Here is a 43,798-nt window from a genome sequence, read left to right as displayed (position 1 = left end):
CGAAGCCGTCACGCCTCAACCCGCTGTTGCCGCAGCGGCATGACCTGGTCACAAGGCGTCACCACCCCGGCTTGACACCATGATTGGGAATCTCTCTTGTCTCACGACGGCATCAGGCGCCAATGACTTCAGCACCCGGTGGTGTCAGTCACCACTGATGTGAAAGTATCAGTACATGCTGACGTCAGTCGACACTGAGCTGATCCGGGTTCTGGCGGACCCGCTCAGGCTGCGAATCGTGACCCTGCTCGCCGAAGAGACGCTGTGCACCACCCACCTCGTGGAGGAGACCGGTGCCCGGCAGACCAACCTCTCCAACCACCTGAGAGTGCTGCGCGAGGCCGGTGTCGTGGAGACGGAGCCGTGCGGCCGCTACACGTACTACAGGCTGCGTCCGGACGTCATCGCCTCGCTCGCGGGCCAGTTCGCCGACTTGGCCGAGTCCGCCCGTACCGCCGCCGAGAACAAGAGGGCCTGTCCGTGACCCGCACCGAAGCACCCGCGACGACCGCCGAGGAGTCCTCCGTCGTCGCGAAGCTGTCGACGCTCGACCGCTTCCTCGCCGTCTGGATCCTCATCGCCATGGCCGTCGGGCTCGGCCTGGGACGCCTGATCCCCGGCATGAACGACGCCCTCGCGCACCTGGAGGTCGGCGGCATCTCCCTGCCGATCGCCCTGGGCCTGCTGGTCATGATGTACCCGGTGCTGGCCAAGGTCCGCTACGACAAGCTCGACGCCGTCACCGGCGACAAGAAGCTGATGGTCTCCTCGCTGGTCATCAACTGGCTGGTCGGCCCGGCCGTCATGTTCGCGCTGGCCTGGATCTTCCTTCCCGACCTGCCCGAGTACCGCACCGGCCTGATCATCGTCGGCCTGGCCCGCTGCATCGCCATGGTCATCATCTGGAACGACCTGGCTTGCGGCGACCGCGAGGCGGCGGCCGTGCTGGTCGCCCTCAACTCCGTCTTCCAGGTCATCGCGTTCGGCCTGCTCGGCTGGTTCTACCTCGACCTGCTGCCCCAGTGGCTCGGCCTCGGCGACGGACAGGGCCTCGACGTGTCCGTGTGGAAGATCGCGCTCAACGTCGTGGTGTTCCTCGGCGTCCCGCTCCTCGCCGGATTCCTCACCCGCCGCATCGGCGAGAGGAGGATGGGCCGCGAGAGCTACGAGCAGAAGTTCCTGCCCAGGATCGGCCCCTGGGCGCTCTACGGCCTGCTCTTCACGATCGTCATCCTCTTCGCCCTGCAAGGGAAGACCATCACCTCCCAGCCCCTCGACGTCGTCCGCATCGCGCTGCCGCTGCTGGTGTACTTCGCCGTCATGTGGGCCGGGACCTTCCTGCTGGGCAAGGCCATCGGCCTCGCCTACGACCGCACGACCACCCTCGCCTTCACCGCCGCCGGCAACAACTTCGAGCTGGCCATCGCCGTCGCCATCGCCACCTTCGGCGTGACGTCCGGCCAGGCCCTCTCCGGCGTCGTGGGACCGCTGATCGAGGTCCCCGTCCTGATCGGTCTGGTCTACGTGTCCCTGGCCTGGCGCAAGAAGTTCGCCCCGTCCGCCGTCACGACCGCCGGGAGGGACCACTGATGCACGGCCGCGACCGCGGAGCCGCTGTCTGCCACGAGCACCCGCTCGCGGCGCACCGGGCCGTGCGCCGGGGGCCGCTCCTCGGGCAGTCCGACGAGGCGACGGCCCGCCCCGTGCGGTGCACCACGTGCACCACGTGCACCAGGTGCACCACGTGCACCACGCGCGCGGCGGCGCAGGCGCAGGCGGCATGAGACAGCACGCCGACGTGGTGGTGATCGGCGGCGGCCAGGCAGGGCTCGCCGCCGGTTACCACCTGCGCCGCCAGGGCCTGGACTTCGTCGTCCTCGACGCCGGGGCCACCCCCGGCGGGGCCTGGCAGCACGCCTGGGACACCCTGCACCTGTTCTCCCCGGCCGCCTTCTCCTCCCTCCCGGGCCGCCTCATGCCCACGCAGCCGGGCGAGGAGTACCCGGACGCCGGACACGTGGTGACGTACCTGAGCGACTACGAGAAGCGGTACGACCTTCCCGTGCAGCGGCCGGTCCAGGTCATCGGCGTGCACGACGACGGACGGCTGCTGAGAGTCGAGACCGACTCCGGCACCTGGCACGCCCGCGCGGTGATCAGCGCGACCGGCACCTGGTGGCGTCCCTTCCTCCCCGCCGTCCCGGGCCGCGGGGACTTCGCGGGCCGGCAACTGCACACCGTCTCCTACCGGAGCCCGCGGGACTTCGCGGGGCAGCGAGTGATCGTCGTCGGGGGTGGCAACTCCGGCGCCCAGATCGCCGCCGACCTCGCCCACCACACGGAGCTGACCTGGGTGACCCAGCGCCCGCCCCGCTACCTCGCCGACGACATCGACGGCCGCGCCCTGTTCGACGCGGCCACCGCCCGGCGCCGCGCCCTCGACGCCGGCCGCACCGACACGGGAGGCGTCGCCTCGCTCGGCGACATCGTCGCCGTACCGCCGGTGCGCGAGGCCCGGGACGCCGGGCGGCTCAAGGCGTCGCCCATGTTCGTACGCCTCGACCGCGACGGCGCCGTCCGGGCCGACGGCACGCGGACGCCCGCCGACGCGGTGATCTGGTGCACCGGCTTCCGCCCGGCCCTCTCGCACCTGGCACCCCTGGGCCTGCGCGGCCCACGCGGCCACATCGCCATCCGGGGCACCCGGTCCGTGCGGGAGCCTCGGCTGCACCTCCTCGGCTACGGCGACTGGACGGGCCCCGCCTCCGCCACTCTCATCGGCGTCGGACGACCGGCTCGCGACGCCGCTCGTGAGATCGCCGAGCTTCTCGCCGACAGGTGATCCACCCGGGGGCGCGGAGGGCGGGGCGGTTGCGGCCGAGGGACTACCGGACTACCGGGACTACCGGACGGCCAGCAACTGCCCCATGGCCGCCAGCACCGACGGTTCGACGCGGTAGTAGACCCAGGTTCCGCGCCGCTCGGAAGTGAGCAGCCCGGCCTCCTTGAGCTTCTTCAGGTGGTGGGAGACGGTCGGCTGGGAGACGCCGACGTCGGAGATGTCGCAGACGCACGCCTCACCGCCCTCGTGCGAGGCGACGGCCGAGAACAGCCGCAGCCGTACCGGGTCCCCGAGCGCCTTGAACATCCGCGCGGTCCGCTCGGCCTCCTCGGCGGTGAAGGGGCGCTCGCTCAGCGGCGGGCAGCACGGCACCGCGGCGTCGGGGGCCTGGGGTTCCAGAAGCGGCAGCGCCTTGACATTCGACATACGTCTATGTTGACACACGTCGAATCCGAACTCGGGTTTCGATGAATGTCTATCTTGACGTTCATCGAATCAGATGCCATGCTGGCAGCGCAGATCATCGATGAATATCAAAGCAGCGAGGTCGAAAGACGGCCGCCGCCCTTTCCCACTCCGCCCGCCCGCAAGGAATCGAAGGAACCGCCCGCCATGCAGAAGCAGAACCTGCCCGTCGTGGTCATCGGAGCCGGCCCGATCGGCCTGGCCGCCGCCGCACACCTCGTCGAACGCGGCCTGGAACCCCTGGTCCTGGAGGCCGGCCCGTCCGCCGGAAGTGCCGTCCGTGACTGGTCGCACGTCCGCCTGTTCTCGACGTGGGCCGAGGTCACCGACCCGGCGGCCGAGAAGCTGCTGGCCCCGACCGGCTGGGTCCGCCCCGAAGGCACGACCTACCCGACCGGCGGTGACTGGGCCGAGCGCTACCTCCAGCCGCTCGCCGACACCCTCGGCGACAAGGTCCGCTACGAAGCGAGGGTCACCGGAGTGGCCCGCGCCGGCCGTGACCGGATCGTCGACGCCGGCCGGGAGGAGCGGCCCTTCACCGTGCACATCCGGACGTCGGACGGCGGCGAGGAGCGGATCACCGCCCGAGCCGTCATCGACGCCTCCGGCACCTGGTCCGTGCCCAGCCCGCTGGGTGCCGACGGCCTCCCTGCCCTCGGCGAGCGGACGGCGGCCGACCGCATCGCCCACCGCGTCCCGGACCTGAAGGACCCGGCCGTACGAGCCCGGTACGCGGGCAAGCGCACGGCGGTCGTCGGCTCCGGCGCCTCCGCCTTCACCGCCCTCGCCCTTCTGGCCGACCTGGCCGGGGAAGAGGTGGACACGCACGCGGTGTGGATCCTGCGCCGGGGCATCGGCGACGCCACGTACGGCGGTGGCGAGGCCGATCAGCTCCCGGCCCGCGGCGCCCTCGGCCTGCGCGCCAAGGCGGCGGTGGAGGCGGGGCACGCGAGTGCCGTCACCGGATTCCGCACGGAGGCCGTCGAGCGGGACGGCGACCGGCTGGTCCTCGTCGCCGAGGACGGCCGCCGCCTGGACGCGGTCGACGAGGTCATCGTCCTGACCGGGTTCCGCCCCGACCTCTCCTTCCTCTCCGAGCTCCGCCTCGGTCTGGACGAGCGGCTCCAGGCCCCGACCGCGCTCGCCCCGCTGATCGACCCGAACGCCCACTCCTGCGGCACGGTCTACCCGCACGGGGTGAAGGAGTTGTCCCACCCGGAACAGGGCGTGTACCTGGTCGGCATGAAGTCCTACGGCCGCGCCCCCACGTTCCTCGCCATGACCGGCTACGAGCAGGTCCGCTCCATCACCGCCGCCCTGGCCGGCGACCACGAGGCGGCCGAGCGCGTCGAGCTGACCCTGCCGGAGACCGGCGTCTGCGGCGGCGCCGGCCTGTTCGACGAGCCCGACGCCGCGCAGAGCGACGCGGGCGGCGGCTGCTGCGCGGCCCCGACCACGCCGCAGATCGGCGTCGGCGCCCCGGCCGCCTCCGGCGGCTGCTGACCCTCTCCCACACAAGGAGGTCCGCCATGTCCCGCGTACAACTCGCCCTCCGCGTCCCCGATCTCGCCGAATCCGTAGCCTTCTACACGAAACTCTTCGGCACCGGGCCCGCCAAACTCCGTGACGGCTACGCCAACTTCGCCATCACCGAACCCCCGCTCAAGCTCGTCCTCATCGAAGGCGAGCCGAGCGGGGCGACCCGCCTGGACCACCTCGGCGTCGAGGTCGACAGCGCGGAGGCCGTCCACGCCGCCACCACCCGCCTCAGCGAGGCGGACCTGGCCACGGTCGAGGAGAACGACACGGCCTGCTGCTACGCCCTCCAGGACAAGGTCTGGGTCCACGGCCCTGGCCGGGAACCCTGGGAGGTGTACGTCGTCAAGGCCGACGCCGACACCCTCGCCAAACAGCGGGGCAGCGCCTGCTCATCCGCCTCGGACGGAGCCGAGGAGGAGGAGCCCGCCGTCGCGGACGGATGCTGCTGATCCGCCGATGACCGACCTCCACACCAGCGAGGGCGTGACCGGCACGGGGGACCGGTCACGGCCTCGCACCGGGCTGCCGATGACAGCCACCACCGGTGCTTTCGACGGCGGCCCAGACGCTCAGATGTCCCGGCAGAGACCAGCGGACGCAGTGACCTGCCGCATGACGGTCGTCATCGCTGAGCTGCACGAATGGCTGCTCGACTGTTTCACGCTCATACCCGTTGATGCGGCCGGAAGTCCCGGAAAGGTCCCAGAGGGCTATCACTGTCTTAGAGGCCTGCGAGAGCCCTGCCGTCCTTGATCGGGCGACAGGGCTCACGCTTGACGTGCGACCGTCAGGCCTCTCTGATGAATCCCGCCCACGCCTCGCGTGACACACGGATGACGGGTCCGGTTATCGCCTTGGAGTCCCGGACGTGCACGGTTCTCATGTCGGCCGCGACCTCGATGCAGTCGCCGCCCTCCGCTCCGCTGTAGCTGCTCTTGAACCAGGCGAGGCTGGAAGCGACGGCCGAGGACTCAGCGGTGTTCATAGCTCTCCCAGCAACCTCTCGACGAACTCAAGGGACTCTCGCGGAGTGAGAGCCTGTGATCGGTGATCCCATAACGGGCGGCGGCGAGCGCTGCCTGCTGTGGGTCGGTCTGAAGAGTGCTGGACCCCTGTGCCTCGGTGTACGCGAACTTCTTGCCGTCGTCACGCGTGACGACCGTGAACGCTCCGTCCACGCCCGCACATTCCTCACAGTCGAGCGGCGTGACCTGCATTTCGACGTTTCGCTTCTGGCCAACGAGTAGTAGATGCTCCAACTGCCCTCGCCTCACGCCCTTTCCACCAAGCCGTCGCCGCAATACCGACTCGTCCATCACGAAGCTGAGAAGTGGTGCGGGCTGCCGGTCGAAGATGTCCTGCCGGGCCAACCGGGCGGCCACGCGCTGCTCGATGGTCTCCTGGCCCAGAGGGGGCCGCCGCATAGCCAGTACAGCCCTCATGTACTCCTCGGTCTGGAGCAGGCCCTTGACCACCAGCGTGTCGTACGAGAGCAACTCGATGGCCTCCTTCTCCAAGGCGGCCATCCCCTGGAAGAACACCGGATACTGAGCCCGCTCCACCTGCTCCTTCCACGCCGTCAGCAACCCGCCCGCGTCCAGAACCTCGTCGGCACGCTCGATGGTCCTGGGCGAGGGGATCCGCCGCCCCTGCTCGTACGACGCGACCGTGGACGCCGAGTACCCGATCCGCCGGCCGAACTCCTCCCGTTCCATCCCCGCCCGTACCCGCAGTGTCTTCATCGTCTGCCCGAACGCGACGACCACGGCCTGGCCGGACGTGTCCGCCGTCGCCTGTCCCGCGTCGTCCGCCACGACGGTGTCGGCCCCTTCGCGTGCAACCTCGGTCATCGGTACCGCCTCCCTGGCCCAACGCCACCCCGGCGGCCTCGTCACGCCGCGCGTCTCGTACCCGTACCGCCCCAACGCGTACAACGGGCCGCGTCGGTGCGTCACCGCTGGTCACGCTACGCGACCGAAGACACCGTTGTCGGCATGACGAGCCAACTCCCCAGCCCCATCAGCGCCTCCGAACCCGACTGTCTCAGCGGCGACTTGAACCGCACATTCGAGATGCGCTTCACCTCCACCCCACGGGGCGCCCGACTTGCCCGCCGGCTGGCCGCACACCGATTGGACGCCTGGGGAATCCCGTACGGCACCGACCCGCACGAGGAGATCGTGCTGGTCGTCGGTGAGCTGACCGCCAACGCGGTACGGCACGGTCACGTCCCCAGCCGAGACTTTCATCTGCTCCTGCACGCGAGCGAACACGCCCGCACGGTCAGGATCGAGGTCACCGACACCCGTACCGAACGCACACCACCCGGACCGGACGCGCTGCCCGCCCCCGGCGCAGAGGACACCAGCGGCCGGGGGCTGCTGCTGGTCGCGGGTCTCGCCACCCGCTGGGGCTGGAACCTCCGGCCGGGAGGTCCGGGCAAGACGGTCTGGGCGGAGTGCGTGTGCGCAACTCCCATGTGAGCTCGGGACCGCGGTGGAAGGGTCGGGCGAGATGACCTCCTGTGGAACCCGGCCCTCGCCGTCGCTCTCGCCGAGTGCGGTGTCCGGGTCGAGGAGGAAACGGTGCTGAACGACCTGCTCACGGTCCTAGGTGTACTGCCCAGGGACGTTGGTCAACCTGGTGACGGGTGGTTTGCCGCCGGTTGCGGTGTGGGGGCGGTGGTGATTGTAGTGATGGAGCCAGGCCGGCAGGGCTTTGCGGCGGGCTGATTCGCTGGAGTAGAAGCGTCCAAGGGCCCAGCCGTCGGCGAGGGTGCGGTGGAAGCGTTCGACCTTGCCGTTCGTCTGTGGCCGGTAGGGCCGGGTCTTCTTCGGGGTGATCGCGAGCTCGGCGCAGGCTTGGGTCCAGTGTCGGGAGCGGTAGGCCGAGCCGTTGTCGGTCAGGACCCGCTCGACGCTCACCCCGCGGGCGGCGAACCAGCCGACCGCCCGGCCCAGGACACCGACTGCGGTGGCGGCGGTCTCGTCGTCGCGGATCTCGGCGTAGGCGACGCGGGAGTGGTCGTCGACGACGGTGTGGACGAAGGCGGTTCCCAGCAGCGGGCCGCGGTACTTGTTGCGGGGCCTGTCGGGTGTGGCGGCACGGTTTCTGCGGCCCTGGACGCGTCCGACGTAGCGCCATCCGCCGCCGTCGGGGACGTTGCCGAGTTTCTTGACGTCGATGTGGAGCATGGCGCCGGGGTGGGGGTGTTCGTAGCGGCGGACCGGCTCCCCGGTGGCGCGGTCGATGTGGGACAGGCGGTTGATCCGGCAGCGGGTCAGGACGGCGTGGACGGTCGAGGCGGGCATGCCCAGCCGTCCGGCGATCTGGACCGGTCCCAGCCGCTGCTTCCAGCGCAGGTGCACGATCTTGCGGACCTGTGGCTGAGTGGTCCGGGCCGGGCTCCTGTGAGGCCGTGAGGACCGGTCGGCCATCGCGGCCGGCCCGGATTGGGCGTACCGGTCGGCCCATCGCCTGGCGGTGGGCCAGGACACGTCGTAGCGCTCGGCTGCACGGGCGATGGGCCATCCCTCATCCACAATCAGACGCGCCAGGCGAAGACGTGCACGGGGCGTCAGAGCGGCGTTAGCGTGAGACATGAAGGCCTCCTGGTTGGCGGAGCGGTTCCTCGACAGCTCCACTCCACAACCGGAGGCCTTCGTCGTCCTACAGATTCAGACCGTGTCGTCGCACAAACTCGACCAACCTGGCTGGGCAGTACACCTAGGCACGCGGTCCCGTCGAGGCGCGTCCCCCCGGCCGCGGCGGGCGCGGAGTTCTGCGCATACCGACTGACACACCTTCGTCACGCGTGTCCCCGTGCACCACCTCGCCTGATACCGGGACGTCGGCCTTCCTCGCGACCCCGGAAGGTGACCGTTCCGTTCCGTTACGTGAGGCACCTGCCTCCGCAGGGTGACGAGAACTGACCGCCGGGTGACCGGCTCTGTGAGGGCGCGCACAGGGTTCACGTCACACGGGGCCGGGGTTAGTAGACGCCCGACGGCCGCTCGCCCGCGTGGTCGACGGCCGTCCGGGCGAGTCACGTGGCCGGTCTGCGAAGCGGCGTAGTAGGTCACACACTTGTCGCGGCGCCGGAACGTTCCGCAGTGTGTTCGGCGTACCGGGGAGCCGAGCGCCGGACCGGGACGGGGAAAGCCCGTCCGGGATCCAGACACCGGCCCTGATGACGCGAAGACGCGTCCCACGCGGACACCGCGTCGCCGACCCCCCGTCGGCCTCCCCATCACGTTCCCGAATGGAGAGGTACACCCATGCACGCCCTCATGCGCCGCCCCCACCTCCGCAAGTCCGCCGTGGCCTCCCTCGCCGCCGCGGGCGCCGCCGCCGTCAGCCTCACCCTCGTCCCGAGCCCGGCACACGCCGCCGAGCCGGCCAAGGCCTCCACCGCGCAGACCCAGGCCCAGACCGACAAGATCGAGGCCATGGTCAAGGCCGGCGAGAAGAAGCACGGCGACGACCTCGACGGCTGGATCCGCACCGCCCTGGACGTCATGCACGCCAAGAACATCCCGGGCACCTACGAGGGCGTGCACCGCAACATCATGCGCGAGTCGTCCGGCAACCCGAACGCGCAGAACAACTGGGACGTCAACGCCCAGAACGGCATCCCCTCGAAGGGCCTGCTCCAGACGATCCAGCCCACCTTCGACGCCTATCACGTCAAGGGCACGAAGGACTCCATCACCGACCCGGTCGCCAACATCGTCGCCGCCTGCAACTACGCGGCCGACAAGTACGGCTCCATGGACAACGTCGACTCCGCCTACTGACCGGCGGACCCACCGACCGCCTGAGCCCCCGGGACAACCGGTCCCGCGCGGAGGCCGGCGGGGCCCAGGCAGCACGGCGGGGCCGGAGGGACGACACGTCCTCCGGCCCCGCTTGCGTCGCATCCCGTGCGGGGAACCTCAGGCCGGGCGGGGTTGCGGGTGCTGACCGACAACGCCTGGCCCTGCCGCAAGAGCTGGGACCGATGACAAGGTCGAACGCTTCAACCGCACGGGGATGCGCACCACCCCTTCTTGGAACTGTCAGATGTCCCGGAAGATCTCGATCTGCGCCCCGATCGAGTTCAGCCGCTCGGCCAGGTCCTCGTACCCGCGGTTGATGACGTAGACGTTGCGCAGCACCGACGTGCCCTCGGCGGCCATCATCGCCAGGAGGACGACCACGGCGGGGCGCAGGGCCGGCGGGCACATCATCTCGGCGGCGCGCCAGCGGGTGGGGCCCTCGACCAGGACGCGGTGGGGGTCCAGGAGTTGGAGGCGTCCGCCGAGGCGGTTGAGGTCGGTCAGGTAGATGGCGCGGTTGTCGTAGACCCAGTCATGGATGAGGGTCTGGCCCTGGGCGGAGGCGGCGATGGCCGCGAAGAAGGGGACGTTGTCGATGTTCAGGCCGGGGAAGGGCATCGGGTGGATCTTGTCGATGGGCGCCTCCAGCTTCGACGGCCGGACGGTGAGGTCCACCAGGCGCGTACGGCCGTTGTCGGCGAAGTACTCCGGGGTGCGGTCGTGGTCGAGGCCCATCTCCTCCAGGACCGCCAGCTCGATCTCCAGGAACTCGATGGGGACGCGGCGGACCGTCAGCTCGGACTCGGTGACCACGGCGGCGGCCAGCAGGCTCATCGCCTCCACCGGGTCCTCGGAGGGGGAGTAGTCCACGTCGGCGTCGATGACCGGCATGCCGTGCACGGTGAGGGTGGTGGTGCCGATGCCTTCGACGCGGACGCCCAGGGCTTCGAGGAAGAAGCAGAGGTCCTGGACCATGTAGTTGGAGGAGGCGTTGCGGATGACGGTGACGCCGTCGTGGCGGGCGGCCGCGAGGAGCGCGTTCTCGGTGACCGTGTCGCCCCGCTCGGTCAGCACGATCGGGCGGTCCGGGCGTACCTGACGGTCGACCACCGCGTGGTAGTGGCCCTCGGTCGCGGCGACGTCCAGGCCGAACCGGCGCAGCGCGATCATGTGCGGCTCGATGGTCCGGGTGCCGAGGTCGCAGCCGCCGGCGTAGGGCAGCCGGAAACGGTCCATGCGGTGCAGCAGCGGGCCGAGGAACATGATGATGGAGCGGGTGCGGACGGCGGCCTCGGCGTCGATGGCCTCCATGTCCAGCTCGGCCGGCGGCACGATCTCCAGGTCGGTGCCGTCGTTGATCCAGCGGGTGCGTACGCCGATGGAGTTCAGCACCTCCAGGAGGCGGTAGACCTCCTCGATGCGGGCGACCCGGCGCAGCACCGTGCGCCCCTTGTTGAGCAGTGAGGCGCACAGCAGGGCCACGCAGGCGTTCTTGCTGGTCTTGACGTCGATGGCGCCGGAGAGGTGCCGGCCGCCGACCACCCGCAGGTGCATCGGGCCCGCGTAGCCGAGAGAGACGATTTCGCTGTCCAGCGCTTCGCCGATGCGGGCGATCATCTCAAGGCTGATGTTCTGGTTGCCGCGCTCGATGCGGTTGACGGCGCTCTGACTGGTGCCGAGCGCCTCGGCAAGCTGTGACTGCGTCCAGCCGCGGTGCTGCCGGGCGTCACGGATGAGCCTGCCGATGCGTACGAGGTAGTCGTCTGCCATGAGGTTGAGGCTATCTCAGATATGAGATGGCACCTCTCGGGGGGTCCGTTGGAGTGACGGGCCGTCAACGCCGCCTCAATGATGCCTGGTCGAGCGGGTGCGCCGCCATCCGAAAGGTCCGGGCAAATCGACTGATGTCGTACGACGTCCCGTGCTGCTGCGGGTGTGGCGCGGGCCGTTCCTGCCGCCGGTCGTGATGGACCAGGAACGTTTGTTGATGTTCAGTCGTACTCCCGGGAGGATCCGGAAGCTCTTGCGGAACGTGAGGGGCATCGTGCCTCCTTCCGAGTCGCGCCGGGTGTTCCCGGCGCAAGTCGGATACCCCCGTTCCGCGCAGTGATGGCCATCGTTCCGCGTAATGATGGCCGTGCGGGTCACCCGGGGCGGGTGCCGGGTGGGGCGTACGCCACACCGCGCCCGGGCATGACCAGTCCGCCCCCATGTACTAGAGTTATCTCGACATCGAGATATCTGCCGAGGCGCACCGCAGCCGCAGGCCGCTATCGGGTCCGGTGGTAAGGGTTACCTAACTTAGCCCCACCTTAGCGGATCGGCCAAGGCGGCGTGACGGCAGGATGCGGTGGTACGCGCACATAAATGAAGGAGACTGTCGTGTCGGCGAACAGCTTCGACGCCCGCAGCACACTGCAGGTGGGCGACGAGTCGTACGAGATCTTCCGGCTGGACAAGGTCGAGGGCTCCGCGCGCCTTCCCTACAGCCTGAAGGTGCTGCTGGAGAACCTGCTCCGCACCGAGGACGGCGCGAACATCACCGCCGACCACATCCGCGCCCTCGGCGGCTGGGACTCGCAGGCCCAGCCGTCGCAGGAGATCCAGTTCACGCCGGCCCGCGTGATCATGCAGGACTTCACCGGCGTGCCCTGTGTCGTCGACCTCGCCACCATGCGCGAGGCCGTCAAGGAGCTCGGCGGCGACGCGGCGAAGATCAACCCGCTGGCCCCGGCCGAGCTGGTCATCGACCACTCCGTCATCGCCGACAAGTTCGGCACCAACGACGCCTTCAAGCAGAACGTCGACCTGGAGTACGGCCGCAACAAGGAGCGCTACCAGTTCCTGCGCTGGGGCCAGACCGCGTTCGACGAGTTCAAGGTCGTCCCGCCGGGCACCGGCATCGTCCACCAGGTGAACATCGAGCACCTGGCCCGCGTCGTCATGACCCGTGACGGCAAGGCCTACCCCGACACCCTGGTCGGCACCGACTCGCACACCACCATGGTCAACGGCCTCGGCGTCCTCGGCTGGGGCGTCGGCGGTATCGAGGCCGAGGCCGCGATGCTCGGCCAGCCGGTCTCCATGCTGATCCCGCGCGTCGTCGGCTTCAAGCTGACCGGCGAGCTGACGCCCGGCACCACCGCCACCGACCTGGTCCTCACGATCACCGAGATGCTGCGGGGGCACGGCGTCGTCGGCAAGTTCGTCGAGTTCTACGGCGAGGGTGTGGCGGCCACGAGCCTCGCCAACCGCGCCACCATCGGCAACATGTCGCCGGAGTTCGGCTCCACCGCCGCGATCTTCCCGATCGACGACGAGACGCTGAACTACATGCGCCTGACCGGCCGCAGCGACCAGCAGGTCGCGCTCGTCGAGGCGTACGCCAAGCAGCAGGGCCTCTGGCTGGACCCGAAGGCCGAGCCGGACTTCTCCGAGAAGCTGGAGCTCGACCTCTCCACGGTCGTGCCCTCCATCGCCGGCCCGAAGCGCCCGCAGGACCGCATCGTCCTCGCGAACGCCGCCCAGCAGTTCAAGCAGGACGTCCTCAACTACGTGGACGTCGTGGACGAGGCGGGCAAGGAGTCCTTCCCGGCCTCCGACTCCCCGGCCGTCACCCCGAACGGCGCCCCGTCCAACCCGGTCCCGGTCACCGCCCCCGACGGCACGACCTACGAGCTGGACCACGGTGCGGTGACGGTCGCGGCCATCACCTCCTGCACCAACACCTCCAACCCGTACGTCATGGTCGCCGCCGCCCTGGTGGCCAAGAAGGCGGTCGAGAAGGGCCTGACCCGCAAGCCGTGGGTCAAGACCACCCTCGCCCCGGGCTCCAAGGTCGTCACCGACTACTTCGAGAAGGCGGGCCTGACCCCGTACCTCGACAAGGTCGGCTTCAACCTCGTCGGCTACGGCTGCACCACCTGCATCGGCAACTCCGGCCCGCTGCCGGACGAGGTCTCCAAGGCCGTCAACGACCACGACCTGGCCGTCACCTCGGTGCTCTCCGGCAACCGCAACTTCGAGGGCCGGATCAACCCCGACGTCAAGATGAACTACCTGGCGTCCCCGCCGCTGGTCGTCGCGTACGCCCTCGCGGGCTCCATGAAGGTGGACATCACCAAGGACGCTCTCGGTGCCGACCAGGACGGCAACCCGGTCTACCTGAAGGACATCTGGCCGACCGAGGCCGAGGTCAACGACGTCGTCGCCAACACCATCGGCGAGGACATGTTCTCCAAGTCCTACAGCGACGTCTTCGCGGGCGACGCCCAGTGGCAGGCGCTGTCGATCCCCACCGGCGACACCTTCGAGTGGGACAGCGAGTCCACCTACGTGCGCAAGCCCCCGTACTTCGAGGGCATGGGCATGGAGCCGGCCCCGGTCGAGGACATCTCCGGCGCCCGCGTGCTCGCCAAGCTGGGCGACTCGGTGACGACGGACCACATCTCGCCCGCCGGCGCCATCAAGGCCGACACCCCGGCCGGCAAGTACCTGACGGAGCACGGCGTCGAGCGCCGCGACTTCAACAGCTACGGCTCGCGCCGCGGCAACCACGAGATCATGATCCGCGGCACGTTCGCCAACATCCGCCTGCGCAACCAGATCGCGCCGGGCACCGAGGGCGGCTACACCCGCGACTTCACGCAGGCGGACGGCCCCGTGTCGTTCATCTACGACGCCTCCCGCAACTACATCGAGCAGGACATCCCGCTCGTCGTCCTGGCCGGCAAGGAGTACGGCTCCGGCTCGTCCCGCGACTGGGCCGCCAAGGGCACCGCGCTCCTCGGCGTCAAGGCCGTCATCGCCGAGTCCTACGAGCGCATCCACCGCTCGAACCTCATCGGCATGGGCGTCCTGCCGCTCCAGTTCCCGGAGGGCCAGACGGCCGGCTCCCTCGGCCTGACCGGCGAGGAGGCGTTCTCCGTCTCCGGCGTCACCGAGCTGAACGACGGCACCACCCCGCGCACGGTGAAGGTCACCACCGACACCGGTGTCGAGTTCGACGCGGTCGTCCGCATCGACACCCCCGGCGAGGCGGACTACTACCGCAACGGCGGCATCCTGCAGTACGTGCTGCGCAGCCTGATCCGCAAGTAGGCGGCGGCGCACAACGGTTTGAGGGCCGCATCCCCGGTGACGGGGGTGCGGCCCTCGGCCGTTGTGCGGTGCCTTGGCCGCGGGGTACGCCGTTCACCCGGCGTACCCCGCACCGTCATTACACGGTCACCCTCACGACAGCAGCTCCACCTCCGCCAGCGTGTGCTCGCCGTCCAGGACCAGCCGGTACTTCGCGTACGTCCCCGGCGACTTCACCGAGAACGCCCGGGTCTGCCGGTCCCAGGCGAAGGACTCGCCTGAGCGCTGGTCCAGCGTCCGCCATGTCGTGCCGTCGGCCGAGCCCTGGAGCTTCCAGCCGGTCGGGGCCTTCGCGTGGTCCGCCGACGACGTCAGCGTGTACTGGAGAGCCTTGGCGCCCTTCTGGGACACCGGCAGGTCCACCGACGTCACGGCCGCGTCCGTCGCCGACGTGTCGTCGAACAGGGCACCCTCGCCCTCGATCGCGTCCGCGCGCGGCGTCGGCACCTCGTCGTCCTTGGTGATCGACACCGGTGCCGCGTTCTTGCCGGTGCCCCACGAGGAGGGCTTCGAGCCCATGTCGAACTCCAGGACGCCGCCCTTCGCGATCAGCGAGTGGGGGAGCGAGGTCGAGTTCCAGCGCTTGCCGTTGACCTTCAGGCCCTGCACGTAGACGTTCTTCGTGCTGTTCTTCGGGGCCTTCACGACCAGCTTGCGGCCGTTCTCCAGCTCGACGGTCGCCTTGGTGAACAGCGGGGAGCCGATGGCGTACTCGCCGCTGCCCATCACCAGCGGGTAGAAGCCGAGGGCGGAGAAGAGGAACCAGGCCGACTGCTCGCCGTTGTCCTCGTCACCGTGGTAGCCCTGGCCGATGTCACTGCCGGTGTACAGGCGGGAGAGCACCTCGCGGACGTTCTTCTGCGTCTTGTGGGGCTGCCCGGCCGCGTCGTACATGTACAGGGCGTGGTGGGCGACCTGGTTGGAGTGCCCGTACATGCCCATGCGGACGTCCCGCGCCTCGGTCATCTCGTGGATGACACCGCCGTAGGAGCCCTTGAACTCCGGTGAGGCCGTCTCCGGCGTGGCGAGGTACTCGTCGAGCTTGTCGCCGAGGCCGTCCCGGCCGCCGTACAGGTTGGCCAGGCCCCGGCTGTCCTGCGGGGCGGTGAAGGCGTAGCCCCAGCCGTTGGTCTCCGTGTAGTCGTAGCCCCACACGCGCGGGTCGTACTTCTCGGAGTCCACGCGCCAGTCGCCCGCGAGGTCCTTGCCCTGGAAGAAGCCGGCCTTGGAGTCGAACATGTTGACGTAGTCCTGGGCGCGGTTGAGGAAGTACGCCGACTCCTCCTTGTACCGCTTCTCGCCGGTCTCCTTGTAGAGCTTCTCGCCCATCTTGGCGATGCCGTAGTCGTTGAGGTAGCCCTCCAGCGCCCACGACATGCCCTCGTGCGTCTCCGTGGAGGTGTAGCCGAGGAAGGGCGAGGTCGCCATGCCCTTGCGGCCCACGCCCGAGGACGGGGGCACGACGGTGGCGTTCTTGACGGCCGCGTCGTACGCCGCCTTCGCGTCGAAGTCGACGCCCTTGACGTAGGCGTCGGCGAACGCCACGTCCGAGGAGGTGCCGGTCATCAGGTCCGCGTAGCCGGGGGAGGACCAGCGCGAGGTCCAGCCGCCGTCCTTGTAGTGCTGCACGAAGCCGTCGACCAGCTCACCGGCCTTGGACGGAGTCAGGAAGGAGTACGCGGGCCAGGTGGTCCGGTAGGTGTCCCAGAAGCCGTTGTTCACGTAGACCTTGCCGTCGACGATCTTGGCGCCGGTCTCGGTCGGGGTGTCCTCCTTGACCGCCTTGGAGAACGGGGAGGCGTACTTGTACGTGCCGTCGACCTTCTCGTGGCCCGCGTTCGGGTACAGGTACAGCCGGTAGAGGCTGGAGTACAGCGTGGTCAGCTGGTCCTGCGTGGCGCCCTCGACCTCGACCTTGCCGAGGATCGCGTCCCACTGCTTCTGGGCGTCGCGCTTGACCTTGTCGAAGGAGGCGCGCTTCGGGATCTCCTGGCGCAGGTTGTCCTTCGCCTGGTCGACGCCGATCAGCGAGGTCGCGATGCGCAGCGTCACGGTGCGGTCCCGGCCCGCGTCGAAGCGCAGGTGGCCCTTGACGCCGCTGGAGTCGCCGCCGGTGACCTTGGAGTCGAACTCGCCGTAGACGAAGAGGCGGGTGGCGCCCGTGGACAGCCCGGACTTGACGTCCGAGTAGCCCTGGAAGGTGCCGTTCTCCTTGTCCAGGGTCAGGCCGGCCTTGTCCTCGACGTTGTCGAAGATCACGCTCGCGTCGTCACCGGGGTAGGTGAAGCGCATCATCGCCGCGTGGTCGGTCGGCGCCATCTCGGCCTTCAGGCCGTTCTCGAACCGTACGCCGTAGTAGTACGGCCTGGCTGTCTCGTTCTCGTGCCGGAAGGCCAGCTCGCGTTCCTCGCGGCCGGTGTCCGGGGTGCCGGAGGCGGCGGACGGCATCACCTGGAAGGTCTGCCGGTCGCCCATCCACGGGCTCGGCTCGTGGCTCGCGCCGAACGCCTGGAGCGTCGGCAGGTTGTCCGCGTTGTTGCCGCGCGCGTAGTCGTACAGCCAGCTCAGCGAACCGGCGTTGGTCACCGGTGTCCAGAAGTTGAAGCCGTGCGGTACGGCGGTCGCGGGGAAGTTGTTGCCGCGGGAGAAGCTGCCGCTGGAGTTGGTGCCCCGGGTGGTCAGCGCGTAGTCGGAGAGGTGGGCCTTCGGACGCTCCGGCTTCACGCGCTCGATGGTCACGTCGTCCAGCCAGCCGCGGAACTTCGCCGGGCCCTTGGGGGAGTCGTACGCCACCAGGATCCGGTCGACGGTCTTGCCGGCCGCGACCGACCCGATCCCCGACTTCACGCTGTTCCACTGGTTGACGTAGAGGATCTTGGCGTCGCCCTGGCCGCGCGGCGTCAGCGGGAAGCCGTGCTGGTCCGTCGCCTTGAGGTCGCTCAGGTAGGTGCCGTCGGTGAAGGCGAGGTCGACGGAGACGTTCGTGGCGTCGTAGTCGAGGTCGCCGTCCGCCATCGAGGGGAAGACCTTGTACGACAGCTCCGTGCGGCGGTCGACCCTCACGTCGACGTCGAAGACCTTGTTGTACGAGTAGGCCCGGCCGTCCGCGGTGTGCCGGCCGGCGTACTTGAGGGCCCGCTTGCCGGTGAAGCCGGCGCCCGCCTTCGCGGTCGGTGAGCCGCTCGGGCCGCGGTCGACGAGGGAGAGCATGTCCTCGGGGACGGGTGTGTCGGTCGCCGCGGTGGCCAGCTGGACGTCGGCGAGCTGGAGCGCGTCGCCGGCGCCGTTGTTCTTGGTGACCTCCAGCCGGAAGTGCTGGAACTCGGCGGCCTCGGCGAGGTCGTACGTCTTCGTCTGGAACCGCTCGTCGAAGGACTCCCCGGAGCGAGTGTCCAGCGTTTGCCAGTTCTCGCCGTCCGCCGAGCCCTTCAGCGTCCAGTCCGCCGGGTCGCGTTCGTCGTGGTCGTTGGCCGAAGTGAGAGCGTATTTGGTGATCTTTGCCGGTTCGTCCAGGTCGAACTCGACCCAGCCGGTCTTCTCGAAGGTCAGCCACTTGGTGCCCGGCTCGCCGTCGACGAGGTTCTCCTTCACCTCCCCGCCGCCCGTGTTCTCGGCGCTGGCCCGCACATCGGTGACGTGGTCGGTCACGTTGCCCGGTATGCCGGTGCTGTAGCCGCCGTCCACGCCCGCGGACCGCTTGTCGCCGTCCGGGCCCGTGTCCACGGTGCTGAGCCAGTCCGGAAGCGGGTCGTCCGCCTCGAACGACGAAGCGAACTCCCGGTCGGCCTTGGCGGGCGCGGCGGGCAGCGCGACCGCCGCACCCTGCGAACCCACCGCCAAAGCGAAGGCGGTCGTCATCACGACCGCCGGACCCCATCTGTGCCGAACTCTGTACTGCATGCCCTGGCCACCCTCCCTGCGCTGGGGACAACGTTGTCAACTCAACTGCGCAAGGACCAGTAGGGGTCAAGTGGCATGTGATGTCAAGGGTGTTGGATGTGGCGTTCGGGGCTTATGCCGGGGATTCTTCCGGCAGGTGGCGCACAAGCCACTCATATTTCCGGGAGGTCTCAACTCGGAAAAGACGTACCGCCAACCTTGCATTCGATCTTGCTCAGCTGGCGGGAAGTGGACTATACCTGTCGGCCACTGGGGGTTCAGGGGGGAACCGCGAATTCGGGACCTCCCAGGCGTCCGAACAGCACTTCCTGCACGACCCAGCGTGACCCGATCGCGGTGCCGGGGAGGATCCGGTTCACCGCCTGAGTCCTGGAGAAGGCGAGGACTTGAGCATGGGATCCACTTCCGCCGAGAACAACGGTAATGGCGTCGGCCGCCGCGATCTGATCAAGCGGTCCGCCGCGCTCGGCCTGATCTCCGTACCGACGATGAGCTTCCTGTCCGCCTGCGCGAGCGGCGGCGGGGACGACCAGGAGAAGGCCGAGGCGGGCAAGAAGTCCGCCGAGAACCCGCTCGCGGTCAACGAGAGCGCGCAGATGGAGTTCGTCCTCTTCGACGGAGGCTTCGGCAAGGAGTACGCCGAGGACGCCGTGAAGCTGTACGAGAAGGCCTTCCCCAAGGCCGAGGTGAAGTTCTCCGCCACGCAGAAGATCCAGTCCACCCTGCAGCCGCGCTTCAACGGCGGCAACCCGCCCGACCTCGTCGACAACTCCGGGGCCGAGCAGATGGACATGGGCGTCCTGGTCGGCAAGAAGCAGCTCACCGACCTCACCCCGCTGCTGGACGCCCCGTCCTACGACGACCCGAACAAGAAGGTCCGCGACACGCTGCGGCCCGGCATCGTGGAGATGGGCCAGTTCGACGGGGACCCGGTCTGGATCCTGTACTACGCCTACACGGTGTACGGCAACTGGTACTCGCAGAAGGCCCTGGACTCCCTCGACGCGGAGTACCCCAAGACCTGGGACGAGATGCTCGCGGTCTGCGAGAAGGCCAAGAAGAAGGGCATGGCCGGCTGGACGTACGCGGGCAAGTACCCGTACTACATCCCCTTCTCGATGTCCCCGATGATCGCCAAGGTCGGCGGCGTCGAGGTACTGAACGCCATCGACAACCTGGAGCCGAACGCCTGGAAGCACCCGGCGGTCAAGACGGTCTTCGAGGCCTGGTACGAACTGTTCAAGAAGGGCTACATCCTCAAGGGCACCCCGGGCCTGGACCACATCCAGTCGCAGACCGCCTGGGCCAAGGGCGACGCCCTGTTCATCCCCAACGGCTCCTGGGTGGAGAACGAGTCGGCCAAGGTCATCCCCGCGGACTTCGGGCTCACCGTCTCCGCCCCGCCCGGCATCGACGACTCCGACAAGATGCCCTTCGGCACCATGTGGGCCTCCGGCGGCGAGCCCTTCATCGTCCCGGCCAAGGCGGCCAACGGCGCCGGCGGCATGGAGCAGCTGCGCATCATGCTCAGCGAGGGCTCCTCGAAGAACTTCACCAGCAAGGTGAAGTCGCTGAGCGCCTACAACGGCGGCACCGACGGCATCGAGCTGACCCCGGGTCTCAAGTCCGGCGTCGCGGCGCTCGAACTGGCCGGCGACAACGTGGTGAACCCGCGTATGCAGGACTGGTACGTGCAACTCCAGAAGGAGAAGATCGGCGTCTCCTGCCTGGGCGAGATGATGGCCGGCCGGCTCACCCCGGCCGAGACCATCAAGAAGATCCAGGGCTACGCCGACGACGCCGCCAAGGACTCGTCGATCAAGCACTACAAGCACCAGTGAGGACGCGTCACCAGGGCCTGTCCGGCGCCACCGCGCCGGACGGGCCCTGGCGGCGCCACCCGCGCGCAGATCGGGGTCGGTAGCAATGCAGCACGGCAAGTACCGGTTCATCGTGGGGTTCCTGGCGGTTCCCCTGGGGCTGTACGCGCTTTTCGTCATCTGGCCGTTCATCCAGTCCATCTACTACTCGTTCACGGACTGGACGGGCCTGAGTCCCGAGTTCTCGATGGTCGGCTTCGACAACTACTCGCGGATGCTCGACGACGACATCTTCTGGAAGTCGTTGCAGCACAGCGTGATGTTCGCCCTGCTGGTGCCGCTGGTCACCCTCGGCCTGGCGCTCTTCTTCGCCTTCATGATCAACGTGGGCGGACGCCGCCGCCGGGGCGGCCCGGCGATCACGGGGGTCCGCGGCTCGGGCTTCTACAAGATCGTCTACTTCTTCCCGCAGGTGCTCTCCATCGCGATCGTCGCCCTGCTGTTCCAGTTCGCGTACAACCCGGACAGCGGCGCGATCAACTCCCTGCTGCGCGGCATCGGCCTGGACTCCGTCCAGCCGCTGTGGCTCGGTGACCCGAACATCGCCCTGTGGTGCGTGATGGCGGTGCTCGTCTGGTCCACCGTCGGCTTCTTCGTGGTCCTCTTCTCCGCGGGCATGGCCTCCATCCCGGCGGAGCTGTACGAGGCCGCGCTGCTCGACGGGGCCAACCGCGCCACCACCTTCTTCAAGGTCACCCTGCCGCTGCTGTGGGACACCGTGCAGTCCGGCTGGGTCTACATGGGCATCCTCGCGCTCGGCGCCGAGTCGTTCGCGGTCGTGCAGATCATGACGACCGGGCCCGGCGGACCCGACTACTCGACCACCGTGATGGTCCTGTACGTGTACCAGAAGGCGTTCCGGGACGGTCAGGCCGCCTACGCCACCACCATCGGCGTCGCCCTGCTCCTCGTCACGCTGGCCTTCGCCGCCATCGTGATGCGGCTGGGCCGGCGCGAGCGGCTGGAGTACTGATCAATGAAGACGACCGAGACCCCCGCCCCCGTACCGGCCGAGTCCGGCGCGCCCGTCCGCAAGAGCGACGCACCGCCCAGCGGGCCACGCAAGGGGAAGAAGGAGGGCACCACCCTCAACGTCTTCTCCCACGGCGTGCTCGTCATCTGGGCGATCATGGTCGGCATGCCGCTGGTGTGGGCGGTGATGACCTCCTTCAAGGACGACGCCTCCATCTTCGGCTCGCCCTGGTCGCTCCCCGACAAGCTGAACTTCGACAATTGGTCGCGGGCCTGGTCCCAGGCCCACATGAGCGACTACTTCCTCAACACCGTCATGGTGGTGGGCGGCTCGCTCGTCGGCACCCTGGTGCTGGGCTCCATGGCGGCCTATGTGCTGGCCCGGTTCGACTTTCCGGGCAACCGGTTCATCTATTACTTGTTCATCGCCGGCATGAGCTTCCCGATCATGCTCGCGTTGGTCCCGTTGTTCTACGTGGTGGACAACATGGGAATGCTGAACAGCATCCACGGGCTGATCCTGGTCTATATCGCCTATTCGCTGCCCTTCACGGTGTTCTTCCTGACCGGGTTCTTCCGCACCCTGCCCAGTTCGGTGGCGGAGGCGGCGTTCGTGGACGGGGCCTCACACACCCGGACGTTCTTCCAGGTCATGCTGCCGATGGCCAAGCCGGGCCTGATCAGCGTGGGGATCTTCAACTTCCTGGGGCAGTGGAACCAGTACATGCTGCCGACCGTGCTGAACACGGACCCGGACAAGCACGTCCTCACCCAGGGCCTGGTGCAGCTGGCGGTCAGCCAGGGCTACAAGGGCGACTGGTCGGGCCTGTTCGCGGGCCTGGTGATGGCGATGCTGCCGGTCCTGGCCGCGTACATCATCTTCCAGCGCCAGGTGGTCCAGGGGCTCACGGCGGGCGCCCTGAAGTAACACCGCCGCGCTCGTGTGCGGATATGTGTGGCGGGCACCCGGATGCGGTTCAACCTCTTGACGGGAGGCGACCCGAACGGCTCAGCTTAGAGTTCACTAGTTGGACATGGACGGGGCCTCATCGAAGCGGCCCCGCGCGCAGGAGGTCGTCGTGGAGACTCCCGGGTCGCAGTCGTCGCTGCACCGAGCCAACCTGGAACGGGTCGTACGAGCGGTACGGCTCGCCGGGTCGCTCACGCAGGCGGAGATCGCGAGGACGACGGGCCTGTCCGCGGCGACGGTCTCGAACATCGTGAGGGAACTGAAGGACGGCGGAACGGTCGAGGTCACGCCCACCTCGGCGGGCGGCCGCCGGGCCCGCAGCGTCTCGCTGAGCGGGGACGCCGGCATCGTCATCGGCGTGGACTTCGGGCACACCCATCTGCGGGTCGCGGTCGGGAACCTCGCCCACCAGGTACTCGCCGAGGAGTCCGAGCCGCTGGACGTCGACGCGTCCTCGGCGCAGGGCTTCGACCGGGCGGAGCAGCTGGTCGACCGGCTGATCGCGGCGACCGGCATCGACCGCACGAAGATCGCCGGAGTGGGCCTCGGCGTCCCCGGCCCGATCGACGTGGAGTCCGGGACGCTGGGCTCGACCGCCATCCTGCCCGGCTGGGGCGGCACCCGGCCCGCCGAGGAGCTGCGGGGGCGGCTCGGCGTGCCGGTGCACGTGGACAACGACGCCAACCTGGGCGCCCTGGGCGAGCTGGTCTGGGGCAGCGGCCGGGGGGTGCGGGACCTGGCGTACATCAAGGTCGCCAGCGGCGTCGGCGCGGGGCTGGTGATCAACGGGAAGATCTACCGCGGTCCTGGCGGCACCGCAGGCGAAATCGGGCATATTACACTCGACGAAGCCGGTCCCGTCTGCCGCTGCGGAAACCGGGGCTGCCTGGAGACCTTCGCCGCCGCACGCTACGTGCTCCCGCTGCTCCAGCCGAGCCACGGCACCGATCTGACGATGGAAGGCGTCGTGCGGCTGGCGAGGGACGGCGACCCGGGCTGCCGTCGGGTGATCGCCGACGTCGGCCGCCACATCGGCAGTGGAGTCGCCAACCTCTGCAACCTGCTCAACCCGAGCCGCGTCGTCCTCGGCGGCGATCTCGCCGAGGCCGGTGAGCTGGTGCTCGGCCCGATCCGGGAGTCCGTCGGCCGTTACGCGATCCCCAGCGCGGCGCGTCAACTCTCCGTTCTGCCCGGGGCACTTGGGGGCCGTGCGGAGGTGCTCGGAGCGCTCGCCCTCGCCCTCAGCGAGATGGGTGATTCGACCCTTTTGGACGGAAGTGCGACCGGCGCTCTGTCGGCGGCCACCCCTGCCTTCACTTAGAGCACGGATGGCACCGTTGTCATCTCGTTAAGGATTTACTTCTTGACGTCGCACGTGTGGCCGAGTTGACTTCCAGCCACCTCGGCCGCAACGACGCGGCCTCGTCAGGGAGGTTAGTGAAGTGAACACGCGTATGCGTCGTGCCGCCGTTGCCGTTGTCACCACCGCGATGGCGGTCTCGCTCGCCGCTTGCGGCAGCGCCGCCGAGTCCGACGAGAACAGCGACTCCTCGGGCTCCGCCGAGAAGAAGGGCGACGCCATCAAGGTCGGTCTGCTCCTTCCGGAGAACCAGACCGCGCGCTACGAGAAGTTCGACAAGCCCTTGATCGAGAAGAAGGTCAAGGAGCTCACGAACAACAAGGGCGAGGTCGTCTACGCCAACGCCAAGCAGGACGCCACGTTGCAGGCGCAGCAGGTCGACACGATGATCACCAACAAGGTCGACGTGCTGATCGTGGACGCGGTGGACTCCAAGGCCATCGCCGGCTCGATCACCAAGGCGGAGCAGGCCGACATCCCGGTCGTCGCCTACGACCGCCTGGCCGAGGGGCCGATCGACGCCTACACCTCGTTCGACAACGTCACCGTCGGCAAGACGCAGGGCGAGGCCCTCCTGGAGGCGCTGGGCGACAAGGCCAAGGACGGCCAGATCGTCATGATGAACGGGTCCTCCACCGACCCGAACGCCGCCCAGTTCAAGGACGGCGCGATGTCCGTCCTCGAGGGCAAGGTGAACATCGGCCGCTCCTACGACACCAAGGAGTGGAAGCCGGAGAACGCCAACGCCAACATGCAGGCCGCCATCTCGGCGCTCGGCAAGGACAAGATCATCGGCGTCTACTCCGCCAACGACGGCATGGCGGGCGGCATCATCACCGCCCTCAAGCGCGCGGGCATCGCCGACATCCCGGTCACCGGCCAGGACGCCGAACTCGCGGGCGTGCAGCGCATCGTCACCGGTGAGCAGTACATGAGCGTCTACAAGTCCTACCCGCAGGAGGCCGCGGTCGCCGGTGAGATGGCCGTCGCCCTCGCCCAGGGCAAGTCGCTCGACTCCATCGCCAAGGACAAGGCCGACAGCGCCACCACCAAGGGCATCCCGACGACGCTGGTCCCGGTCGTCTCGCTGACCACGGAGAACATCAAGGAGACCGTCGTCAAGGAGGGCTTCTACACGATCGACGAGATCTGTGGCGGCAAGTACAAGGCGGCCTGCGACAAGATCGGTCTCAAGTAAGCAGCCCCGCCTCCCGTACCGCCTGAGCGCGTACGGGACCGGCTGCACGCAGCTTCCTCCGGCGCCCCGCGTCAACAGCCCCGCAAGCTAGGCGGGGCGCCGGACGGAACCCCCCCCCGAAAACTTCTGCACAACCTCCCGCCGGGTCAGGCGGCGAAGGAGATGGTTCACGTGTCCGCTACGCCCGTGCTGGCGTTGCGCGGAGTCTCCAAGCGATTCGGTGCCGTCCAGGCGCTCACCGACGTAGAGCTTGAGGTCCACGCCGGTGAGGTGGTCGCCCTGGTCGGCGACAACGGAGCCGGAAAGTCCACGCTGGTCAAGACGATCGCCGGCGTGCACCCCATCGATGAGGGCTCCATCGAATGGGACGGCAAGGCCGTCTCGATCAACAGGCCGCACGACGCCCAGAACCTGGGCATCGCGACCGTCTACCAGGACCTCGCGCTGTGCGACAACATCGACGTGGTCGGCAACCTCTACCTGGGCCGGGAGGTCATCAAGCGCGGTGTCCTGGACGAGGTGGAGATGGAGCGCCGCTCCCGCGAGCTGCTGGACACGCTGTCCATCCGCATCCCCAGCGTCCGCATCCCGATCGCCTCGCTCTCCGGCGGTCAGCGCCAGGTCGTGGCGATCGCCCGGTCGATGCTCGGTGAGCCCAAGCTGGTCATCCTCGACGAGCCCACCGCCGCCCTCGGTGTCGAGCAGACCGCACAGGTCCTCGACCTCGTGGAGCGGCTGCGCGAGCGCGGCCACGCCGTCATCCTCATCAGCCACAACATGGCCGACGTGAAGGCGGTGGCCGACAAGGTCGCCGTCCTGCGCCTCGGGCGCAACAACGGCGTCTTCGAGGTCAAGTCGACCTCGCAGGAAGAGATCATCTCCGCCATCACGGGCGCCACGGAGAACGCCGTGACCCGTCGTGCGGCGCGCACCAATGGGGAGATCAAGAAGTGAGCATCGACAAGACCTCCACACCCGCCGAGGACAAGTCGGTGGACAACCCCGCCGCGGCCTCCGGCGCGGCCACCGCGGTCGACCCGCGGCTGCTCGTGCGCGAGCAGGGCTTCGCGGGCTACCTCAGCGAGTTCAAGCGGAAGATGAAGGCGGGCGACCTCGGGTCCGTCCCGGTCGTCGTCGGCCTGCTGGTCATCTGGGCCATCTTCACCAGCCTGAACTCCAACTTCCTCACCGCCGGCAACTTCACGAACATGGCGGTCGCCATGGTCGGCACGGGCATGATCGCCATCGGCATCGTCTTCGTCCTGCTGCTCGGTGAGATCGACCTGTCGGTCGGCTCGGTCAGCGGTGTCGCGGGCGCCACCTTCGCCGTGCTGAACATCACGCACGGGATGAACGAGGTGCTGGCCCTGGTGCTGGCCATCCTCACCGGCACGGTGGCCGGCGCCATCCACGGCTTCTTCTTCGCCCGCATCGGCGTCCCGGCCTTCGCGGTGACGCTGGCCGGACTCCTGTTCTGGCAGGGCTTCATGCTGCAGATCCTGGGCAGCAACGGCACCATCAACCTGAACTCCGACGGCATCGTCGTCAAGCTGACCAGCTACTACTTCAGCGATGTGGCCGCCGCCTACGGCCTGGCGATCGTCGTGACCGCGGGGTACTTCCTCTCCGCCTTCTTCGACAACCGCCGCCGCGCGGCCGCGGGCGTGCCCTCCCGGCCGCTGAACGAGATCATCGTCCGCACGGTGCTGCTCGCGATCCTGGCCTTCGTCGTGGCGATCGTCTTCAACCAGTACAAGGGCCTGCCCCTGGCCGTCGTGATCTTCCTCGCGTTCCTGCTGCTCACGGACTTCGTGCTGCGCCGCACGTCCTACGGCCGCAAGGTCTTCGCGCTCGGCGGCAGCGTCGAGGCGTCCCGCCGTGCCGGTATCAACGTGGAGCTGGTCCGGATCTCGGTCTTCGCGATCGCCGGCACCTTCGCCGCGATCGGCGGCCTCTTCGTCGCGTCGAAGATCGCGTCCGCCAACCAGGGCGCGGGCACCGGTGAGTTCCTGATGAACGTCATCGCCGCGGCCGTGATCGGCGGCACGTCCCTCTTCGGCGGCCGCGGCCGCACCTGGGACGCGCTGCTCGGTGTGATGGTCATCGTCTCGATCCAGTACGGCCTCGCCCTGGAGGGCATCGCCTCGCCGGTCCAGTACATGATCACCGGCGGCGTGCTGCTGGCGACCGTCGTCATCGACGCGGTCACCCGCAAGACCCAGAAGACGGCGGGACGCGCCTAACCAGGCCGCGTCCGGCCCGTCCCGGCCGCACCACCCCGCCGCCCGCCCGAGCTGAGCCCTCGGGCGGGCGCTGGGCTGCCCGCCCGCGCCGCGCGCACGGGACGGCCACGCGTGTCAGGGTGCCGAGGACGACGGCCGACGGGGCAGTCGTAGAACGGACCGCCGATGGGTAAGGCCGAACGCGTGACGTACGACGCACCGCCCGGACACGTTCCGCCACGGCGGAACATTAGACTCGGGCAGGCCCGGCAACAGCTCTACTGCAAGGAGGCACGGGTGCCGCTGCTGACCCGCATCACGGGACCGCGCGATCTGGACCGGCTCAGCCTGGAAGAGCTGGGCGGCCTGGCAGAGGAGATCCGCACCTTCCTCGTCGACGCCGTCTCCAAGACCGGCGGCCACCTCGGCCCCAACCTCGGCGTGGTGGAGCTCACCCTCGCCCTGCACCGCGTCTTCGACTCGCCGAAGGACAAGGTGCTCTGGGACACCGGCCACCAGTCCTACGTGCACAAGCTGCTCACCGGCCGTCAGGACTTCTCGAAGCTGAAGATGAAGGGTGGCCTGTCCGGCTACCCCTCGCAGGCCGAGTCCGAGCACGACGTCATCGAGAACAGCCACGCCTCCACCGTCCTCGGCTGGGCCGACGGCATCGCCAAGGCCAACCAGGTCCTCGACCGCGACGACCACGTCGTCGCCGTCATCGGCGACGGCGCGCTCACCGGCGGCATGGCCTGGGAAGCGCTGAACAACATCGCCGCCGCCAAGGACCGCCCCCTCGTCATCGTCGTCAACGACAACGAGCGCTCCTACGCCCCCACCATCGGCGGCCTCGCCAACCACCTGGCGACCCTGCGCACCACCGACGGCTACGAGCGCTTCCTGGCCCGCACCAAGGACCTTCTGGAGCGCACCCCGGTCGTCGGCCGCCCGCTCTACGACACCCTGCACGGCGCCAAGAAGGGCCTGAAGGACTTCATCGCCCCGCAGGGCATGTTCGAGGACCTCGGCCTCAAGTACGTCGGCCCGATCGACGGCCACGACCTGGAGGCCCTGGAGTCCGCCCTCACGCGCGCCAAGCGCTTCGGCGGCCCGGTCATCGTGCACTGCCTCACCGAGAAGGGCCGCGGCTACCAGCCCGCACTCCAGGACGAGGCCGACCGCTTCCACGCCGTCGGCAAGATCCACCCCGACACGGGCCTGCCCATCTCCACCTCCGGCGCCGACTGGACGAGCGTCTTCGGCGACGAGATGCTGGAGCTCGGCCGGGAGCGCGAGGACGTCGTCGCCATCACCGCCGCCATGCTCCAGCCGGTCGGCCTCGACAAGTTCGCCAAGGCCTTCCCGGACCGCGTCTACGACGTCGGCATCGCCGAGCAGCACGGCGCGGTCTCCGCGGCCGGCCTCGCCCACGGCGGGGTGCACCCGGTCTTCGCCGTGTACGCCACCTTCCTCAACCGCGCCTTCGACCAGGTGCTGATGGACGTGGCCCTGCACAAGTGCGGAGTGACGTTCGTGCTGGACCGCGCCGGTGTCACGGGCACCGACGGCGCCTCCCACAACGGCATGTGGGACATGTCGATCCTCCAGGTCGTCCCCGGCCTGCGCCTCGCCGCCCCGCGCGACGCCGACCAGGTCCGCGCCCAGCTGCGCGAGGCCGTCGAGGTGGACGACGCGCCGACCGTGGTCCGCTTCTCCAAGGGCGCCGTCGGCCCCGCCGTACCGGCCGTCGGCCGCGTCGGCGGCATGGACGTGCTGCGTGCCCCCGGCACCGACACCCCGGACGTCCTCCTGGTCTCCGTCGGCGCCCTCGCGCCGATGTGCCTGGAGGTGGCGGACCTGCTGAACAAGCAGGGCATCTCCACCACCGTGATCGACCCTCGCTGGGTCAAGCCCGTCGACGAGGCCATGGCCCCGCTCGCCGAGCGGCACCGCGTGGTCGTCACCGTCGAGGACAACTCCCGCGTCGGCGGCGTCGGCTCCGCCGTCGCCCAGGCCCTGCGCGACGCGGGCGTGGACGTACCGCTGCGCGACTTCGGCATCCCGCCGCGCTTCCTCGACCACGCCTCCCGCGCCGAGGTCCTGGCCGAGATCGGGCTCACCGCCCCAGACATCGCCCGCCAGGTCACCGGTCTGGTCGCCAAGCTCGACGGCCGGTACGAGCGCTCCGAGGTGGACTCGGTGGAGGCCGCGCGCGACTGACGTACGACCGGATGGGCAGGTTTCACCACTCGTTGCAGTGGTGAAACCTGCCCATCCGCGTGAATCCGCTCACGCCGGGGCATACGCAGTACGCCCCCCTCTCGATCATGTCGGGGACGACAAGCTCGGAGGTACCCGTGAGAAACAGCAGTCTCTTCAGGACCAAGAAGATCGAGCAGTCCATCCGGGACACGGAGGAGCCGGAGCACGCGCTCAAGAAATCCCTGTCCGCACTGGATCTGACCGTCTTCGGTGTCGGTGTCATCATCGGCACCGGCATCTTCGTACTGACCGGCACGGTCGCCAAGAACAACGCCGGGCCCTCGGTGGCGCTGGCCTTCGTCGTCGCCGGTGTCGTCTGCGCGCTCGCCGCGCTCTGCTACGCGGAGTTCGCCTCGACGGTCCCGGTCGCCGGCTCCGCGTACACCTTCTCCTACGCCTCGCTCGGCGAACTGCCCGCCTGGATCATCGGCTGGGACCTCGTCCTGGAGTTCGCGCTCGGCACGGCGGTGGTGGCCGTCGGCTGGTCGGGCTACATCCGTTCGCTGATGGACAACGCGGGCTGGCAGATGCCCGCGTCGCTCGGCGGCCGGGACGGCGCGGAGGGATTCGGCTTCGACATCCTCGCCGCCGTCCTGGTGCTGGTGCTCACCGGCATCCTCGTCCTCGGCATGAAGCTGTCGGCCCGGGTCACCTCGGTCGTCGTCGCCATCAAGGTGACCGTCGTCCTCATCGTGATCATCGCGGGCGCCTTCTTCATCAAGGGCTCCAACTACGACCCGTTCGTCCCGGAGTCGAAGCCGGTGGAAGCGGGCGGGGGCCTCGACTCACCGCTGATCCAGCTGATGTTCGGGTGGGCGCCGGCCAACTTCGGCGTGATGGGCATCTTCACCGCGGCCTCCGTGGTCTTCTTCGCCTTCATCGGCTTCGACATCGTCGCCACGGCCGCCGAGGAGACCAAGAACCCGCAGCGCGACATGCCCCGCGGCATCCTCGGCTCCCTGTTCATCTGCACCGCGCTGTACGTCGCCGTATCGATCGTCGTCACCGGCATGCAGCACTACAGCGAGCTGTCCATCGACGCCCCGCTCGCCGACGCCTTCAAGTCCACCGGGCACCCCTTCTTCGCCGGTGTGATCAGCTTCGGCGCCGCCGTCGGCCTGACCACGGTGTGCATGATCCTGCTGCTGGGCCAGACCCGGGTGTTCTTCGCGATGAGCCGCGACGGGCTGCTGCCGCGCTTCTTCTCCCGCGTCCACCCGAAGTTCCGGACGCCGTACCGGCCGACCATCCTGCTCGGCGTGATCATCGCGATCGTCGCCGGCTTCACCAGCCTGAGCGAACTCGCCGAGCTGGTGAACATCGGCACGCTGTTCGCGTTCGTCATCGTCGCCCTCAGCGTGATCATCCTGCGTCGGACCCGCCCCGACCTGCCGCGCGCCTTCCGCACCCCGCTGGTGCCGCTGCTGCCGATCGTGTCGGTGGGCGCCTCGCTGTGGCTCATGCTGAACCTGCCCGCCGAGACCTGGGTGCGGTTCGGCGTCTGGATGGCGATCGGAGTCGTCGTGTACTTCCTCTACAGCCGAACCCACAGCCGCATGGCCCGCGGCGAGGAGGCACCGGCCGGCACGCCCGGGACGACCGGTCCGTCCGGCGGAGACACCCCGTAGTCACGCCGGCTCCCGCCCCACCCGTAGCCCCGTCGGCTCCCGCTCCGGCCCCGCACCCCCGCTCGGGGGCCGCGGGGCCGGTCCGCGTACGCCGGTGGGGGCGCCGTCACGCGGGCCGCACCGTCCGCGGCCCCGCCACCTCCGCGCCCAGCTCGCTCACCCGGCGGCGCAGCTCGCGGTCGGCCGTCACGACCAGGACCGGACGGTCACCGGTGGTCCGGGCGACCAGGTCGACCACGTGGTCGTCCCCGCTGCCGGGCGCCGACTCCACCCGAACGCCGGGCACGGAGTCCACCCCTCGGGCCGCGCCCTCGACGACCAGGACGACCTCCACCGGGCCGGCACGCCCCGGCACACCGTCCGCGGCCAGCCGGTCCCGCAACCGTTCCGCCGCCCCGCGCCGGTCGTGCCACCACCCGTCGGGCACCGACCCGACGACGTTCGCGGCGTCGACGATCACGAGGAGGCCGGGGAGGGAGGTGCTGTCGTTCACGGGGGCGTTCATGGGAGGCAGGGTCGCACGCTCCCGCCCCGCTCAGAGCGAGCCCCTGCGAGTCGGCTTAGAGTGAACCGGTGAATGGCGAGTGGCTCATACGCGGCCGAGACGGCCGGCTCAGCGTCTACCAGGTGTCCCACGAAGCCGTGCTGTGCCGCGCGGAGCGCGCGCCGGGCGGCCCTTGGGACGCTCCGCGCAAGGTGGGCGGGGACCTGCGGCTGCACCCCGGTCCGGCGATCGGCCAGGGCGCCGACGCATATGTGCACCTGGTCTCTTGGCGGTCCACGGCGTCCGGCGAGGCCGACGTGGTGCACTCCACGCACTTCCGGCCCCTGCTGGCCGCCCTGGACTGGGACCCCCTCGGCCATCCGAACGACACCGGCGACCGCACCGGTACACCCGCCGTCGCGGTCGACGCCCAGGGCCGCGCGCACGTCTTCTTGCGCAACGGCGGCGGGGGGCTCAGTATGCGCGCCCAGAAGCAGAAGGGCGGCTGGGGCCCGTGGCGTGACCTGAAGGGCAGGCAGCTCCAGGACGCGCCCGTCGCGGTGGCGGGTAAGGACGGACGTATGGAGGTGTACGCGACCGCCCCCGGCGTGATCCTGCACTGGCGCCAGGAAAAGCCCGCCGTCAAGTTCGAGTTGGTGGAGTCGGTGGAGACCGCGGCGCGCCCGGGAACCCTGCGCGCACTCGCCACGTCCCCGGAGCGTACGACCGTCTTCTTCACCGACGACGACAGCGGCGAGCTGTGCGCCTGGCGTTGCGGAGAGAAGCCGGCGCGCGTCGTGGCCGCCGCAGGACCCGGCCCCGTCTCCGCCGTCCGCTGCGAGATCGACGGCCACGACTGCACGCTGGTCGCCCAGCGCTCGGCGACGAGCGGCCGGGTCGCCTTCGCGGCGTACCCCTCGGAGCAGGAGGCGCTCGGCGCCGCGTGGACGGAGTCGGGTCCGGAGCTGCCGGCCGACGCGATGGTGTCCCTGGCGCTGGACGCCGACGGCCGGCTGGTGGCGGCCACGCTCTCCCCGTCCACCGGACAGCTCCGCCTCACCCGCCGCAAGGACGAACCGGGTCTCGCGCTCGGTCCCTGGCAAGCCGTCTGACGGGCCCTCGACGGCCCGGTGGCCGAGCCATGGGGAACGGGTGAACGAACGGCATATGATGTTCCGCGTTCGAGGGTCCCTGTCCGTGACACGGCGGGCTTCAGGAAGGTGCAGCAGGCCATGCGGAGAAGGTCGGCAGGCCCCGACGGCGCCGCCCGCCAGGTCGGGCCCGGCACCGTGGAGGGAATACGGGGCGGTGCGTCGGGACCGGCCCACGGCGACTGGCTCACCCTCGGCAGGGACGGCCGGCTCAGCCTCTACGTGCCCGCCGACGGCGGTCTGGTGCGCTGGACGGAGACGGTCGCGGGCGGCCCCGACTGGAGCGGGCCGCATTTCGTGCCCGTGGCGGGACTGACCCATCTGACGGTGGTGCAGGGAGCGGACACCTACGTCCACTTCCTCGGCCGCAGGGAGCGCGAGCGCGCCGACGGCGGGCTCGGCGTGGACGTCGTGCACGCGATCCAGTACCAGACGGGACTGGCCTTCACCGAATGGCGTTCGCTCGGCAATCCGCACCGCGACCGTGAGCAGGCCCGGGAACTGGGGCCGCCGGTCGGGGCCGTCGCGGCCGACGGCACGGTGCACGTCTTCGTACGGAACGCGCTCGGTGGTCTGTCGCTGCGCCGCGAGTCCCCGAACGGCAAGTGGCGGGCCTGGGAGGACCTGCGGGGCGGCGAGACTGACGCCCGGCCGGCGCCGGTCGCCCTCGCCGGGGGACGGCTGGAGGTCTGCGCCGCGTCCGCGTCCGGCGTCCTCGTCTGGCGCCAGACGGCGCCCGGCGGCGACTTCACCGGCCCCCGCGGCTTCGCCCTGCGTCCCGTGCCGGGGACCGTCGCCGCGCTGGAGACGGGGCCGGAGCGTGCCACGTTCTTCTGGACCGACGCCGAGAGCGGCGGCGCGGCCGCGTGGCGGGACGGCGACTGGCCCGCCGCGCTGGGCGGATCGCCGGCCGGGCCGGGGTACGCGTCGCTGCGCACGGCGGTCGACGGCTACGACTGCGTCGTACTCGCCCACCGCGACCGGGACGGCTCCGTGGTGCTCGGCATGGGCGGCACCGAGAACGAGGCCGGGGGGTTCTGGTGGTACGCGCTGGCCGAGTCCTGCCAGGGGGTGCCCGCTCTCGCCCGGGACGGGCGCGGGCGGGTGGTGATGGCGCTGATCGGACCCGACGGCGCACCGAAGGTGGCCCGTCAGGACGACGGCGCCGGCCTCTCCTTCACCCGGTGGCACACGCTCGGGCGCTGAGCGGCCGGCGCAGTGGCGCCGCGGGTCAGCCGCCCGTCGCGGGCGACTTCTTCGCGGACTCGGGAATCTCGGAGTCCGAGCGGACGGCCTCCCACAGGTCGGTCGCCTGGGGCTCGGCGGCGACGACCCGGTTCCGGTCGATCTTGTCGTACGCCACCGGCAGCATGATGGTCTCCATGGTCGCGGGGTCGACCCCGTTCATGCTGCGTGCGAAGTCCGCCAGGCTGGTCAGCGAGGCCAGTTCGGAGTCGGTGGTGAGCGCCGAGGTCAGCGTGTCGGCGATCTTGTACGTCTTGGTGGGGCTGCCCAGCAGGTCCTGCTTCTTGACCTCGCTCAGCAGTGCGATCAGGAACTGCTGCTGGAGCCCGATGCGGCCGAGGTCGCTGCCGTCGCCCACCCCGTGCCGGGTCCGCACGAAGGCCAGGGACTCGGCGCCGTCCAGGGTGTGGGTGCCGGCGCTCAGGTCCAGGCCGCTGGCCTTGTCCTTGATGGGCTCGTCGATGGTGACGGGCACGCCGCCGATGGCGTCGACCAGTCCCTTGAAGCCGGCGAAGTCGATCTCCACGTAGTGGTCCATGCGGACGCCGGACATCTTCTCCACGGTCTTGACCACGCAGGCCGGTCCCGCCAGCGCGTACACGGAGTTGAACATCACGCGCTTCTTCTCCGGAACGGAGGAGCCGTCGGACTTGGTGCACTCCGGGCGGGTGACGAGGGTGTCGCGCGGGATGCTCACGGCGACGGCCTGCTTGCGGCCCTCGGGTATGTGCACCACGAGGGCGGTGTCCGAACGGGCGCCGGAGACCTTGCCGGTGCCGAGCGAGGCGTTGGCGCCGGCGCGCGAGTCCGACCCGAGGACCAGCAGGTTCTGTCCCGAGGTCGGCAGCTTCTCGGGGCGGTCCTCACCGAGGGCCTTGTTCAGGTCCACCCCGTCGATGTTTCCGTTCAGGCCGCTGTAGAGCCAGTAGCCGGTGCCGCCGGCGGCGAGCAGGAGGACGACGAGGGACAGCAGGACGATCCGTCCCCAGCGCCTGCGTCGGCGCGGCGCTCGGCGACCGCCGCCTGGCGCGGCCCGGCGGGCACGCCGAGGCTCCGTGGTGGCGCTGTGGCTCATGGTGTTCGGTTCCTCTCCTCACGGGCTCCGCGCGGCGGAGTCGCAGGGCCCGGGTGGGGGGAAGCCGGTCCACTATGCGGTCATGTCGGTGCGAGAACTATATGCGCCGACTCATAGAGAATTTACGAGCCGGGAACCATAGCGCGTTACAGCGATGGACACCACATTAACTGGCCTTGACCATCCTTAAGGGTGACATAAGATGTGGCGGGCCTGTGAACCGTGGTGAGGGGGGCTTCGCCGACGGTCAGGGGTGCCGGTGAAGCCGAGGCGGTTTGAGGGGGCCGCGGGTACACCAGGTAGGGGTGGGGCGTCCAGTACGGACTGTTGGTGGCCCGCTGGGCGAAATGTCTTGGTAGGAGTACGAGTTGGTGGATCACCCGCGTCTGAGCATCGTCGTGCCCTTTCAGGACGTCGAGGCCTATCTCGCCGAATGCCTGGAGTCGATCGCGCGCCAGTCGTTCCGCGACTTCGAGGTGATCCTCGTCGACGACGGCTCCACCGACGGCTCCTCGCGGATCGCCGCCGACTTCTGCGCCGCCGACCCGCGCTTCCGCATGATCCGCCAGGAACCGCAGGGCCCGGGACACGCACGCAACACCGGGCTGCGCGCCATGCACCCCCAGGGCGAGTTCCTGGCCTTCGTCGACGGTGACGACGTCATCCCCGAGTACGCCTACGGACTGCTGGTCCGCACCCTGGAGGGGTCCGAGTCGGACTTCGTCTCGGGCAACGTGCAGATGATGAACTCCACCAAGAAGTGGCAGTCGCCGCTGCACAAGGGCCCGATGCAGAAGACCCGGCGCGGCACGCACATCACCAGGTTCGAGGCGCTCATCTACGACCGTACCGTCTGGAACAAGATGTTCCGGCGGTCCTTCTGGGACTACCACTACATCGCGTTCCCCGAGGGCGTCATGTACGAGGACTCCTGGGTCAACATGTACGCCCACTTCCGCGCCGCCAAGGTCGACGTCATCACCGACATCGTCTACTTCTGGCGCCGGCGCGAGGGCGGGGCGGCGCCCTCGATCACCCAGCGCCACACCGAGCTGTCCAACCTGCGCGACCGGGTCGCGGCGGTGCAGTCGGTCAGCCGTTTCCTGGCGGAGCGGCGCTCGCGGCAGTACGAGGAGAGCAAGCGCAAGTACGACCTCGCCTGCCTGAAGTCCGACCTGATGCTGCACCTCAAGGTGCTGCCGGACGCGGACGAGGAGTACCGGCAGTCGTTCATGCAGTGGGCCAACGAGTTCCTCGACGAGACCGACCTCACCATCATCGACGAACTGCCCGCGGACGCCCGGGTCAAGTGGCTCCTGGTGCGCGAGTGGCGACTGCCCGAACTCATGGAGGTCATCGAGTTCGAGCGCCGGGGCGGCCCGATGCCGGTCCAGCGGCGTTTCCACCGCTATCTGAAGTACCCCTACCTCGGGGACCGCGGGGTCGGCCTCGACAAGAAGGCGTTCCGGCTCGACAAGGAACTCTCCCTGCACGGTTCGCTCAGCGGGGCCCGCTGGAGCACCAACGGCCATCTGCTGACCCTCACCGGGACCGCGTACGTGCGCTACATCAACGTGCACAAACGGCACATGTCGGTGAAGGCCATCGCCCTGCGGAACAAGAAGCAGGGCCGCATGGTGATCACCACGGCGAAGACCACCTACGCGCCGCAGGCCACCGAGTCCTCCAACCAGAATCGTTACTGCTACGACTGGGCCGGCTTCGACGCCCGCATCGACACGACCCGCCTGAAGCGCAAGGGCCAGTGGGTCGAGGGGACCTGGGACGTGGCCACCGGCGTCCTCAGCCGGGGGCTGTTCCGCTACCGCGGCATCGACCGCGGCGGCGCCGGCACCGCCGCCAACCCCCCGTACCGGTACGTCGACAAGAACACCCGCATCCTCCCGGTCTTCCTCCAGGGCAAGCTGAAGCTGCGGGTGGAGGTCGTGCGCTGCCGGATCACGAGCCACCGCGTGGTCGGGGACCAGCTGGAGCTGCGCGGGGTGTACCTCGGCCCGAAGGTGCCCGAATGGGGCAAGCTGCGCGTCACCAGTCTCAGCGGCTCGGGCCAGCACGACGGGCGGGTGTACTTCACCCCGGGCGGCGAGGGCTGGTGCACCTTCGCGGCCAGGCTGCCGCTGCGCTCGCTGGTGCCGGCCTTCCGGGCCGACGCCCAGGCCGACACGGACATCCCGCAGTCCTGGAGCATGGGCAGCAACGGCTGGAAGACGACCCTTCACGTGGAGGGCCGCAAGACGGCCATCTACCCCGTCATGGCCGAGGAGACCCCGGACGGGCACTACCGCATGCCCGCCTCGCTGCAGACCCGCGAGGGCGACCGGGAGGTCGTGGTCCACCGCAACGGCTCGGGCTACCTGGTGCTCTTCGAGCGGGCCACCCTGCCCACGGCGACGGCGTTCGCCTGGCGCGAGGACGGCTCGCTGGAGATCCACGGCCGGTACCTGGCCGCTGACCGGCTCTCGCCTCGGGAGTACCAGGACGCGCACCTCGTGGTCCGCTCGCGGGCGCACGGTGCCGAGCGCGAGATCCCGATCGAGTGGAACGGCAACGAGTTCCGCTGCCTGCTCAGCCCGGCCGCCATGCGGACGCTGGCCGGGGACATCCCGCTCGCGGCCGGCCGCTGGGACTTCTTCCTGCGCCGGCAGGACCTCTCGGCGGTGGCCCGCGAGGACCGCCTCGAGGACCTGATGGTGAAGACCGAGCAGGACATCATCGGTGCCCTCCCCCAGGAGCACGAGGAGAACGAGCGGCGCTACGACCTCCAGGCCGAGGCGTACGACCGACTGTCCCTGCTGGTCCACTCGGCCATGCCCGACCACGCCCGCGGCCCGTACCGGCAGAAGCTGCTGCGCACCAAGGCCTACCCGGCGGCTCGCCGGCAGCGGGTGCGCCCCGCCGTCCTCTTCGACGCCTTCAAGGGCACCCAGTACTCGGACAGCCCCCGTGCGCTGCACGAGGAACTGCTCCGGCGCGGTACCGACCTCGAACAGCTCTGGGTGGTGCGCGACGACCAGGTGGAGGTGCCGCCCACCGCGATCCCGATCCGCATGTGGTCGCCCGAGTGGTACGAGGCCCTCGCCACCAGCCGCTACGTCGTGGCCAACAACCACCTCCCGGACTGGTTCCAGAAGCGGGACGGCCAGACCGTCGTCCAGACCTGGCACGGCACCCCGCTGAAGAAGATCGGCCACGACATCGAGTCCATCCACTTCGCCGACCAGCGCTACCTGGAACGGGTCGAGAAGGAGGTGCAGAACTGGGACATGCTGGTCTCGCCCAACAGCTTCTCCACCCCGATCCTCCAGCGCGCCTTCGGCTTCCCCGGCGAGATGGTGGAGTCGGGCTACCCGCGCAACGACATCCTGCGCCTGCCCGGCACCGAGCAGCGGGAGCAGGAGATCCGGCGCCGGATCGGCCTGCCCGAGGGCAAGCGGGTCGTGATGTACGCGCCCACGTGGCGCGACGACCAGTACTACGCGCCCGGCAAGTACAAGCTGGACTTCCGCATCGACCTGGAGGACGCCCGCGCCAGGCTGGGCGCCGAGCACGTCCTCCTGGTCCGCCGCCACCCCAACGTCGTGGACCCGGTGCCGGGGGCCGGCGACGGATTCGTCTTCGACGTCTCCGACTACCCCGACATGGCCGACCTCTCCCTGATCACCGACGTGATGATCACGGACTACTCGTCCCTGATGTTCGACTACGTCAACACCGGACGCCCGATCCTCTTCTTCACCTACGACCTGGACCACTACCGCGACACCCTGCGCGGCTTCTACTTCGACTTCGCGAGCAGCGCCCCGGGCCCCCTCCTGGACACCTCCGAGGACCTGGTGTCGGCCGTCGAGCAGATCGACCGGATCCAGGACGCCTACGCCGAGCGGTACCGCTGGTTCCAGCGCGAGTTCTGCGACCTGGACGACGGGTACGCCGCCGCGCGGCTCGCCGACCGGATGCTGGTGGCGGGCGGCGACCTCGCGCCCGGGCAGGCGCACGCACCGGCCGTCGGGACGGTCGACACCCGCCAGACCGGGCGGGCCATGACACCGGTCCGGGGGAGTGCGGGGAACTGGTTCACCGCACCGCGCCGTTCGGCGCAACCCGAGCCCGCCGCCGCGCCGCAGGTCGGGGCGGTGCCCGCGCAGCCCGGCCCGGCGCACGCCACCGCGCCGCAGCAGATGAACCTGCCGCAGCAGCAGCCGCACCAGCCGCACCTGCCGCAGCTCATGCCGGCGGGGTTCGAGCAGCCCGCCGAAACGTTCGGGCAGGCGCCGGCCACCGGAGGCCGGACCTACGAAGGCGCGATCGTATGACGCCGACTGCCCGGCCGGGCGGCGGCACCGGGGCGCTCGCGGCCGCGCCGGAAGGCACCGGCGCCCCATGACCGCACCGTCGTCCGCCTCCCCGGCGCCCGGCCTGTCCCCCGTCCACGGTGGGGGAGCCGGGCGCCACTTCGGCGTCGGCTCAGCCGGCCTCCACCCGCATCAGCAGCGCCCGGTGGTCGGAGACCCCGGTGTCGCGCACCGTGCAGGAGGACCGCGGCAACCCGGTGAAGAGATAGTCGAGTTTGTGACCGGACACATGGGTCGGACGGCCCGACCGGTCGGCGCCGGCAGCCTGGTCGCACTCCCGGAAGGCACCGTAGGCGGCGGACGGCCACACCCAGCCGGACCGATTGCGGGCACCCGGCGGCTTCAGGTTGAAGTCGCCGCCGAACACGGTGCGCCGTCCGGGCACCGCCGCGACCAGCGCCTTCAACTGGTCGTCGCGGTACTCCCGGTCGGGGTGCGCCCGGTCGCTGCCGGGAAGGCTCAGATGGGCGTTGCACACCCGGACGTCGAACGCCGCGACGGTCGCGCACAGGACGCCCCGCCGCAGTCCGACCTCGGGCTGGCGCGTGGGCACCGACCGCACCGAGGACAGCGGATGGGCCGAGAGGACAGCGAGCCCGGCCGTGCCCCGGCCGCGGCCCGTACAGTCGATCGTTCCGCCGCGCCCGCCGCTGTCCCGCCAGGTGTAGGGCCGGAAGGACAGCCGCCAGGAACCGCCGAGCACCTCGCGCACCGACTCGGCGTGCGTGGCGCAGGCCTCCTGGAGCAGCACGACGTCGGCCCCGGCGTCGACGAACCGCTCCACCGCGAGCCGCTTGGCCGAGGCGCTGCCGGTGTCCGCGCAACCCCACTGCTCGACGCCGCACATGTTCCAGGTCGCCACCGTCAGGGTGCGGTCGGCGGCCAGGAACCGGGTCGTGCCCGTGGCGGTCCGCACCAGCACCGCGGCGAGGACAGCCGACAGCGCGAGCACCGAGGTCAGGACGATCAGTCTCCGACGCCGGCGAAGGCCGGGCGGGAGCGAAGGGGCCGCGAGAGACATCCCGACATCATGTCCGATCAGGTGATTCGGAGCCAATCCGACGATCTGTCCCCGAAACTGGAGTTCCGTACATGTCCAAGGCATCCGCGAGCGGGCGAAAGCTGTTCAACGGGATCGAGGCGTCGGGGGCGTTCCCGGTCGAGTACCGGTTCTCGCACGCCAAGAGCGGCAACCGCCACCTCGTCGTCGTGTTCGCCAACTTCTCGGCGCCCGAGGACTACGGCTGGTCCAACGGCGTCTTCGACAACGTGCGCGCCAACATCCTGTGGATCCGCGACCGTTTCGACGGGATGAACGCCTACTACCTGTGCCGGAACATGGACTTCGGCCTGGCGGACTCGGTGCAGACCCTCATCTCCAACGTCATGCGCTCACTGGGGCTCACCCCGGACCAGGTCACCCTATGGGGCGGCTCCAAGGGCGGCAGCGCCGCACTGTACTTCGGACTGCGGTACGGCTACCGGAACATCGTGGGTATCGTCCCGCAGTTCCTCGTCGGCGACGCCCTGGAGAAGCGGCACCCGAAGGTCTCCGCCTACATGCTCGGCGAGGGGGCGCCCGCGCACAACGCCCGGGTCCTGGACGCGCTCCTGCCGGACCTGGTGCGCAGCCGGGCCAACCCCGGGGCCAACATCTACCTGCTCTCCTCGCCGCAGGACGAGCACTACGCCGTGCAGGTGGAGCCGTTCCTCGGCATGTTCCAGGGCTACGAGAACTTCAACTTCATGTACAGCGAATCGCCCACCATCACCGGCCACGCCACGGTGACGCGGCGGAACGTCCCGGCCCTGGTCGGCCTGCTGAACCTGCTGGCCGACGGCTACGCCCCCTGCCTGGGGTTCGTGCGCCACGCCGCCGAGGAGTTCGACCGCGACCAGTCGGGCATCGAGGCTTACCTCTCCGGCACCTCCAAGGTCCAGGGCACCGACGCGTTCGCGCCGCCGGTGGTCACTTCCCCGGGCTACAACAGCGAGGCTCCCGCCACCGGTCTCTTCTTCGCCGGGCTCGCCCCGGGCGCGGTGCGGGTGAGCATGTGGCGCGACGGCAAGTTCGTGGCGTCCCCGGAGGTCGCGGCCGACGGCACCTGGTCCTGGCAGCCGGCCAAGCCGTGGGCCACGGGGAACCACCTGGTCAAGGTCTTCGCGGTGGACCAGGCGGGCTTCCACTCCAGCCGGGTCGAGGTCCCCTTCACGGTGGTGGACGCCCCTGCCGCGGGCCCGGCCGCGCCCGCCCCGCCGGTCGTCTCGGTGCCGGCCCCGCAGCAGCACCTGGGGACGTCGGTCGCCTTCCACGGCACCGCGCCGGGCGCGATGCAGGTGGGCTTCTGGGAGAACGGCGTGCTCCTGGGCGCGGCGGCCGTCGCGCCGGACGGGATCTGGGGCTGGGACCCGGGCTGGCCGTGGCCGGCCGGACCGCACCTGGTCGAAGTCGTCGCGGTGGACGCGAACGGCGTGGAGTCCGCTCCCGCCCCGGCCGCCTTCACGGTCGTGGACGTGTCCGTGCCCGCCGGTCACCTTCCGCCGCGGTACTGAGCACCGACGGCCTACGACGACGAACAACTCACGAGTGGAAGCCACACATGCCGAATGCACCGTCCAAAGAACGCCAGCTGATCAGCGGGATCGACACCTCCGGTGCGTATCCCGTCGAGTACCGGTTCACGCACGCGAAGGGCGGAAACCGCCATCTCGTCGTCGTGTTCTCCAACTTCGGCGTCCCCGACGACTACGGCTGGTCGAACGGTGTCCTCAACCCGGTGCGGGCCAACATTCTCTGGATCCGCGACCGGTTCCGCGGCATGCGGAGCTACTACCTGTGCGAGGGCATGGACTTCGCCCTGGAGCAGTCCGTGATCGGGGTCATCTCCAAGGTGATGAACTCCCTCGACCTCACCCCGGACCGCGTCACGATGTGGGGCGGCTCCAAGGGCGGGAGCGCGGCCCTCTACTTCGGCATGCGCTACGGGTTCGGCAACATCGTCTCCATCGTGCCGCAGTTCCTCATCGGCACCTACGTGAAGACCGTGCACCCCAAGGTCGCCCGGTTCATGCTGGGAGAGGCGGTGCCGGAGGAGAACGTCCGGATGGCCGACGCGCTCCTTCCCGACCTGGTGCGCTCGGGCGCCGGCCGGCAGTCCAACATCTACCTGCTCTCCTCGCCGCAGGACGAGCAGTACAGGGACCAGGTGGAGCCGTTCCTCGGGCTCTTCCAGGGGTACGACAACTTCAACTTCATCTACAGCGAGTCCCCTTACATCACCCGCCACTCAGAGGTCACCAGGCGCAACGTCCCCTTCCTCATGGGGCTCATCAACATGCTCGCGGACGGGCTTCCCCCGCGGCTGGGCATGGTGCGCAACGGCTACGAGGAGCCGGACCGCGACACCTCGGCCATCAAGGCGTATCTGTCCGCCACCTCGGCGGAGAAGCCCAGCACCATCGCCATGCCGGTGGTGGCCCACCCGGCGCCGCACACCGAAATTCCCGCGGACGGCGTGTACTTCACCGGTTCCGCCCCCGGCGCCGTACGGGTGAGCCTGTGGGAGCACGGCAAGTTCCTGGGCTCGCCGACCGTGGCCGCGGACGGCACCTGGTCCTGGAAGCGGGACAAGCCGTGGAGCACGGGCAAGCACCTGGTGAAGGCCGTCGCGTGGGACCCGGAGGGACGCAAGACCAAGGGCACCGCCGTCCCGTTCAGCACGGTGGCCAGCGCCGCGGCCGCCGGCGCGAGCGCGGTCCCGGCTCAGCCCTCGGCGCGGTTCGACACGCCCCCCATGGGCGGTCACCTCCCGGCGCCGACGGTGCAGTCCCCGGCGGCGTACGAGCAGATCGGGGCGTCGGCCGTGCGCTTCACCGGCCTGGCACAGGGCGCCGCCCAGGTGGGGTTCAGGGCGGGCGGCACCCTCCTCGGCGGGAGTCCGGTCGCGGTCGACGGACGCTGGGCCTGGGACTCCGGCTGGCCGTGGCAGGAGGGCCGGCACACGGTGGAGGTGTTCGCCGTGGACGCGGTGGGAAACGAGTCCCCCGCCACCCTGGTCCCCTTCGCCGTCGCGCACATGACGGCGGGCGCGACGCCCTACGGCTACTGACCCGCCCCACGGCTACTGACCCGGCCCCACGGCAACCGACCGACCCCACGGCACGCGAAAGGGCCCCCGCCTCCTTGGGTTCTAACGGTCCTCGCAACACCCGCGATCTGTGGGAGTTGCGAGGACCGTGGCTGTTGGACGCGATGATCTTGCGGGGGTGAAGGAGC

Annotated in this window: 31 protein-coding genes and 1 pseudogene; 22 read left to right on the top strand and 10 right to left on the bottom strand. The window is 69.6% G+C overall.

The annotated features are described in order from the left end of the window. The first annotated feature begins 175 nt into the window (after positions 1 to 175). The 3 genes from ACFCZF_RS35065 (at position 176) to ACFCZF_RS35055 (ending at position 2,842) form a co-directional block, all read left to right on the top strand. Positions 176 to 484 (top strand): ArsR/SmtB family transcription factor, encoded by a 309-nt coding sequence (locus ACFCZF_RS35065; protein ID WP_376675082.1) that lies wholly within the window; start codon positions 176 to 178, stop codon positions 482 to 484. Further along, entirely contained in the window at positions 481 to 1,590 is a 1,110-nt protein-coding gene (gene arsB, locus ACFCZF_RS35060) for an ACR3 family arsenite efflux transporter (RefSeq protein WP_376675081.1), read from the top strand. The genes ACFCZF_RS35065 and arsB overlap by 4 nt, the downstream gene beginning before the upstream one ends. 190 nt (positions 1,591 to 1,780) lie before the next feature. Next, complete coding sequence (locus ACFCZF_RS35055) at positions 1,781 to 2,842, top strand: ArsO family NAD(P)H-dependent flavin-containing monooxygenase (RefSeq protein WP_376675080.1); 1,062 nt, start codon at positions 1,781 to 1,783, stop codon at positions 2,840 to 2,842. 60 nt (positions 2,843 to 2,902) lie between these two features. Here ACFCZF_RS35055 and ACFCZF_RS35050 read toward each other — a convergent pair whose 3' ends face one another. Next, complete coding sequence (locus tag ACFCZF_RS35050; RefSeq protein WP_375910084.1) at positions 2,903 to 3,268, bottom strand: ArsR/SmtB family transcription factor; 366 nt, start codon at positions 3,266 to 3,268, stop codon at positions 2,903 to 2,905. 186 nt (positions 3,269 to 3,454) lie between these two features. On the opposite strand from ACFCZF_RS35050, the gene ACFCZF_RS35045 reads away from it, so the two are divergent. Next, on the top strand, positions 3,455 to 4,810 hold the full coding sequence (locus ACFCZF_RS35045) for an FAD-dependent oxidoreductase (protein WP_376675079.1): 1,356 nt from the start codon (positions 3,455 to 3,457) through the stop codon (positions 4,808 to 4,810). A gap of 26 nt (positions 4,811 to 4,836) precedes the next feature. Continuing rightward, positions 4,837 to 5,295: an ArsI/CadI family heavy metal resistance metalloenzyme gene (locus ACFCZF_RS35040; RefSeq protein WP_376675078.1), complete on the top strand. Its 459-nt coding sequence runs from the start codon at positions 4,837 to 4,839 to the stop codon at positions 5,293 to 5,295. Positions 5,296 to 5,633: 338 nt separating this feature from the next. Here ACFCZF_RS35040 and ACFCZF_RS35035 read toward each other — a convergent pair whose 3' ends face one another. Then, positions 5,634 to 5,831, bottom strand: coding sequence for a DUF397 domain-containing protein (locus ACFCZF_RS35035; protein ID WP_376675077.1), 198 nt, complete (start codon positions 5,829 to 5,831; stop codon positions 5,634 to 5,636). Continuing rightward, positions 5,828 to 6,696 (bottom strand): annotated as a pseudogene (locus ACFCZF_RS35030) (helix-turn-helix domain-containing protein). Before ACFCZF_RS35030 ends, ACFCZF_RS35035 begins: the two are co-directional and overlap by 4 nt. A 144-nt stretch (positions 6,697 to 6,840) precedes the next feature. Between ACFCZF_RS35030 and ACFCZF_RS35025 the strand changes: the two are divergent. Further along, the gene (locus tag ACFCZF_RS35025) at positions 6,841 to 7,329 is read left to right on the top strand and encodes an ATP-binding protein (protein ID WP_376675076.1); all 489 of its coding nucleotides are present in this window, start codon (positions 6,841 to 6,843) and stop codon (positions 7,327 to 7,329) included. A gap of 126 nt (positions 7,330 to 7,455) precedes the next feature. Here the strand turns inward: ACFCZF_RS35025 and ACFCZF_RS35020 are convergent, their stop codons facing one another. Next, the gene (locus tag ACFCZF_RS35020; protein WP_376675075.1) at positions 7,456 to 8,448 is read right to left on the bottom strand and encodes an IS481 family transposase; all 993 of its coding nucleotides are present in this window, start codon (positions 8,446 to 8,448) and stop codon (positions 7,456 to 7,458) included. 675 nt (positions 8,449 to 9,123) lie between these two features. Here ACFCZF_RS35020 and ACFCZF_RS35015 point away from each other — a divergent pair. Next, positions 9,124 to 9,642: a transglycosylase SLT domain-containing protein gene (locus ACFCZF_RS35015; protein WP_376675074.1), complete on the top strand. Its 519-nt coding sequence runs from the start codon at positions 9,124 to 9,126 to the stop codon at positions 9,640 to 9,642. 261 nt (positions 9,643 to 9,903) lie between these two features. Here the strand turns inward: ACFCZF_RS35015 and ACFCZF_RS35010 are convergent, their stop codons facing one another. Next, a complete protein-coding gene (locus tag ACFCZF_RS35010) occupies positions 9,904 to 11,433 on the bottom strand; it encodes a helix-turn-helix domain-containing protein (RefSeq protein WP_376675073.1) in 1,530 nt (509 codons plus the stop codon). 75 nt (positions 11,434 to 11,508) lie between these two features. Continuing rightward, positions 11,509 to 11,706 carry a DUF4236 domain-containing protein gene (locus ACFCZF_RS35005; protein ID WP_375910116.1) on the bottom strand — a complete coding sequence of 66 codons (198 nt, stop codon included), beginning with the start codon at positions 11,704 to 11,706 and terminating at the stop codon, positions 11,509 to 11,511. A 339-nt stretch (positions 11,707 to 12,045) separates the two neighbouring features. Here ACFCZF_RS35005 and acnA point away from each other — a divergent pair, with 339 nt between their 5' ends. Continuing rightward, the gene (gene acnA / locus ACFCZF_RS35000) at positions 12,046 to 14,763 is read left to right on the top strand and encodes an aconitate hydratase AcnA (RefSeq protein ID WP_376675072.1); all 2,718 of its coding nucleotides are present in this window, start codon (positions 12,046 to 12,048) and stop codon (positions 14,761 to 14,763) included. Between the two features lie 132 nt (positions 14,764 to 14,895). On the opposite strand, the gene ACFCZF_RS34995 is transcribed toward acnA, so the two are convergent. Next, a complete protein-coding gene (locus ACFCZF_RS34995) occupies positions 14,896 to 18,702 on the bottom strand; it encodes a GH92 family glycosyl hydrolase (RefSeq protein WP_376675071.1) in 3,807 nt (1,268 codons plus the stop codon). Between the two features lie 392 nt (positions 18,703 to 19,094). On the opposite strand from ACFCZF_RS34995, the gene ngcE reads away from it, so the two are divergent. From ngcE to ACFCZF_RS34950, 9 genes are all read left to right on the top strand, one after another. Then, complete coding sequence (ngcE, locus tag ACFCZF_RS34990; protein WP_376675070.1) at positions 19,095 to 20,543, top strand: N-acetylglucosamine/diacetylchitobiose ABC transporter substrate-binding protein; 1,449 nt, start codon at positions 19,095 to 19,097, stop codon at positions 20,541 to 20,543. Positions 20,544 to 20,628: 85 nt separating this feature from the next. Continuing rightward, positions 20,629 to 21,555: a carbohydrate ABC transporter permease gene (locus tag ACFCZF_RS34985; protein WP_375910154.1), complete on the top strand. Its 927-nt coding sequence runs from the start codon at positions 20,629 to 20,631 to the stop codon at positions 21,553 to 21,555. A gap of 3 nt (positions 21,556 to 21,558) precedes the next feature. Further along, positions 21,559 to 22,482: a carbohydrate ABC transporter permease gene (locus ACFCZF_RS34980; protein WP_376675069.1), complete on the top strand. Its 924-nt coding sequence runs from the start codon at positions 21,559 to 21,561 to the stop codon at positions 22,480 to 22,482. A 151-nt stretch (positions 22,483 to 22,633) separates the two neighbouring features. Beyond that, positions 22,634 to 23,845 (top strand): ROK family protein, encoded by a 1,212-nt coding sequence (locus tag ACFCZF_RS34975; RefSeq protein WP_375910159.1) that lies wholly within the window; start codon positions 22,634 to 22,636, stop codon positions 23,843 to 23,845. Between the two features lie 133 nt (positions 23,846 to 23,978). Beyond that, positions 23,979 to 25,082: a substrate-binding domain-containing protein gene (locus tag ACFCZF_RS34970; RefSeq protein WP_376675083.1), complete on the top strand. Its 1,104-nt coding sequence runs from the start codon at positions 23,979 to 23,981 to the stop codon at positions 25,080 to 25,082. Between the two features lie 162 nt (positions 25,083 to 25,244). Beyond that, positions 25,245 to 26,036, top strand: coding sequence for an ATP-binding cassette domain-containing protein (locus ACFCZF_RS34965; RefSeq protein WP_310870565.1), 792 nt, complete (start codon positions 25,245 to 25,247; stop codon positions 26,034 to 26,036). After that, positions 26,033 to 27,325 (top strand): sugar ABC transporter permease, encoded by a 1,293-nt coding sequence (locus ACFCZF_RS34960; protein WP_376675068.1) that lies wholly within the window; start codon positions 26,033 to 26,035, stop codon positions 27,323 to 27,325. The genes ACFCZF_RS34965 and ACFCZF_RS34960 overlap by 4 nt, the downstream gene beginning before the upstream one ends. Before the next feature lie 276 nt (positions 27,326 to 27,601). Beyond that, on the top strand, positions 27,602 to 29,524 hold the full coding sequence (gene dxs / locus ACFCZF_RS34955) for a 1-deoxy-D-xylulose-5-phosphate synthase (protein WP_376675067.1): 1,923 nt from the start codon (positions 27,602 to 27,604) through the stop codon (positions 29,522 to 29,524). 137 nt (positions 29,525 to 29,661) lie between these two features. Then, positions 29,662 to 31,194, top strand: a complete 1,533-nt coding sequence (locus ACFCZF_RS34950; RefSeq protein WP_376675066.1) for an amino acid permease — start codon at positions 29,662 to 29,664, stop codon at positions 31,192 to 31,194. A 106-nt stretch (positions 31,195 to 31,300) separates the two neighbouring features. Here the strand turns inward: ACFCZF_RS34950 and ACFCZF_RS34945 are convergent, their stop codons facing one another. Further along, positions 31,301 to 31,699 carry an NTP pyrophosphohydrolase gene (locus ACFCZF_RS34945; protein WP_376675065.1) on the bottom strand — a complete coding sequence of 133 codons (399 nt, stop codon included), beginning with the start codon at positions 31,697 to 31,699 and terminating at the stop codon, positions 31,301 to 31,303. 68 nt (positions 31,700 to 31,767) lie between these two features. Here ACFCZF_RS34945 and ACFCZF_RS34940 point away from each other — a divergent pair, with 68 nt between their 5' ends. Beyond that, positions 31,768 to 32,790, top strand: a complete 1,023-nt coding sequence (locus ACFCZF_RS34940; RefSeq protein ID WP_376675064.1) for a hypothetical protein — start codon at positions 31,768 to 31,770, stop codon at positions 32,788 to 32,790. Positions 32,791 to 32,910: 120 nt separating this feature from the next. Next, entirely contained in the window at positions 32,911 to 34,035 is a 1,125-nt protein-coding gene (locus ACFCZF_RS34935; protein ID WP_376675063.1) for a hypothetical protein, read from the top strand. 25 nt (positions 34,036 to 34,060) lie between these two features. On the opposite strand, the gene ACFCZF_RS34930 is transcribed toward ACFCZF_RS34935, so the two are convergent. Beyond that, positions 34,061 to 35,149: an LCP family protein gene (locus ACFCZF_RS34930; RefSeq protein ID WP_376675062.1), complete on the bottom strand. Its 1,089-nt coding sequence runs from the start codon at positions 35,147 to 35,149 to the stop codon at positions 34,061 to 34,063. Positions 35,150 to 35,520: 371 nt separating this feature from the next. Here ACFCZF_RS34930 and ACFCZF_RS34925 point away from each other — a divergent pair, with 371 nt between their 5' ends. Further along, a complete protein-coding gene (locus ACFCZF_RS34925; protein WP_376675061.1) occupies positions 35,521 to 39,483 on the top strand; it encodes a CDP-glycerol glycerophosphotransferase family protein in 3,963 nt (1,320 codons plus the stop codon). A 151-nt stretch (positions 39,484 to 39,634) separates the two neighbouring features. On the opposite strand, the gene ACFCZF_RS34920 is transcribed toward ACFCZF_RS34925, so the two are convergent. After that, positions 39,635 to 40,543 (bottom strand): endonuclease/exonuclease/phosphatase family protein, encoded by a 909-nt coding sequence (locus ACFCZF_RS34920; RefSeq protein WP_376675060.1) that lies wholly within the window; start codon positions 40,541 to 40,543, stop codon positions 39,635 to 39,637. A gap of 71 nt (positions 40,544 to 40,614) precedes the next feature. Between ACFCZF_RS34920 and ACFCZF_RS34915 the strand changes: the two genes are divergently transcribed. Together ACFCZF_RS34915 and ACFCZF_RS34910 are read left to right on the top strand one after the other, a co-directional pair. Next, a complete protein-coding gene (locus ACFCZF_RS34915) occupies positions 40,615 to 42,075 on the top strand; it encodes a hypothetical protein (RefSeq protein WP_376675059.1) in 1,461 nt (486 codons plus the stop codon). Positions 42,076 to 42,122: 47 nt separating this feature from the next. After that, complete coding sequence (locus tag ACFCZF_RS34910; RefSeq protein WP_376675058.1) at positions 42,123 to 43,631, top strand: hypothetical protein; 1,509 nt, start codon at positions 42,123 to 42,125, stop codon at positions 43,629 to 43,631. Positions 43,632 to 43,798: the final 167 nt, after the last annotated feature.

The sequence above is a fragment of the Streptomyces sp. NPDC056296 genome (assembly GCF_042268605.1).
Taxonomy (GTDB): Bacteria; Actinomycetota; Actinomycetes; order Streptomycetales; family Streptomycetaceae; genus Streptomyces.
The sequence above is the reverse complement of the archived record's forward strand: the minus strand, read 5'-3'. Positions and strand labels throughout refer to the sequence as shown.

Excerpts from the sequence above, each read along its gene's own strand:
- ACFCZF_RS34930 (WP_376675062.1), bottom strand. The coding sequence starts at position 35,149 with ATGAGCCACAGCGCCACCACGGAGCCTCGGCGTGCCCGCCGGGCCGCG.
- ACFCZF_RS34920 (WP_376675060.1), bottom strand. The coding sequence starts at position 40,543 with ATGTCTCTCGCGGCCCCTTCGCTCCCGCCCGGCCTTCGCCGGCGTCGG.
- ACFCZF_RS34985 (WP_375910154.1), top strand. The coding sequence starts at position 20,629 with ATGCAGCACGGCAAGTACCGGTTCATCGTGGGGTTCCTGGCGGTTCCC.
- ACFCZF_RS34945 (WP_376675065.1), bottom strand. The coding sequence starts at position 31,699 with ATGAACGCCCCCGTGAACGACAGCACCTCCCTCCCCGGCCTCCTCGTG.
- ACFCZF_RS34995 (WP_376675071.1), bottom strand. The coding sequence starts at position 18,702 with ATGCAGTACAGAGTTCGGCACAGATGGGGTCCGGCGGTCGTGATGACG.
- ACFCZF_RS35035 (WP_376675077.1), bottom strand. The coding sequence starts at position 5,831 with ATGAACACCGCTGAGTCCTCGGCCGTCGCTTCCAGCCTCGCCTGGTTC.
- ACFCZF_RS34935 (WP_376675063.1), top strand. The coding sequence starts at position 32,911 with ATGCGGAGAAGGTCGGCAGGCCCCGACGGCGCCGCCCGCCAGGTCGGG.
- ACFCZF_RS35055 (WP_376675080.1), top strand. The coding sequence starts at position 1,781 with ATGAGACAGCACGCCGACGTGGTGGTGATCGGCGGCGGCCAGGCAGGG.
- ACFCZF_RS34980 (WP_376675069.1), top strand. The coding sequence starts at position 21,559 with ATGAAGACGACCGAGACCCCCGCCCCCGTACCGGCCGAGTCCGGCGCG.
- ACFCZF_RS35015 (WP_376675074.1), top strand. The coding sequence starts at position 9,124 with ATGCACGCCCTCATGCGCCGCCCCCACCTCCGCAAGTCCGCCGTGGCC.
- ACFCZF_RS35020 (WP_376675075.1), bottom strand. The coding sequence starts at position 8,448 with ATGTCTCACGCTAACGCCGCTCTGACGCCCCGTGCACGTCTTCGCCTG.
- ACFCZF_RS34910 (WP_376675058.1), top strand. The coding sequence starts at position 42,123 with ATGCCGAATGCACCGTCCAAAGAACGCCAGCTGATCAGCGGGATCGAC.
- ACFCZF_RS34915 (WP_376675059.1), top strand. The coding sequence starts at position 40,615 with ATGTCCAAGGCATCCGCGAGCGGGCGAAAGCTGTTCAACGGGATCGAG.
- ACFCZF_RS34970 (WP_376675083.1), top strand. The coding sequence starts at position 23,979 with ATGCGTCGTGCCGCCGTTGCCGTTGTCACCACCGCGATGGCGGTCTCG.
- ACFCZF_RS35025 (WP_376675076.1), top strand. The coding sequence starts at position 6,841 with ATGACGAGCCAACTCCCCAGCCCCATCAGCGCCTCCGAACCCGACTGT.
- ACFCZF_RS35005 (WP_375910116.1), bottom strand. The coding sequence starts at position 11,706 with ATGCCCCTCACGTTCCGCAAGAGCTTCCGGATCCTCCCGGGAGTACGA.
- ACFCZF_RS35045 (WP_376675079.1), top strand. The coding sequence starts at position 3,455 with ATGCAGAAGCAGAACCTGCCCGTCGTGGTCATCGGAGCCGGCCCGATC.
- ACFCZF_RS35040 (WP_376675078.1), top strand. The coding sequence starts at position 4,837 with ATGTCCCGCGTACAACTCGCCCTCCGCGTCCCCGATCTCGCCGAATCC.
- ACFCZF_RS34965 (WP_310870565.1), top strand. The coding sequence starts at position 25,245 with ATGGTTCACGTGTCCGCTACGCCCGTGCTGGCGTTGCGCGGAGTCTCC.
- ACFCZF_RS35065 (WP_376675082.1), top strand. The coding sequence starts at position 176 with ATGCTGACGTCAGTCGACACTGAGCTGATCCGGGTTCTGGCGGACCCG.
- ngcE (WP_376675070.1), top strand. The coding sequence starts at position 19,095 with ATGGGATCCACTTCCGCCGAGAACAACGGTAATGGCGTCGGCCGCCGC.
- ACFCZF_RS35050 (WP_375910084.1), bottom strand. The coding sequence starts at position 3,268 with ATGTCGAATGTCAAGGCGCTGCCGCTTCTGGAACCCCAGGCCCCCGAC.
- ACFCZF_RS35010 (WP_376675073.1), bottom strand. The coding sequence starts at position 11,433 with ATGGCAGACGACTACCTCGTACGCATCGGCAGGCTCATCCGTGACGCC.